Source organism: Allobosea sp. OAE752 (assembly GCF_050433265.1).
Classification (GTDB): domain Bacteria; phylum Pseudomonadota; class Alphaproteobacteria; order Rhizobiales; family Beijerinckiaceae; genus Allobosea; species Allobosea spartocytisi.
The window spans coordinates 1-56193 of the sequence record NZ_JBNPXO010000015.1; the positions used below are offsets into that span (position 1 = coordinate 1).

The window sequence follows — 56193 nt, forward strand, 5'->3', positions numbered from 1 at the left end:
GCATGTCGCCCAGTCGCAACTGCTGTTTCTTGCCGTAGCGGTCGAGGATGAAGGCCTTCATGATGCTGTTCCTCCAGATCAGGCGTCAGCCATGACGGCGGTGGGATAATCGATGTAGCCCTGCGCGCCGCCGCCATAGATCGTGGCCGGGTTCATCTGGGCGAGTGGGGTACCGGTTTTCAGCCGTTCGACCAGATCGGGATTGGCGATGAAGTGGTGACCGAAGGCGAACAGGTCGGCCTTGCCGGCGCCGAGACGCGACCTGGCCAGATCAAGGTCATAGCCATTGTTGGCGATGTAGGTGTTGCGGAAGCGCTGCCTCAGTGCGTCGAAATCGAAAGGCGTGGCCGCGCGCGGCCCACCGGTCGCACCCTCGACGATGTGGATATAGGCGATGCCGAGACCGTCGAGCTTTTCGACGACGTAGCCGTATTGCGCTTGCTCATTGCCCGACAGCACGGAGCCACCTGCGGGCGAGACCGGCGAGAGGCGGACGCCCGTGCGCTCGGCACCAATTTCCTTCGCCACGGCGGCCGTGACCTCAATCAGCAGCCGGGCTCGGTTCTCGATCGAACCCCCATAAGCGTCCGTGCGGACATTCGCGGTCTCGCGCAGGAACTGGTCGAGCAGATAGCCATTCGCGCCATGGACCTCGACCCCGTCGAAACCGGCCGCGATCGCATTGGCCGCAGCCTTGCGGAAATCCTCGACGATGCCGGGAATCTCTTCCGCTTCGAGCGCGCGCGGCTCGGATACATCGGCGAAACCATTGTTCACGAACGTCTTGGTCTCGGCACGGATCGCCGACGGCGCGACCGGGGCTTCGCCGTCATGAAGATCGACATGGCTGACGCGGCCGACATGCCAGAGCTGCACGAAGATGCGGCCGCCCTTGGCATGGACCGCGTCGGTCACCTTGCGCCAGCCGGCGATCTGTTCGGGCGTGTAGAGGCCCGGCGTATCCTGATAGCCCTGAGCCTGCCGCGAGACCTGCGTCGCCTCGGTGATGATGAGCCCGGCGCTCGCGCGCTGCGCATAATAGTCCGCCGCAAACCGGCTCGGCACGAGGCCCGCCCCCGCGCGGTTGCGGGTCAAGGGCGCCATGACGATGCGGTTCGCAAGCACGAGCCCGCCGAGGTCGTAAGGGCTAAACAGATCAGTATCGGTCATCGTCTCAGTTTTTGTTCGAATGAGTTGAATGCGTTTGCGTAATTCTGTGGCTTCTCACGCGCTCGCCAGATAGCGATCGGCGGGCCGGGACTGCGCGAAACCGGGGATCATGGCCTGACGCGCGGCTTCGAAAGCTGTCCATTGTCCCCCATCATGAAGTGGCGGGATGGTGACGGGCTCGCGCCGGTCGAAGCCGACCAACGCCGCGTCCACCAGATCGTCCACCTCCATCACGCCTGAAAGGGTGTCGACATCGACGCCCGCGTGGCCCCAGATCTCGGTGCGGGTCGCCGCCGGAAGCACAGCCTGGACATAGACGCCCTGGGAAGCGAGCTGGAGGCTCAGCGCCTGGGAGAGATTCAGCACGAAGGCCTTGGTCGCGCCATAGACCGGCATGCCGAATTCCGGCGCGAGGCCGACCACGGAACCGATATTCACGATCGCGCCTTCACCCGCTTGCGCAAGGCGGGGGGCGATGGCGTGGGCAAAGCGCACGAGCGCGGTCGTGTTGAGCGCCACCAGCCTGTCGATATCGTCAACGGCTTGCTCGATGAAGGAGTCCGCCAGACTCGCCCCGGCATTGTTGATGAGGATTCCGATCCGCGCGTCGTCGCGCAGCCGCGCCTCGACCGCTACACGCTCCGCCGGATTGACGAGATCCGCCGCCACGATGTCGATCGTAACGCCGGTGTCGCGCCGCAGACGATCGGCCAGCGCCTCCATCCGCGCCGTGTTACGGGCGACCAGCACCAGGTCATGGCTGCGGCGCGCGAAGCGCTCGGCGTAGGCGGCGCCGATGCCAGTGGAGGCGCCGGTGATGAGGACGGTTGGCTTGTCGGTCATGGCATTGCCCTTTCGTGGCATCGAAACTATATTCATGATGATTGTCATCATTGATCGCAAATATGATAGCCATCATCAAAATGTCAATGCCGAGCGGAGGCCAAGCGAAATGAAGGTGAGCCAGGAGCAGAAGGCGCAGAACCGCAGCCGCATCCTGACCGAGGCGGGACGGCTGTTTCGCGAGAAGGGCTTCGATGCCGTGAGCGTCGCGGAAGTGATGAAGGCTGCCGGGATGACTCATGGCGGCTTCTACGGACATTTTCAGTCAAAGGACGATCTGGTCGCCCAGACCATCGCTCATGCCGTCGGCAGCCAATCAGTCACCGACGATATCAGTGGCTGGATCGACACTTATCTCTCGACACCCCATCGGGATAATCCGGATCTGGGCTGCCCGATGGCTGCCCTCGCGGGGTTCATGCGGCAACAGGCCCCGGAGGCACGCGCGTCCATGGCACAAGTCCTTGCCTCGCAGATCAACACGCTCACCGGTGTCATGCCCGGTGTCGACCCGGCCAAGCGGCGCCGGGCGGCGATCGGTAGTTGGTCCGCGATGGTCGGCGCGCTCATCCTCTCCCGGTCGATCGATGACCCCGCGCTGTCGGCCGAACTCTTGTCTGAGACCCAGGCATGGATCGGCGAAAGGACCATCCCCGGCCAGGATGGATGACGTTCGACGCTGACGGTCGACTAATTGATCATTGGATTGTCGATCGACTGCCTGAGCTTGCGCACGTCGCGTGCGGGCGGCGCCCCGAACTGCCGCAGATATTCGCGGCTGAACTGGGAGGCGCTTTCATAGCCGACCGCATAGGCGACGTCGGAGGCACTTCGGTCGCCGGCGAGCAGCAACTGGCGCGCTTCCTGAAGGCGTAGCTGCTTCTGATACTGGATCGGGCTCAATCCAGTCAGCGCGACGAAGTGGCGATGCAGGCTCGCTCGGCTCATGCCAGCGGCTTCGCACAGCGCCTCGATCCGCAGCCGCCTATTGCCGTGGTCGCGAATCCATTCGACCGCGCGGCGGATGCCGCCGATTGCGCCTTCTGGGCGGGCGATGTGACGCAACAGTCGCCCCTGCGGGCCCTGCAAGAGACGATAGAGCAATTCGCGTTCCGCCATCGGCGCGAGCGCCGGGATGTCCGCCGGCGTGTCGAGCAACGCCAGCAGGCGTAGCAGCGTATCGCGCAGCGGTGGCGTCATTGGATTGATCGCGATGCCGCTGCCTGGAGTGTCCGCGTCGCGCACCGCCGGCATCGTTGACGCGACCTCAGCGAGAAGCGCCGGATCGAGGACCAGCGAAACCGACACATATGGACTGCCGTCGTCGGCGTCGTGAATCTGCCCGCTCAAAGGCAGATCGAGTGCGCTGACCAGATATTGAGACGCGTCGTAGCGCAGCAGCTCGTCGTGGATGGCCACCTCTTTCGATCCCTGCAGAATGAAGCAGATCATCGAACGGTAGAGACATGGCGACGTGCCCGAGGTTGCCTGTCCGACGCCGATTTCCAGGCGCGGGATCGGCGTAATGGTCATTCCGGTCCGCCCGTGGCGGAGCGCGAGATCGCAAAGGGGCCTCAGGCTGTCGGTCATGCCGACGAATATGACACCAATCTTCACGCTCGCAAGAGCCTGAGACAATCAGGCAAGTAATTGAGAGCATCAGGCGGGGCGTCGGGCACAGCAATCGCCTATCTCACTCCCAGCGAATGCGACGCCTCAGGCGTGCCGTCTGGAAAATCAAATCACAAGGAACGCAGCCATGTCTCAGAAGATCGCACTCATTACCGGCGCCAGCCGCGGCCTCGGTCGCAGCATGGCGCTGCACCTCGCCCGTCGCGGCGTCGGCATCGTCGGCACCTATCGCCGGGGCGCGGCGGAAGCCGATGCGCTGGTAAGCGAGATCGAGGCGCTGGGCGGCACGGCGGCGATGCTCGCGCTCGACGTCACCAAGGTGGCGAGCTTTCCGGCCTTCGCCGCATCCTTCGCCGAGACGCTCCGGAGCCGCTTCGGCAGCGACCGGTTCGACTATCTGGTCAACAACGCCGGTGCCGTCGTCCACGTGCAGGTCGCTGACGCGAGCGAGGAACAGTTCGATGCGATGATCGACATGCACCTGCGCGGACCGGTGTTCCTGACGCAGGCATTGCTACCGGTTCTCGCCGATGGCGGACGCATCCTCAACGTCTCGACGGGCTTCACGCGCACGTCGATGGCCAGCTTCGGCCTCTATGCCGCAGCCAAGGCGGGGCTCGAGACGCTGACCCGGTTCATGGCGCTGGAGCTCGGCGCGCGGCAGATCCGCGTCAACGCCATCGCGCCCGGCGCCATCGCCACCGATTTCGGCGGTGGTAGGGTCCGCGATGACGAACAGGCTCATGCCTTCGTCGCGAGCAAGATCGCGCTCGGCCGCGTCGGTCAGCCCGACGACATCGGCGGCGCAGTCGCAGCGATCCTGTCTGACGACATGGGTTGGGCCAACGGTACGACCTTCGATGTCTCTGGTGGTCAGTCGCTCTGATGCTGCATCCGGCTCCATCGGAGAAACCGTCATGACCGAGCAAGGCCTCACTCTCATCAGCCATCCGCTGTGCCCTTTCGTCCAGCGCGCCGCGATCGTCCTCCTCGAAAAGGGGGTGGCATTCGACCGGATCAACGTCGATCTGTCGGCAAAGCCCGACTGGTTTCTGGCCCTGTCGCCGACTGGCAAGGTGCCGGTGCTGAAGGTGCGCCAGCCGGACGGTGCGGATGCGATCCTCTTCGAAAGCGTGGTCATCTGCGAATATCTGAACGAGACGCACGGTGGCGCGGCGATGTACCCCGACAATGCATTGTTGCGTGCACGGCATCGCGCCTGGATCGAATTCGCCACCCAGACCTTTACGGAGGGCTGGCAGTTTCTTCACGCCAAGGACATGCCGACCGCCGACGCCAGGCGGGCCGCCTTCCAAGATCGGCTGAGCAAGATCGACGCGGAACTGGGCGACGGCCCGTATTTCGCCGGGCCGGACTTTGGTCTGGTCGATGCGGTCTACGCACCGCTGTTCCGCTATTTCGGGATCATCGATCCGGACGTGGCGGACCCGATCTTCGCAGGCCTGCCACGCGTGACGGCGTGGCGCGCGGCGCTCGCCGAGCGTCCCAGCGTCAAGAACGCCGTGATCGACACCTATCCCGACCTGTTTCGCGACCACCTGCGCCAGCAAGGCGCGATGATCGCGGCTTAACAACCAGAATTCCAAGGAGTGATAACATGACCGACCCATCCAAGAGCGCGCTGATCCTGATCGAATATGTCAACGACTGGCTCTCCCCGACCGGCGGCATTTATCCGGTGTTTCAGGACCGGGAGCAGGTCGACACCGCGATCGCCAATTCGAAGATCATCCTCGAAGAGGCCCGCCGTCGCGGCCTGCATGTGATCCACGCAGCGCTGAAGTTCGAGCCGACCTTCAAGGTGCTCGGCGAGGCCAAGTACGGCCTGCGCAAGATCACGCGCGACCATGGCGCGTTCCTGGGCGAGCAGGCCGATTTCTTCCCCGGCTTCGAGCCGGCGGATGGCGAGCATGTCGTCCGCGAGCGCGCCGGCGGCAGCAGCGTCTTCGTCGGAACCACGCTCGACGGCTACCTGCGCAACAATGGCATCTTCGACATCTATCTTGCCGGCTTCTCGTTGCGCCAGTGCGTCGAATCCTCGATGCGCAACGCGCACGACCTCGGCTACCACACCAATGTCATCTACGATGCGTCGGCCGGCTATACCCGCAAGCAGCAGGACGATTTCGTGGCCGAGATCGCCCCTTTCTACGCCAACGCCATCACTACCCAGGAGTTCGTGGCGCAAACATGATCCTCCGCTGGCCCCGTCCCCGTCCCGGGGCGGGTCCTCGCCGGACCCTTGGTGTGAGGCGATACAATGGTCAGAATGATGGTCGAGCTCACAGTCACGCCAGGCGACACGGACGCATTCGAACGCGCCTTCGCGGTCCAGGCCGCCGCGGTGCATGCCAACGAACCGGGGAACCGCCTGTACGAACTGGTCAAGTCACGCACCCTTGCGGACAGCTGCACGCTGATCGAAATCTACGAGGACGAGGCCGCGCTCGCCGCGCACCGGACATCGTCGCGCATGGCGGCCAATCGACCGCTGACCGTGTCAAACGGCGCGGAACATTGCCCCCCGATCGGCGTCCAATCTTGGGTCTGACGCAATCTCGCTGACGTTTGGGATCATTGCGCGCCGATCAGACGCGCCTGGAGGAGATCGATCTTTCCGCGGCCGTACATTTGGCGTTTGACGAGCTTGAGACGGGTGATCTGCCCCTCGGTTTGACCATTTGACCAAGCCGAGAGGATAGCTGCTCGCACGGCAGCTTCGTCTCGTCGGACGCCATTCGCCAATGAGGCGACCAGGCTTTGGGATGCGCGCTCGATCCAAGAAGCTAAAGGCTCGGCTCGCCTCGCTCTGATCATGGCATGGAAGTCGGCGACGATCTCGCGAGCCTGGACCAAGGCCGGAACGCCGTTCTCGATCGCCGCGATCGTAACAGTTTCGGCCTTCGTGAGATTGTCGCGACCGGTGGTCATCAACCTCGCAATGGTCCGGGTTGATGGGACGCGCGCGAGGCTGGTTGCGTCCGTTTTCTCTGCGCGCCGTCGGCGTGTTGCCCATTCGGAGACGACCCTGAGGCTTCCCCGGAAGCCGTTTCTTCGCATTGTGCGCCAAAGGGCTGATCCATTGCGGGCGCCGGTATCCCATTGGGCATCGAGCCAGGGTAGATGCGCTTCTAGAGAACTCTGGCGAGGTCGGAAGACGTCGCTGCGCTCGCCACGGATGATCCGTCTGACAGTCTGGCGGTGATGGCCCGTGCGCCTGACGATCTGTTTGATCGGCACGCCTTCCTGCCAGAGTGCAAGAACCGCTGCGTTCGTCTCCTCGCGCCGGAGATATCCGTCATATTGCAGCTTCTCTGCCGCCGTCAGGAGTGTGGGGTTGACTACAGTGGCGCCGAGGGCGCTGCGGATCTGGCGCATTGATTTGCGCACGGCGTCGAGGAAGGCGCGGCTGGCATTCTCCATCAGGTGCCAGCGGTCGGCAACCTGGACGGCCTGCGGCAGCGCTCGCGCCACCGCCTCTCCGTAGCCACCGCCACGGTCACGGGCGACCATGTGGACCAACTGCTGCCGGCGGAGCCAAGCTTCCGACGTTGCCGGCTCCCGGTCCTGAAGCAAGACGACCGGCCGGCGCCGCTCCAAGTCGCAGACGATCGTGCCGTAACGGTGATTGCGCCGCCAAGCGAAGTCATCGATGCCGATCACGCGTAACGGCTCGCTCGGCTGCCTGGCACGCTGCCGGACCACGCGCAGCAACGTATCGTTGCTGACCGGCAGCATCATCCTGGCGGCAAAACTCGCTCCGGGTCGGCCGCCCAATGCGAGCCCGAGATGCTGGACGATATGATCGAGACGGTCAGTCCGGCGTGCTCGCGGCGCGAGGACGCGGTCGCCAAAGCGCTCTGCGAAGATCTGGCGGCCGCACAGGACCGCATCGCACCGAAAACGCCGGACGAGGACCTGGAGTTCGACGCGTCGGCCGCTGAGCGGCAGGTCCTTTGCTCGTCGCCAATACCGGCTTTGGATCCGTTGCGAGATCGCCCCGCAATCAGGACATGGACAGGCGCTGGCGGCCGCCCGAGCTCGGATAACAACACGATCGCCTTCGATCCCGATCCCGTCGACCATCAATCCTGAGGGAACCAAGCTGGCTGGCCGAAATCGCTGCTTCTTCATGCTGATTCCTTCTGGAAACCAGCGTCAGAACAGCCCCGACCTGCAGCGAAACTGAGTCAGACCCCAATCTTGACCCCTTGAAGGGTTGAGACGGTGAGGCGGCGGCGCGGCGGAGCTGGTTTGGGTTGCGCAGCCGCGCCAGCTCCGGGTCGTCGGCGCGTTGGTCGCTCAGAGCCTGTTCTTGAAGCGTCAGCTCTCGTTGCCGGTCTCGACGATGTCGCAGTGATGGGTCAGCCGGTCGAGGAGCGCGGTGGTCATCTTGGCGTCGCCGAAGACGGAGGGCCATTCGCCGAAGGCGAGGTTGGTGGTGACGATGACGGAGCTCTGTTCGTAGAGCCAAGCAGGTAAGGCGCTGTTTGGGCTGCGCCAGAGAAACCGCTTTTGGCGTCACTTCGACGCGGCGAGTCTAGGTTTCCCGATTTGCTGGCGATCTTGGGTCAAGCTTTTATGCAGGTTGGTTCAATAGGTACCGGCTTTTTCGACGCCGCACGAACCTGAACACGGGCAATCGGGCATCTCAGACGCCAAATGGCGGCGCCAGAAGAGCTCAGCAGAGCAAAATTTGGGAGCATTTTGCGGCGAGTCAGGCTTTCGCGAAACGGCCTCGTCCGAGTCTCGGATTTGCGTTACGCGAGTCCATAATCCTCGAAAACGTGGACCGAGGCCCCATTGATATTTCGAGGAAATCTCTGCAGCGAGAGTCAGAGATTTATGTTACCGCACATGCAACGACCTGCGTCACCGGAGCGCTTTCGGCGCTCCGGCTTCGGCGTTATGGTCCGGTCATGGCCCAGACGGAGCAACAACCCGGTGTCGAAAGCGGCCCGCCCGGCCGGGCTGGCATCCTGCTGCTCGCCGGCGGGGCTCTCACTCTTGTTCTGACCGGCCTGCTGCTGTGGTGGCGCGAGGGCAGCCGACTGTTCACCGACGGTCTGATCGCCGCCATCGTCGCCTGCTTCTAGCGGTCTCCAGCTTCTCTTCGGGACATCACCGTGAATCGCCGCCTCATCCTGCCCCTCGTCGTCTTCCTCGCCGGCGCGCTCGCGCTCGCCGCAGCGGCGATCCTCACCTTCTCCCCCGGCAGCCGGACGACGGGGAGCGGGACGGCCAGCGTCGGCGGCCCCTTCACCCTGACCACGCAGGACGGCAAGCCGCTCTCCGATACGGATCTGCGCGGCTCGCCCTTCCTGGTCTTCTTCGGCTTCACCCATTGCCCTGATGTCTGCCCGACCAAGCTCTTCGAGATCTCCGAAGCGCTGCGCGCCGCCGGCGAAAGCGACAAGGCCAAGAACCTGAAGGCGCTGTTCGTGACCGTCGATCCCGAGCGCGACACGCCGGAGGTGATGAAGAGCTATCTCAGTTCCTTCGATCCGCGCATCATCGGCCTGACCGGCGATCGCGCAGCAATCGACGCGACGATCAAGGCTTATCGCGCTTATGCGAAGAAGACGCCGCTCAAGGATGGCGACTACACGATGGACCATACCGCGCTGGTCTATCTGATGGGCAAGGATGGCGGCTTCGTCGGCGCCTTCAATATCGAACAGGCACCGGCGCAGGCGGCGGCGGAGTGGCTTCGCCAGAGCTGACGGCCTCGGCCGGCGGCATCCGCCGGCGCGCCAGCCCGTGCTCCGTCTTGTTCCAGGCGAAGCGCCGGGCGAAGTATTCGTAAAAGGCCATCCAGGCCGCGACCGAGACCAGCCCGTAATAGAGCGGCAGCAACGGCAGCAGCCATAACAGGCTCGGGTCGCGCCGGCGCAGCGCGCCGATGGCCGGTGGCAGGAACAGCGAGAGCGTGCCGAAGAGCCAGATCGACAGCGCGAAGGCCGATGTCACGGTGGTCAGCGCGCTCGCCGGGTCGAAGAGCGAGCCCTCCCAATAGGCGATGAGCGTCGCGACCGCGAAAACGGGATAGCCGAGCGCCGTCACGATCGTGCCCAGCGCCAGCGAGGCGAAGGCGAAGGTCGCAGCGAAGCCGGCCTCGCGCAGCAGTTTCAACGGCGCGCGCGAATGCGTCACCGCCGTCTGCATGTAGCCCTTGATCCAGCGCGAACGCTGGCTAAGCCAGGCCTTGACCGTGACCGGGGCCTCCTCGCGCGTATCCGACGGCAGATCGCCGATACGGTAGCCGGCCCTGGCCAGCCGAACCGCGAGATCGGCATCCTCGGTGACGTTCCAGGCGTCCCAGCCGCCCAGCGCCCGAAGCACATCAGTCCGGAAATGATTGGAGGTGCCGCCCAGCATGATCGGCAACCGGGCGCGCAGCAGCCCGGGATTGAGCACCTCGAAAAGCCCTGCATATTCCAACGCGAACAAGGCCGGCAGCAGGCCCTCCTCGGCATGGTCGATCACCAGCCGCGCCTGGAGGCAGGCGAGATCGTCGGAAGCGCGATGGAAGCGCGCTGCCGCCAGCCGCAATTGCTGGGGATCAGGAATGTCCTCGGCGTCGAAGATGGTGAAGAGGCTCCCGCGCGCCTCGAGCAAAGCGAGGTTCAGCGCCCGCGGCTTCGTCCGGGGCTGGCCGGGCGGCACGATCGTGACGGTGACATGCGCCGGCAGGGACATCGGCGCGAGCGCCGCCCGCATGCCGGCATCTTCAGCTTCGACCAGCAGGCGAATGTCCAGCTTAGCCGGTGGGTAGTCCAGCTCCGACAGCGCCCGGAGCATCTGCCGCAGCACCGCCTCCTCCCGGTACATCGGCACGGCGACGGTGTAGACCGGCAAACGGCTGTCATCGAGGCGCCAGCGCTGGGTGCGCCAGAGATCGGGGGAGGTGCGCTCGATCGAGGCCGCAAGCCTGAGCAGGATGAGCCCCAGAAACAGCGGCCCGAGCAGCAGGGCAAGCGCGAAGAAGCTCTCCAGCGGCGCGAAGATGCCCCCGAGCGTTGCCGTCGCGAGGCCGATGCCGGTCGCGGCGACCTGGCCGCGGCTGGCGCCGGTGCGGGCGCTGTCACGCGCAAGGCCCGGCTCGTCGAGCCCGGCAGCAGATCGGGCCAGCCCTTCGCCATTGGCCTCCCGCAGGCGGTCCGCGAAGCGACGGGGCGTGGTGACCGCGACATCGTCGCGGTGGCGCGCCCCGGCCGAGATCATATGGCGCAGGGCGGCGCCTTCGGGCGCGAGCAGGAAGCGCAAGCGCGGGTTCACCGGCCCCGCCAAAGGAGCGATGCCGCCGCGCAGGATCGCCTCATGCCGGCCACCGGACAGGAGATCGAAGGCGTCGGTATGGAAAGGCAGGCCGAGCTCGGCAGCGAGCGCCCGGTAATAGCTCTCCTGATCGATCAACCCGAGCGCGAAAACCTCGCGCACCGCGTCGGTGCCGTAGCGCCGCGCGCGACGCGCGGCAAGGGCAAGGCCGGCCGGCGCGACGCCGTGGCGGGGGAGAAAAGCGATCTCGACGGGCAAATCGGCGAAGCCGCGCCCCTGCGGATCGACAACATCGCCCCGACCGTCGCCCCCCACGGTCCAATCCCGTCCGACGCCACGCCAGCCGGGCGCCCAGCACGCCCGGCAAACCTATGGTTGCGGTTTCAGGCGCGCGAGTCGAGTCGCGAAGTCGTACGACTTTCGGAATTTCCGGGCCGACGGGCGTGCCGTCAGCGCCCTGCCAGGATCTCCGCGACCTGCGGGATGTCCTTGTCGCCGCGGCCGGAGAGGCTGACCACCATCAGATGGTCCTTCGGCTTCTGCGGGGCGAGTTCAGCGACGCGCGCCAGCGCATGCGCGCTTTCGAGCGCGGGAATGATGCCTTCCAGCCGCGAGAGAAGCTGGAAGGCTTCCAGTGCCTCTTCGTCGGTGGCCGAGAGGTATTTCACCCGGCCGACATCGTGCAGCCAGGAATGCTCCGGGCCGATGCCGGGATAGTCGAGCCCGGCCGAGATCGAATGCGCGTCCTTGATCTGCCCATCATCGTCCATCAGCAGGAAGGTGCGGTTGCCGTGCAGCACGCCGGGGCGCCCGCCGGTGAGCGAGGCGGCATGCAGGCCGCTAGGGATGCCGTGGCCAGCGGCCTCGACGCCGTAGATCTCGACGCTGGAATCGTCGAGGAAGGGGTGGAACAGCCCCATCGCGTTCGAGCCGCCGCCGATGCAGGCGATCAGCGAATCCGGCAGGCGGCCTTCGGCTTCCTGCATCTGCTCGCGGGTCTCCTTGCCGATGATCGACTGGAAATCGCGCACCATCGCCGGATAGGGATGGGGCCCGGCAACCGTGCCGATGCAGTAGAAGGTCGTCGCGACATTGGTCACCCAGTCGCGCAGCGCCTCGTTCATGGCGTCCTTCAGCGTCTTCGTGCCGGATTCGACCGGCACGACGGTGGCGCCGAGCATCTGCATGCGGAAGACGTTGGGCGCCTGACGGGCGACGTCGACCGCGCCCATATAGACGATGCATTCGAGCCCGTAGCGGGCGCAGAGCGTCGCGGTCGCGACGCCGTGCTGGCCGGCGCCGGTCTCGGCGATGATGCGCTTCTTGCCCATGCGCCGCGCCAGCAGGATCTGGCCGAGCACGTTGTTCACCTTGTGGGAGCCGGTATGGTTCAGCTCCTCGCGCTTCAGATAGATCTTGGCGCCATCGAAATGCTCGGTCAGGCGCTCGGCGAAATAGAGCGGCGAGGGCCGGCCGACATAGTGCTTCAGCCCATAGGCCATCTCGGCGTGATAGGCCGGGTCGGCCTTGGCGGCGTTGTAGGCTTCCTCCAGCTCGAGGATCAGCGGCATCAGCGTCTCGGCGACGAAGCGGCCGCCGAACATCCCGAAGCGGCCGTTCTCGTCCGGGCCGTTGCGGTAGCTGTTCGGGCTGGAGGGGGCGTTCATGCCGTCAAACCTTCCTGCATTGCCGCCGCGGCCTTGCGGGCCGATGCGATGAATTCCGCGATCCGGGCCGGATCCTTGACGCCCGGCGCGCGCTCGACGCCGCTTGATACGTCAACGCCGGCCGGCCGGGTCACCCGGATCGCCTCCGCGACATTCGCCGGATCGAGCCCGCCCGATAGCATGAAGCGCAGCGCAGGGTCGAGGCCGGTCAGCAATGTCCAGTCGAAGGCGCGGCCATGCCCGCCGGGGAAGGCGGCGTCCTTCGGCGGCTTGGCATCGAGCAGGATGCGATCGACCACGGCCGCATAGCGCGGGACGCGATCCAGATCGGCCGCCGTCGCGACGCCGAGCGCCTTCATCACCGGCCTGCCGCTCGCCGAGGCGATGGCCGCGGCGAGCTCCGGCGATTCCGAGCCATGCAATTGCAGCCGATCCGGCTTCAGCAATTCCACCAGATCGGCCGCGCGCTTTTCGTCCCAATCGACGATCAGCGCGACGATTTCCGCCTTGCCGCGCGCCTGTGCGGCGAGTTCCGCAGCGCGTTCCGGCGTGACGAAGCGCGGGCTCTTCGGATGGAAGACGAAGCCGATCATGTCGGCGCCGCCGCTGAGCGCCGCGTCCAGCGTCTCGGGAGTCGAGAGGCCGCAGATCTTGATCGTTAAGGTTGCGTTTACCATCGTTCCGTCTTAGCGCCGGTTTGAAAGCCTTCACGCTGAGGGCTTCGATTGCCGGACGGGCATCTAGCATAGTCGCGTCATCTGCGCAGTGGGCCGATTCCATGCCACACTTGCGACATGGTGGCGAAGGAAGCGATGCTGTAACGGGGCGAAGACAAGGGGCGTAGCCGGTTTCGCGATGCGGTGGAGCGTATTGACCATTGCGGCGGCCCTGCTCGCCATCCTCGGCGTCACCGCCGCAGCCCTCTATATCTATAGCCAACCGCGCACGCTGCGCCTCGCAGTGGGGCCGCTCGGCTCGGAGGATGCGCGCATGGCCGCCGCCTTCGTGCAGGGGCTCAACCGGGATAAGGCCGATGTCCGCATCCGCCTCCTCCTGACCGAGGGGGCCGAGGACAGCGCCAAGCGGATCGATGCCGGCGAAGCCGACCTCGCCTTGCTTCGGGCCGATATCGCCATGCCCTCGACGGCCGACACCGTGCTCATCACCCGCCGGACCTTTCCCTTCATCATCACGACGAAGGAGACCGCGATCGGCCGCATCGCCGATCTGCGCGGCCGCAGGATCGGTGTCGGACGCAATCCGGCCGGCAATATCGTGCTGCTGAAGCGGGTGCTGGCGCAGTACGAGGTGAGGCCGGAAGAGGTCGAGATCGTCGGGCTGACACAGGACGAGATCGTCACCGCGGCGAAGGACAGGCGCATCGACGCCTTCTTCTCGATCAATGCGGTCGGCTCCCACACCAACAATGACGGCTTGCGCCGGCTGCGCGAGGCCTGGGGCGAGGACCCGGTGCTGATCCCGATCCGCGAGGCCGATGCGCTCGCGGCCCATTACCGCGCGATCGAGACCGGCGAGATCGTGCGCGGCGCGCTGGGCGGCGACCCACCGCGCCCGGCCGAAAGCCTGCAGACCATCGCGATCACCTCGCGCCTCGTCGCCGCCCAGAGCCTCGACGACACGCTCGTCGGCAACCTGACCAAGGACATCCTCGCGCTCAGGCTGACGCTGGCGAGCGAGCTGCCCGCGATCCAGGCGCTGGAGACGCCTTCGACCGACAAGGATGCGCCGCTGCCGGTCCATACCGGCGCCGCCGCCTATATCGATGGCGAGCAGGAGAGCTTCTTCGACCGCTATGGCGACTGGTTCTATATCGGCGCGATGGCGCTGTCGGCGCTCGGCACCGGCGCGGCCACGATCCTCGGCCGCGAGGGCGCGACCCGCCGTCGCCGCGCCATGGCCGGCCTCGACACGCTGCTGGAGCTGCTCGGCACCATCCGCTCCTGCGAGGACGAGGCGGAACTGGCCCGGCTCGGCCGCGAGGCGGACATGGTCCTGACCCGCGTGCTCGCCGATTATGCCAAGGGCGATCTCGATGCGGCCGCGCTCGCGGCCTACCGCCTCGCCATCGATCAGGTCGGCCGGGCCGTCGCCGAGCGGCAGCGGGCGCTGGCCGAAGGTTGAGCCCGTTCACCTTTCGGCACCGGCTGCGGTTGCCGAAACGGCCGCCAACGTTTATGTGCAGCGCAACGAATTCCAGATTCACGTGAAACGGGCTGCGCCGGCAGGGCTTTGAACCTGACCGGCTCGTGGCCTTGAAAGCAAGGCCCTATCCGCATGTCCATGCGCAACATCGCCATCATCGCGCACGTCGACCATGGCAAGACCACGCTCGTCGACAAGCTGCTGCAGCAGTCCGGCACCTACCGCGACAACCAGCGCGTCATCGAGCGCGTGATGGATTCCAACGACCTCGAGAAGGAGCGCGGCATCACCATCCTGGCCAAGGCGACCTCGGTCGTCTGGAAGGATACGCGCATCAACATCGTCGACACCCCCGGCCACGCCGATTTCGGCGGCGAGGTCGAGCGCATCCTGAACATGGTCGATTCGGCCATCGTGCTGGTCGACGCGGCCGAGGGCCCGATGCCGCAGACCAAGTTCGTGGTCTCCAAGGCGCTGAAGCTCGGCCTCAAGCCCATCGTGGCGATCAACAAGGTCGACAAGCCCGACGCCCGCACCACCGAAGTCATCAATGAGGTGTTCGATCTCTTCGCCGCGCTCGACGCGACCGACGAGCAGCTCGACTTCCCGATCCTCTACGGTTCGGGCAAGCAGGGCTGGATGGCGCATGATCCGGCCGGCCCGCAGGACCAGGGCCTGGCCCCGATGTACGACCTGATCCTCTCGCATGTGCCCGAGCCGCGCGTCGAGGAAGGCCCGTTCCGCATGATCGGCACGCTGCTGGAGGCCAACCCCTATCTCGGCCGCATCATCACCGGCCGCGTCGTCTCCGGCACGGCCAAGCCGAACCAGCAGATCAAGGTGCTCTCGGGCGACGGCTCCACCGTCGAGACCGGCCGCATCACCAAGATCCTCGCCTTCCGCGGCCTCGAGCGCACGCCGATCGAGGAAGCGATTCCGGGCGACATCGTCTCGATCGCGGGCCTGGTGAAGGGCTCGGTCGCCGACACCTTCTGCGACCCCTCCGTCACCGAGCCGATCGAAGCCCAGCCGATCGACCCGCCGACGGTGTCGATGACCTTCATGGTCAACGACTCGCCGCTCGCCGGCACCGAGGGCGACAAGGTCACCACCCGCGTCATCCGCGACCGCCTGCTCAAGGAGGCCGAGGGCAATGTCGCGCTGAAGATCGAGGAAGCCTCCGACAAGGACAGCTACATCGTCTCCGGCCGCGGTGAACTCCAGCTCGCGATCCTAATCGAGACGATGCGCCGCGAGGGCTTCGAGCTCGGCGTTTCGCGTCCCCGCGTGGTGCTCAAGCGCGACGAGAGCGGCCAGCTCCTGGAGCCGATCGAGGAGGTCATCATCGACGTCGACGAGGAGCATTCCGGCGTCGTCGTGCAGAAGATGTCGGAGCGCAAGGCCGACATGCTGGAGATGCGTCCCTCCGGCGGCAATCGCCTGCGCCTGATGTTCCATGCCCCGACGCGCGGCCTGATCGGCTATCAGGGCGAACTCCTGACCGACACGCGTGGCACGGCGATCATGAACCGCCTGTTCCATGACTATCTCCCCTACAAGGGCGAGATCGGCGGACGCCGCAACGGCGTGCTGATCGCGATGGAGACCGGCGAGGCCGTGGCCTATGCGCTGTGGAACCTCGAGGATCGCGGCCCGATGATGATCGAGCCCGGCTGGAAGGTCTATCAGGGCATGATCGTCGGCGAGCACACCCGCGAGAACGACCTCGAGGTGAACGTGCTCAAGGGCAAGAAGCTCACCAACATCCGCACGACGTCGAAGGATGAGGCCGTGCGCCTGACGCCGCCGATCCGCATGACGCTGGAGCGCTCGCTGGCCTGGATCGACGACGACGAGCTCGTCGAGGTCACGCCGAAGTCGATCCGCCTGCGCAAGGCCATCCTCGACCCCAACGAGCGCAAGCGCTCGCAGAAGATGAAGGCCGAAGTGGCCTGATCGGCAATGCCCGGGTCCTGACCCGGGCATTTTTTTGATCTGAAGCCGGGTCTGCGCTCAGCGCAGCCCGAGGATGACGCACCGGGCGATTGCCCTCGCGCACGCGCTCTGGTCCTCTGCCCGCCTCCAGATCATCGCGCGTCCGACCGGACGCGGTCACGGTGATCTATCACGGTGTTATCGCATCGGATTTTTCCGAAAAGTGGAGCCCGCTTTTCGGTCCGATGCGAAAGGGGAAGGACCATCGCCATGCAGTTCCGCAATCTCGGCCGCTCGGGCCTGCGCGTCTCGCTCGTCGGCCTCGGCTGCAACAATTTCGGCGGCCGCATCGATCTCGAGGCGACGCGCAAGGTCGTCGACGCCGCCATCGAGCACGGCATCACGCTGTTCGACACCGCCGACATCTATGGCGAGAAGGGCGGTTCGGAGACCGCGCTCGGCCAGGTGCTGGGCGCGCGCCGCAAGGACATCGTGCTCGCCTCCAAATTCGGCATGAAGATGTTCCATGGCGGCGAGGGCGGCTCTCGCCGCTACATCATGACCGCCGTCGAAGAGTCGCTGCAGCGGCTGAAGACCGACTGGATCGATCTCTACCAGTTCCACAAGCCCGACCCGCTGACGCCGATCGACGAGACGCTGCGCGTGCTGGAAGACCTCGTGACCCAGGGCAAGGTCCGCTATATCGGCTGCTCCAACATGGTCGCCTGGCAGGTGGCCGATGCGCAATGGACGGCGCGCGATCTCGGCCTCACCGGCTTCGCCTCGGCGCAGGACGAATACAGCCTGCTGAAGCGCGGCGCCGAGAAGGATCTGATCCCGGCCATCGCCCATTACGGCATGGGTCTGCTGCCCTATTTCCCGCTCGCCAACGGCGCGCTCACCGGCAAGTACAAGCGCGGCGCGGCGATGCCGGAAGGCGCGCGGCTGACCAAGCTGCCGGAGCGTGCCGGCCAGATCTTCAGCGAGGAGAACTGGCTGAAGATCGAGGGGCTGACCGCCTTCGCCGAGCCGCGCGGCCACAGCCTCGTCGAGCTCGCCTTCTCCTGGCTGGCAGCGCAACCGGTCGTCTCCAGCGTCATCGCCGGCGCGACCAAGCCGGAGCAGATCGCGGCCAATGTGAAGGCGGCCGACTGGGCCCTGACGGCGGGAGAGCTGGCGGAGATCGATGAGATCGTGAAGTAGGCAGGAACCGTCCCCTCTCCCCTTGCGGGGAGAGGGTGAGGGTGAGGGATCTCGCGACGCTGATCGCTAGCGATTCAAGCCGGTGCGCGCCCTCATCCGTCTCGGCTTCGCCGCGCCGCCTTCTCCCGCAGGGGAGAAGGCGGCGCCATTCCTGACAGCTTCGTGCATCCCGTCGCGCCATCGCCATGGACCGCCCGCGCGCGCCCGCTTATGGTCCGCGCCATGAGCGATAAAGCCACGACCGCCCCCGCCCTGAAGCCCGGCGACCACCTCTTCCTGGTCGACGGCTCGAACTTCATTTTCCGGGCCTATTTCCAGTCGATCAACCAGGACCGGAAATACAATGCCCGTTCTGACGGCTTGCCGTCCGGAGCGGTCCGGCTCTTCGCCACCAAGCTGTTTCAGTTCGTGCGCGAGGGCGTGCTCGGCGTCAGGCCGACCCATCTCGCCATCGTCTTCGACAAGTCGGAGAACTCGTTCCGCAAGGCGATCTACCCGGCATACAAGGGCAACCGCTCAGAGCCGCCGGCCGATCTCATTCCCCAGTTCCCGCTGATGCGCGAGGCGGTGCGCGCCTTCGGACTGATCCCGGTCGAGCAGGATGTCTACGAGGCCGACGACCTGATCGCGACCTATGCGAAGCAGGCGCGCGAGGCCGGCGCCGATGTGCTGATCGTCTCCGCCGACAAGGACCTGATGCAGCTCGTGCGGCCGGGTGTCGCCATGTACGACCCCGCCTCGGGCGACCAGAAGAAGGGCGCGGGCTTCCGCGCCGAGCGTCGCATCGGCGAGCCGGAGGTGGTCGAGTATTTCGGCGTCACGCCCGACAAGGTCACCGATGTGCAGGCGCTCGCGGGCGATGCCACCGACAACGTGCCGGGCGCGCCCGGCATCGGCATCAAGACGGCGGCCCAGCTTATCGGCGAATATGGCGATCTCGAAACCCTGCTGGCGCGCGCCGGCGAGATCAAGCAGCCGAAGCGCCGGGAGACGCTGACCAATCCCGAGGTCGTCGAGAAGGTCCGGATCTCGCACAAGCTCGTCACGCTCGTGGACGACGTGAAGGTCGAGACGCCGCTGGAGACCCTGACGCTCGATCAGCCGGACCCGGCCAAGCTCATCGCCTTCCTCAAGGCGATGGAATTCACCACCATCACCAAGCGCGTCGCCGAGGCCTATGAGGCGGATGTCGGCGCCGTCGATGCCGATCCGGCGCTCGCTCCCGGCGGTTCGCGCGCGGCCGAGCTCAAGGCGCTCTATGCCGGCGCCGATGTCATCGAGGACGCGGTTTCCGACGTGACGCCGGCCGCCCCGTCAGCCTCGGCCACTCTGCCCGAAGCGACCGGCGGCGAAGCCGGCTGGATGAAGCCCGCCGATCTCGCTGCATCTCGCAAGAACGAGGCGATCGCGGGCAAGATCGACCGCTCCACATATGAATGCGTGCGCACACTCGCCGATCTCGAACGCTGGATCGGCTGGGCTTATGAGGCCGGCCATGTCGCTCTCGACACCGAGACGAACTCGCTCGATGCGATGCAGGCCGATCTCGTCGGCATCTCGCTCGCGGTCGCGCCCGGCCGCGCCTGCTATATCCCGCTGCAGCATCGTGCCGGCGATGGCGGGCTCTTCGATGAAGGTCTGCTGCCCGAGCAGATTCCGCTGGCGCAGGCCGTGGCGGCGCTGAAGCCCCTGCTGGCCGACAAAAGCGTGCTCAAGATCGGCCAGAACCTCAAATACGACCTGCTGGTTCTGGAACGCCACGGCCTCACCGTGTCCGCGATCGAGGACACGATGCTGATCTCCTATGCGCTCGATGCCGGCAGCAACAGCCACGGCATGGACCGGCTCTCCGAGCTCCATCTCGGCCATGAGACGATTCCGTATGCGCAGGTCGCCGGCAGCGGCAAGTCGCAGATCACCTTCGACAAGGTGCCGCTCGACAAGGCGACCGACTACGCCGCCGAGGATGCCGACGTCACGCTCAGGCTCTGGCTCGCGCTGAAGCCACGGCTTGCCGCCGAGAAGAAGACCGCCGTCTATGAGGTTCTGGAACGGCCGATGGTCGCCGTGCTCGCCGCGATGGAGACGCGCGGCATCGCCATCGACCGGCAGATCCTCTCCCGCCTCTCCGGCGATTTCGCGCAGGGGCTGGCGCGGCTGGAGGACGAGATCTACGAGCTCGCCGGCGAGAAGTTCACCATCGGCAGCCCGAAGCAGCTCGGCGACATCCTGTTCGGCAAGATGGGGCTGGCAGGCGCCAAGAAGACCGCGACCGGCCAATGGGCGACGGGCGCCGGCGTGCTCGAAGACCTCGCGGAGCAGGGCCATCCGCTGCCTTCCAAGATTCTGGAGTGGCGCCAGCTCGCCAAGCTGAAATCGACCTATACCGACTCGCTGCCCGCCTATGTGAACCCGCAGACCAACCGGGTCCACACCTCCTATGCGCTGGCGGCCACCACCACGGGCCGGCTCTCTTCGTCCGAGCCCAACCTGCAGAACATCCCGATCCGCACCGAGGCCGGGCGCAAGATCAGGACGGCCTTCATTCCGGAAAAGGGCTTCAAGCTGGTCTCGGCCGATTACAGCCAGATCGAACTGCGCCTGCTCGCCCATATCGCCGAGATCCCGCAACTTCGGCAGGCTTTCGCGGATGGCATCGACATCCATGCGATGACGGCCTCAGAGATGTTCGGCGTTCCCGTCCAGGGCATGCCGAGCGAGGTGCGCCGCCGCGCCAAGGCGATCAATTTCGGCATCATCTACGGCATCTCGGCCTTCGGGCTGGCCAACCAGCTCGGCATCGGCCGCGAGGAGGCCAGCGCCTATATCCGCAAGTATTTCGAGCGCTTCCCCGGCATCCGCGACTACATGGACCAGACCAAGACCCATGTGCGCGCCCATGGCCAGGTCACCACGATCTTCGGCCGCGTCTGCCATTTCCCGGCGGTGGCCTCGAAGAACCCGTCCGAGCGCGCCTTCGTCGAGCGCCAGGCGATCAACGCCCCGATCCAGGGCTCGGCCGCAGACATCATCCGCCGGGCGATGATCCGCATGGACGCGGCGCTCGCCGCCCAGCGGCTCAATGCCCGCATGCTGTTGCAGGTCCATGACGAGCTCGTCTTCGAGGTTCCCGACGAGGAGGTCGAGAAGACGCTGCCGGTGATCGAGAGGGTGATGATCGAGGCGCCGCATCCGGCCGTGCAGCTCAGGGTGCCGCTCGCCGTCGAGGCCCGCGCCGCCGGCAACTGGGACGAGGCGCACTGAAGCCTCGCCCCGTCGCCGGCTGCGGAACAGAAGCAGGTCCGCCCGCGTTAGCGCCATGAGAGAGACCCGCATCAGGCGGGTCTCTTGCGGCCAACGTCCAGTCCGGACACCATTGGTCTTCACGGCATCGAGCGACAGGAAACCAGCGTCATGGCAAGAACGACATCTCCGAAACGTTCGGCGGCCGCGGCCGTCAAGGACGCCAAGGCCGGGATCGAAGCCGGCACCGAGGATGTCGCGCAGAAAGCGCGCCGCGCCGGTGCCCGTGCCAAGCGTCAGGCGAGCGCGCTCGAGGAGACCCTGACCCGCAGCGCCGAGGATATCGCCGCAACCGTCAGCGACCGGCTGCGCTCCGTCGGCGTCGATACCGACCGGATGGTCGACGTCGCCAAGGAACAGGCGACAGAATTGCAGAAGCTGGTCGAGGACGAGATTCGCGAGCGGCCCCTGCGGGCGCTCGGGCTGGCGGCCGCCGTCGGCCTCTTCGTCGGCTACCTTTCGGCGCGATAGCCGATGTTCGGGGGGCTCGGTTCCTTCATCGCTTCGGAAGTCTCCGGAACGGTGAAACGCAACGCCACGGTCTTCGGCCTGTTCGCCTTCGCGGCCCTGCTGCTGCTCTGCGCCGGAGGCTATGCGCTCAATGCGCTGCACATCGTTCTGACGGAGCGCTATGGCGCGGTCGCGGCAAGCCTGTGGATCGCGGGCGGCCTCGCGATCTCGGCACTGATCGCCTTCGGCATCGCGCTCTTCGTCAGGAACCGCCCGCGCCCGCAGCGCCCGATCGCCGCCACCGCGGCCTTCGCCGCCGCTCCGCTGGCCGCCAAGATGCTGACCTCGCGGACCGGATGGCGCATCGCGGCCCTGGCCGGAATCGCGGTGCTGGGCACCGTCCTCGGCCGGCAGCTTTTTTCGGGCGGTGACGGCGAGGACACGGATGAGGCCTGAAGCGCCTCACCCGGCGCGGGTGGACGGAGGCTGTCTTTTTACATAGGGATACGGGTATGCGTCCTGTAACAGGACAGGCATGTCTGATCTCGTGAGGCCCCGGAACCGCTTGCCGCTCCCCGCCTTTCCCCTGCTCGGCGCGCGGCTGCGCTCAGCAACGATCACGATCGGCGCGATCGGCGTCGTCGCCATCGCGATCGTTCTGGCGGCCTGGATCAATCTGCAGGCGCGCCACGCCGCGGACCAGGTTTCGCACGCGATCGAGATCCGGGAACGGGCGGAACGCTTCCTCGGCCGGCTCCGCGATGCCGAGACCGGCCAGCGCGGCTATCTGCTGACCGGTCAGGCCGCCTATCTCGAACCCTTCACCGAAGGCAGTGCGACGGCCGGTCCGGAGCTCGACGTGCTCGAGGCGCTGGTCGATGCCGACCCTGCCCAGAAGCAGCGCGTGGCCAGCCTGCGCGAGACCATGCGGCTCAAGCTCACCGAGCTGAACAGGACGATCGAACTCACGCGCAACGGGCGCCGCGAGGAGGCCGTCGCCATGATGCGCGACGGGCCCGGCATCGCCACGATGGACAAGCTGCGCGACGCGGTCCAGGAAATCCAGCAGACGGAGAACATCCGCCTGCGCTCGCTCTACCGCAGCGAGGAACGGCGACGCCTTTGGGGAAGCACCGGCATCGTCGTCGCCCTTGCCGGGCTGGCCTTCGCCGCCTGGCAACTCCTGCGCAGGCGCCAGCGTCGCAGCACGGAGCTGGCGGTCAGCAATGCCGAGCTCGAGCAGATGGTCAACGATCGGACCCGTGAGCTCGAAGGCGAGCGCCTGCGCATCGAGGCGCTGCTGCGTGACGTCAATCACCGCGTCGGCAACAACCTCGCCATGGTCTCCGCATTGCTGAACGTGCAAAGCCGGCAGACGCGCGAGCCTGCGGTCAAGGCGGCGCTGGGGCAGGCGCAGTCCCGCATCCAGGCGATCGCCGCCGGGCAAAGGCGGCTGCGCTTGGACATTGAGACCGATGCCATCGAGGCGCGTCCCTATATGGAGGACCTGCTCGCCGAGATCGCCAAATCGGCGGAAGGGCGGCCGATCACGATCGAGCTCGACATGGATTCGATTCGGCTGCCCGGCCGCGACGCGGTGTCCTACGTCGTCATCGTCAACGAGCTCGTCACCAATGCGATCAAGCATGCCTTTCCGGACAATATGGCCGGACGGATCGCGATCCGCCTCGAACGCGCCGAGCAGGACGGCGAGCCGGCCCTGTCGCTATCCATCGAGGATGACGGCATCGGCATGCCGGCGGAGAACCACAGCAAGGGGCTCGGCCAGACCGTGATCGCGAGCCTGCTGCGCAGCATGCGGGCGACGATGACGACGCTGCCGCTTCACCCCGGCGCCGACCGCCCGGGAACTCGTGTCACCGTGATTTTCCCGAAGCGCGACGGCGCCTGACCTCTGGGGGCAGGCGGATCAGGCGATGCTTTCGGGAACGATGCCCCCGATCGCCGCCATGACGAAAGCCACGACCTCCCGCGTCGAGAAGGGCTTGCGCAGGAAGCGGGCCTGCCGCAGCGGCTTGGGCACCTCCTGCGGCGCCGAGCCGGACACGAAGGCGAAGGGAATGCCGGTCTTGCGCAGCGTGTCCGCGACTTCGAAGGTCTTGCCGTCGACGACGTCGATGTCGAGCAGGGCGCAGGAGAGCTGCCCGGCTGCAGCCCGCCGGGCCTGAGCGACGGATTCGACGACGATGAGCTCGGCCGCCTCGCCGAGCTGCTCCGCCACCGCCATTTCGATGTCCATGGCGATGAACGGGTCGTCTTCGACAATCAGAACGCGAACAGCAGCCATTGGAACGGCTTTCTCACTCACTTCAACCTGTTACCCCCCAACGTAACAGGGGTCACGATGTTCCTGCCTCCAACGCGCCGCCGCCAGGATTACATCCGGTTTGACTCAATTCTGCCGGATCACGGTTAGCAAAGGGTAAGCGCCCCCTCCCACGCGATCAGCGCCGGCGCCCGGTACCGGAGCTCGCGAGCGTCAACTCGAATTGCGTGACGCCACCGGCGGCATTGAAGCCGCGCGTCGTCTGAATCGCACGCGGCTGCAAGCTGACCTTGTCATCCTCGCCGCCGATCAAGGGCGATGAGGCGGCACCGCTTGCGGGCGCGGCGGCGGCCGTCTGCGCCGTGTAGCGGCCGTTCAGCGCGCCGAGCGGAGCGCGCGCATAAGGGCCGTAGACATGCCAGGACATCGTCGTGGGGCGGATCGAGCCGAGATCGAGGCCGAACTGGCGGACGATGCCGGTATAGTACTGCATCGGCCCTCGCCTCGGCCTGAAACGGCATTCGAGCGGCTTTTGCGTCTTCACGGCGGCCCCGAAGCTCGCCCCGACCGTACAGGACAGCCGCCCGGTCGGAGGCCCCGACTGCGCCCGCGCCGGGACCGGGCCGAACAGGCAGGCGAGCGCGGCCGCGGCGCCGAAGCATGACGTGTAGTGCCGAATGCTCATCTTGAAAGCTCCCGCCAGAGGACTCACCGCCCGGATCGCACTGCAATCTGGGTGATCATGCATTCCCTATCAATATGCGAAGACGGATGCACCGTTCGGGTCGATTTCGACACGATCGGGTCCGGCTCCGGGTGACCCAACGAAACGCCTCAAGATGCCCACAGTTCCGGCATAATGGAACCACCGAGAGCCTGTTGCGTTGCGGCTTCATCCTGGCATGGGAATGTCGATGTCCGTGAGTCGCCTGCGTGGGAAAACCCCGACACCCCCGGAGCCGACCGCCGGACCGGATCTGCTCGTGCCGCCGTTCTGGGAGCTCGAGGATCTGCTCGCCGACGGGCTCGCATGCGAGGCGGCCCTTCAGGTGATGGCCGCCCGCCGCGCCGCGCTGAGGCTGGTCGACGGCTCGGAGCCTGAGGCCGACCCGGCCAGTGAGCTCGCCGCCCGCCGCTTCAAGCTGATCTTCTGAGCGCAAAACGACCGCGAACCTATTGGCAGAAGCGCGAGGCATGCGTGCGGCGCTCCTGAATGTCGATGTGCAGATGATTGGCGTGGGCGGCATCCGAGCCGGGCCCCAGCGCCGTCATGAACGCGCCGCAGGCCGATTGGCGCACGGCCGTCAGGAACCGGTTCTGAGCCAGGCCGGCCGGCTTCTCCACCGAAACCTGCGTCGCGGCTTTCCCCTCGCCGAGGTGGAACGCGAAGATGTCGAGCGCCTTGCCCGTGGCATGCTCGCTGACGGGCCCGGCCGAGGCGCGGTTGCGTCGCCGGCATTCATGCCCGCTGCCGACGCGCAATTCGGTGAGATCGCTGTCGAAATGTCCCCGTGCCAGCGGCCGGACGCTGTCGTCGAGCCAGCCTGCGACGGTCTTCGCCATGACGCAGCTCAGCGTCACCGGCGGCGCGAAGGTGACGGTGCCCGCGCCCGCCGTCCCGGTTGCGCGGAGGGCAAGTGCCTTCACGATGACGGGCTCGTCGACGCGGCAGGCGGGATCGCCCTGCGCGAGCTTCGGATCGGCGGCCTCGACGCTGTTGCCCGGGATTGCCTTGAGAGCCGCCAGGCAGGACGTTTCCCCGCCCGGGGGTAGCGCTTCCGGCCGCTCGCTGGCGAGAGGCTGCGCGGCAGCGCCCCCCGGAGCTGCGGCAGGCCGCATCGTCTGCTGTTCAGTGGAAGGGCCAAGCTCGGCCGGCCGGACCGGCGGAAGCGTGCGCGAAAACGCCCCGCCGTCCTTCCGCGACGCCTGCGCGGCGGCAGGGACGTCGGAAAGAAGCGGCAAGCCGCAACAGAGAGCCAATGCCACAGCGAGGCTGCGAGCGGGCCAGATCAGCCGTCGAGGGCCGAAGCGCTGGCCACCGCAATGCTGGTCAATGCCGCGAGCGCCAGCGAGAGAATCTCGTTGCTGATCGCTCCAGGCTGCACCGTTCCGGAAAACAACGCAGCCGCAACCGTCGCCGCGCCCCCTGCTGCAACCACGAAGGTCGTTGCCATGGCCCACACCCTCCCCAACTGCAAACCAACCCGACATCAAGTCGCGAACGCAGCGTGACGAGGCTTGTTCCGCAGCGTGCGCCAAAAGCAAGGCCCGCAGCGAAGGCGAGCCCAATTATCCTTCACAGATCCTTCACGCCGCCTTCCGGCCGGCCCGGCGATCGAAGAACAGCGCCTGGCTGATCGCAGCCTTCACCGCCTCGGGCTGGAACGGCTTGGTGATGAGGAAGGCCGGCTCCGGCCTGTCGCCCGTCAAAAGCCGCTCCGGATAGGCGGTGATAAAGATCACCGGCACGTCAATCGAGGTCAAGATCTCGTTAACGGCGTCGAGACCGGAGCTGCCATCGGCCAGCTGAATATCGGCGAGCACGAGCCCGGGGCGCTTCTTGGCGACCAGAGCGATCGCCTCGCGCTGGGTGCGCGCAATGCCGGTGACGCTGTGGCCGAGCTCCTCGACCATCGTCTCGATGTCGAGCGCGATGATCGGCTCGTCCTCGATGATCAGGACATCGGTCGCGACCTGCTCGGCGATTTCCTGGCCCGCGATCTGAACCAGCGCGGCGGCGTCCGGGGACGAGATTTCCATGATCGCGGCAACCTCCTCGATCGAGAAGCCCTCCACGGTCCGTAGCAGGAAGGCCTGGCGCGGACGCGGCGTCAGTGCCTCGAGATTGCGCTCGGCCGGCGAATTACCGAGCTCGACAACCGTCTCGCGCGTGTCGATTCCGACCGAGGACCAGAGCTTGAGGAAGGTCCGGTAGAGCCCGATGCGCGGGTCCAGGTCACGGGGAAAGCTGGAGGGGTCGGCGATGAGCGCTTCCAGCATGGCGACGACATGCGCGTCGCCGCTGGTCTGCGTGCCGCTCAACGCGCGAGCGAAGCGGCGCAGGTAAGGAAGATAAGGCGCAATTTCCTTGGCTATCGTCATCAAACCGTCCTTTTTATTGTGCGCGGATAATGACTTAGGTACCGCAGGAGACAAGCAATTTATTTTTTTGGAAAGTGGGAACCTTTCAAGAGGGAGGCTGTTATTAGGGCGCATTGGTGTCGCCGTCGCCGCCCGAGGCTGGTTCCGCCATGATCGGAAGTTACATGCGGGACCTGCTGGAAAAGCAGGCCTGGTCTCGGCGCGAGGGCTGATATGACGAATCTGGATGCTGCAATGCCTGATCCCGGAGGCGACAACGACGATCTCGACATGGTTCTCGATCCCAGGGTCCAGGAATCCATCGGCCGCTCGCTGAAAGCGCATTACGACGACATCGTGAACGCGCCGATACCCGACAAGTTTCTCGTGCTGCTGGCGCAGCTGGAGGCGACGGAGCAGCGCGCAGGCGGAGCGTCGTCCCATGAGTGCCAATGACTGCAAGGCGAGCGACTTCAAGGCCAATGAGTTCAAGGACGGCCTGATCAAGGAGATTCCGAATCTCCGCGCCTTCGCCGCCTCTCTCTCCGGCTCAATGCAGCTCGCCGACGATCTCGTTCAGGACACGCTGCTCAAGGCCTGGGGCAATTCGGAGAAGTTCGAGCCGGGAACGAGCCTGCGCGCCTGGCTCTTCACCATCCTGCGCAACACCTATTATTCGCTCTACCGCAAGCGCGGCCGCGAGGTGCAGGACAGCGAAGGAACCTATGCCGAGCGTCTGGCGACGCATGGCAACCAGGAAAGCCATCTCGATCTCGCCGACTTCCGCAAGGCGCTGGCCAAGTTGCCCGAGGAGCAGCGCGAGGTGCTGATCATGGTCGGCGCGACCGGGCTCTCCTATGAGGAGGCGGCGGAGATCTGCGGCGTCGCGATCGGAACCATCAAGAGCCGCGTCAATCGTGCCCGCACCAAGCTCGCCGAACTCCTCTCCATTGGCAGCGTCGACGATCTCGGACCGGATCGGACCAGCGCTGCCGCCATGCAAAGGGCGGGCTCCGAACCAGTCGGCTCCTGAATGCGCCTGACGCGATTCAGCACTGTCCGGGGGCGCTTGCTGGCGCTGCTGATCGCGATCGCGCTTCCGATCGGCTGCGTGACCGCCCTGGCCGCGGCCACGGCCTATCGCACCATCACCGGCGCGATCGAGACCGCGCAGATCCGGGCGGCCGACGAGTTCGCCATTCGCACGCGGATCTGGTATCGCGGCGCCCTGCGCTCGCTCCTGTCCTTCGGCACGGCCACGGCCGAAGCCGGGCTTTCGCCCGAGCTTTGCAGGGAGGCCGGCCTCAAGATGCTCGCCCAGGTCCGCGGCTTCTCCGCCGTGCTGGTGCGCGGCGCCGACGGGCAGCTTTGCACCGCAGCGCTCGATGCCGGTATCGATGCGCAAACGCTGGATCGAACGGCGACGCGCCTGCGCGACCTTCCCGCCGTGGCGCCCTGGAGCGGCATCGATCTCGGCAAGTCGCATTACGACCAGGCCACGATCGGCAACCGGCGCTATCTCACCGTGCATACCGAAAATCCGACGGCATCCGGAGCGGGTCTGCGCGAGGCTCTGCTGCTGATCGAGCCCGAGGTGCTGGAGAACGTCTTCGACCTCGGCGAGGGCGGCACGGACATGGATGTCGCGCTCGTCTCGCAAGGCAGCGGCGTGGTCGCCAGCCGCGGCGACGGCGAGGCTCTGGGCTGGCTGCCGCGCGATGCCCGTCTCCCGCAGGAGCTGGAGCGCTGGCGCGCGCCGAGCCGCCAGGGCGACGAACGCGTCTATGTCGCGCGCATGGTCGCCGAACCCGATTTCTACGTCGTCGCCTCCTTCGACGATTCGCGCGAGCAGGCCGCGCGCATCCAGTTCGCGGTGCTCCTGCTCGCGCCGTTGCTGACATTGACCTTGCTGTGCATCGTCTATCTGCGCGCCATCGACCGGCACTGCGTGCGCTGGCTGCGCAGCATCGAGGCGGCGGCCCGCTCCCGTGCGACCGCGCGACGGGCGGCGCGTGCGGCCGTCGCCGACGACATGCCGAGCGACATCCGCAGCGTCGCCGAAGCCTTCAACATGATGGTGGACGAGCAGGAGGTGCGGCAGCGGCGCCTGCAGACCGCCCTCGACGACAACCGCTTCCTGGTGCGCGAACTGCATCACCGGGTGAAGAACAGCCTCCAGGTGGTGCAGAGCTATATCGGGCTGACCAAGCGCGACTATCGCGACGAGGCCAGGCTCGCCTTGGCCGACGCGGAATGCCGCGTCCACGTCCTGTCCGCAGCCTATCGCTTCACCCTCGCGGATGGCGAGATGCAACCGGTCCGGGTCGACCTGTTCCTCGAGGACGTCGTCACGATGATCTCGAACCTGATCCGCCGGCGCGATCAGTGGATCTCGGGCCGGATCGAGACAGCCGCGACCTTGTCGGTCGATCGCATCATCCCTCTCGGCTTTCTCGTCGCCGACGTCGCCTCACGCGTGCTGCGCAGCACGCCCGGGGTGCGGATCACGCTGACGGTCCACGATCTCGACGACACGACGATCGAGGTCGCGATCGAGGCCGACCGGGAGATCGTGCATCAGGAGCCACCGCGCCTGTTCGCCGGCCTGCTCGCGCAGATCGAGGCGGTTCAGTCCGGACCGCCGGAGGGGCGCAATCTCGGGCGTTGGCGCGTCAGCCATAAAGGCTGAGACCGCTGCGCGGGCGGGTCTCCAGCGCGTCGGTCAGCAGGGCTTTTCCGGCGGAGCCTCAACCGGTTCGATCAGGACACCGACGCTCAACCCCAGGAAGGCGCCCGGCGGCCCCGTGAAGCTGCCGGCGATCGGCGATGCGTCCTCGGGGACACGCGCCACCGCGATGCGCAGAAGCTGCCGATCGGCGACGAGATCATTGGTCGGATCGAACTCGACCCAGCCATCGCCGGGGATGAAGACATCCGCCCAGGCATGCGTCAGGCCGACGGGCGAGATGAGCCCGGCCGCGTCCGGCGTCTGATCCTGGATATAACCGGTGACGAAGCGCGCCGCGAAACCCATGCGGCGCGCCAGCTCGATGAACAGCCAGGCGTAGTCGCGGCAGGAGCCGCTGCCGAGCAGCAGCGTGTCGGCCGGATGCTGGGTACCCTCGTCGTAGCGGACGGCGTAGCTCAGCCCGGCATGGATCGCATGGGCGAGATCGCGCAGGAGATGGCCCGAGCCCGGGCCGAACCCGGCACGGAAATCGGCGAGCCAGCGCTCGATCACGCCGTCGGGATCGGCCGCGGCGAGGTGGAGATAGGGCTGCAGGACCATGCGTTCGCCGTCGCTGTAGACGACACCGGTCAAGGCCGCGCCCGGTGCGAGCCTGCTGCGCGGCAGCGCCGAACCGAAGCGCTCGAGCATCAATTCGCTGACGATCTCGAGCGTGTCGTGGGGTTCCGCGAATGTCGCGACGGCGACCGGGTTGCCATAGGCATCGTGCATCCAGCGCAGCATCGCAGGAGGCGAGATCGCCAGGGCAGTATCGACCAGCCGCAGATCAAAGCTGTCGCGCGGCCTGAGCATCAGCCGATGCGGGCCGAAGCTGACCGGCTCGGCATAGCGGTAGGTCGTGGCATGGCGGACACGCAGATGCATCGGTTCCCCTGTCGGCGCCCTTCACCCGCAAAAAACAAGCCGCCCCAGGGCGGCTTTGAAGTGCGGCGCGAGGATGCGCTGCGGGCTCAACGCGGAAAAGCGTGATTGGTTCCGCTGCTCCTGGAGCATTTTCGAGCGAAGTGGACAGCGGTTTGCGTGAAGAAAATGCGATAAAACAAGGAGATCGGAGAAGCGCGGAAATGCTCTAGCGCAGGATCAGGGCGCGGACGCCATCCGCCATCGCCTGCTTCGACGGCGCCGGGATGCTGCGGCGGGCGGCGTTCTCGCTGCGGTCCGCCCGATCGACGGCGGCGAAGCGGGCTTCACCCGGCTGCGCATGACCCCGCAAGGCGGCGACGGTGGTCGAACTCTGGTCGGTCGGCATCTGCAAGCCGGCGCCGAAGCTCAGGCCGGTCACCACGGCCGCCATGCAGCCGAAAAAGAACAAGGCGCGCTTGGCGGGGGCCAGGCTGTCGTTCAGCATCTTCGTCTCCCAACGCCTGCGCCAGCCCGGATGGGCCGGCTGTTACGAGATAGAAACGCAGCCGGACGGTTTCCGGTTCCCCGGGACGGGACGACGAAGGCAAAAGCTGGTCGAAACCGGCCCTCGTGGAACGCCGAACGGCTTCCCGGCGTTATTCGGCCGCCGGCGCAATCTTCCGCCGCGAGGGGGGAACAGATTCAATGATGAACCTCAATTCGAGGCCGGGCCGCATCGGCACGCCCTGCCTTGCCTGTCCTTTGCGCATGAAGCCCGCCTTCGAGGACAAGACCGATGACGAGATCCGTTTCATCCAGGCGATGAAGACCGATCACCGCAGCCTGAAGGCGGGGAGCGACATCATTAGCCCGGACCAGGAAAGCGCCGAGCTCTACACGCTCTTCTCGGGCTGGGCCTTCCGCTACAAATCCCTGCCGGACGGGCGCCGCCAGATCCTCAACTTTCTCCTGCCCGGCGACATCGTCGGCCTGCAGGCCTCCCTGCTCGCCGCGGCCCAGCACGGCATCGAGGCGCTCACCGATGTCGAACTCTGCGTTTTCCCGCGCAAACGGATCTGGGACCTGTTCGTGCGGATGCCCAATCTCGCCTATGAGCTCGCCTGGCTGGGCTCCCGCGAGGAGTCCATGATCGACGACAACCTGACCTCGGTGGGCCAGCGCAATGCCAGCGAGCGTATCGCAGCCCTCGTCATCACGCTCTATCGCCGCGCCGATGCGCTCGGGCTGGTCAGCGACGGCAGCTTCGACTTTCCCCTGTCGCAGCAACAGCTTGCCGATGCGCTCGGCCTTTCCCTCGTCCATACCAGCAAGACCTGGTCGAAACTGCGCAAGGCGGGGCTGTTCACCATTTCCGGCGGACGGCTGACCCTGCTGAATCCGCGCCTTACCGCCCGCATGGCCGCTGTCTACGAGCAAAGCAAAGCGCCGCGGCCGCTGATCTGACGCCATTTCATGGCCAACGGCCGAGATGGGGCTTGGCGAGAGGCCGGACTTGACCCCATATGCCGGGTGGGTAACGTTCCGCAGCGCTTGAAGGCGAAGTTCGGGGCGCGCAAGGGGTATCATGTCTTCGACGATCAGACATCGTCCGCCGCGCGCGGGCTCGATCGCGGCCCGGCTCGGCCAGTCGCGCGTCGCCAGCCGGCTCGAAGGCGAGGTGCGCGTCACCGCGGCCGATCTGGTCGATTGCGTGGCCGAGGCCAGGCTCAAGGTCGCGGCCGTCCGCTACAAGGTCGAAGGCGAGGTCCGCAACAAGGCGGAAAAGCTCAAGAGCCGCGTCAGCGTGGCCGCGGAGAAGCTGGGCGACGAGGCGCGCTTCATCAAATCCTGGATCGACGATCCGCTGCGGACCGGCTCGGTAACCCCGTCGAGCCCGGCCCTGGCGCGGCGCATGGCGTCCTATGTCGATCCGGAGCAGCCCGGCCCCGTCATCGAGATCGGCCCTGGTACCGGTCCCGTGACCGAAGCCCTGATCGAGCGCGGCGTCGACGAGGAGCGTCTCATCCTCGTGGAATACAGCCCCGAATTCTGCGAATTGCTGCGCAAGCGCTTCCCGCGGGCCACCGTCGTCCAGGGCGATGCCTACGCCCTCTCGACGACGCTGGCGGGGCACCTGACCGAGAAGGCCGCCGCCCTGGTTTCGAGCCTGCCCCTGTTCAACCGCCCGCCCCCGAGCCGGACGGCGCTGGCGAAGGAGGCGTTCCCGTTGATGGTCGAAGGCGCGCCCTTCATCCAGTTCACCTATTCGGTGATCTCGCCGATCCCGCGCAAGGGCTCCGGCCTGAAGGCCTTCGTCTCCGATTGGGTCCTGCGCAACATTCCGCCGGCGCGGGTCTGGGTCTACCGCGAAGCGAGCTGAGCCCCGTCCGATCCGGTTGCGGGCCATGCAAATAATGCGGGCCAGCCGAACCGAATCGTAACCGCTCGACGTTAGACAGCCTGTTGGAGCAGGCACCGCATCGGACCTGTTCGCAGCGAGGACTTCGACCGGCCCCATGAGCGGTGCAGCCCTGCGTTACACTCTGCCGCGCTGGCGCGTGACGCGCTGGCTCGCCGATGCCGGCCCGGACGTTCCCGCCGAGATCAGGGCCGCGCTGATCGCCAGCCTGTTCGGCACGCTGCCGATCTTCGCCGGCGGCGTCATCAACTCGCTCGCTGTTTCCTTCCTGATCGCCTGGCGCATCCCGACTCTGCCGTTCCAGCTCTGGTGCGTCTTCGAGGTGCTGTGCTGCCTCGCCCGGCTCTTCGTGCTCATCAACGCCCGCCGCAGGGCGGAACGCGGTGAGCCAACCTGGACAGATACCTATCTCCTGCTCGGCGTGGCCTGGGCGGCCGGCATCGGCGCCGGCACCTTTCTGAGCCTGACGAGCGGCGACTGGGTCGTCGCCACCCTCGCCTGCCTGTCGGCAGCCGCCATGGTCGGCGGCATCTGCTTCCGGAATTTCGGAGCGCCGCGCATGGCGGGCGTGATGATCGGGCTGACGCTGGGACCATGCTGCTTCGCGACGCTGTTCGCCGGCGAGCCGATCATGCTCATCACCTTCATGCAGATCCCGCTCTATCTCTTCAGCATGACGGTCGCGGCCTACAAGCTGAACGGGATGCTGATCTCGACGATGCGGGCCGAGCGCGAGAACGCCTTCCACGCCCGTCACGACATGCTGACCGGCCTGTCGAACCGGGCCGGGCTGACACGTGCCTTCGAGACCCGCTTCGGCAGTGCCTCCGCCCCGCACGGCCTGGCGTTGATCTATCTCGATCTCGACGGCTTCAAATCCGTGAACGATACCCACGGCCACCCGGCCGGCGACGCGCTGCTGCAGCTCGTCGCCGAGCGATTGCGCGGCCTCGTGCGCAGCTCCGACCTTGCCGCGCGGATCGGCGGCGACGAATTCGTCGTCCTGTCCGAGCAGACCGAGCGGGTGCAGCTGCAGCGCATCGGCGAGCGCCTCGTTGCGGAGATCTCCGAGCCCTACGAGCTCGACAGCGGCCACCGGCTGCATATCGGCGCCTCGGTCGGCATTGCGCTGGCCCCTGAGCACGGAACCGACATGAACGCCCTGATGGTGGCGGCCGACGCAGCGCTCTACCAGGCGAAGTCGCGCGGAAAATCGCTTTGCGTCATCGCCAGCCAGCGCGCCGTCATCGACGGGCAGGGCGCCGGCAACCGCCCTCTCCTGCACTAAGGGAGAACCGGTTTTTCGCAGGAATCCTGCTGCGACTCCTCGGCGAGAGACGGATTCAGATTTCAGATGGCATCATCCGGCTCCAAGGGCGAAGAGGCGGCATCGCCCCCGCCTCGCTTGACCTGAGCGCGTGCATCGGGCTTGCCTCATTGCGACAGAAGGGCAGGAGGGGAAGCTTGGCCGATCTCGCGCGCCTGGTGCAGGACATCGCGACGGAGATGCGCGACGCAAGCGACCGAGGCGAGGTCGCGAGCTATATCCCGCCGCTCGCCCGCGTCGATCCCCGCCAGTTCGGACTCTGCGTCGTGACCGCCGAGGGTGCCGTCCACAGCGCCGGCGAAAGCGAGGAGCCCTTCTCGATCCAGAGCATCTCCAAGGTGTTCGCGCTGACACAGGCGCTGGGCAAGGTCGGCGACACGCTCTGGCGCCGTGTCGGGCGCGAACCCTCGGGCACGCCGTTCAACTCGATCGTGCAGCTCGAGCGCGAGCAGGGCATCCCGCGCAACCCCTTCATCAATGCCGGCGCGCTGGTGGTCTCCGACATCAATCTCGCCGGGCACGCACCGCGCGAGGCGATCGGCGAATTGCTGCGCTTCACGCGCTATCTTGCCGATGACGACGGCATCATCATCGACGAGGCGGTGGCGCGGGCCGAACAGGCGACCGGCTTCCGCAACATCGCGCTCGCCAACTACATGAAGGCGTTCGGCAACATCCACCATGCGCCGGAGCTGACGCTCGGCGTCTATTTCCACCAATGCGCCATCGCCATGAGCTGCCGGCAGCTCGCCATGGCCGGGCGCTTCCTGATGCATGGCGGGCTGCATCTGCCGGGCGGGCCGCGGGTCGTCTCGGCCCAACGGGCACGGCGCATCAACGCGCTGATGCTGACCTGCGGCCATTACGACGCCTCGGGCGATTTCGCCTTTCGCGTCGGATTGCCCGGAAAATCCGGCGTCGGCGGCGGCATCCTCGCCATCGCTCCGGGCAAGGCCGCGATCGCGGCCTGGTCGCCGGGCCTCAACGCCAACGGCAATTCCATGCTGGGAACGCTCGCGCTGGAGCGGCTCGCCGAGGCTACCGGCTGGTCGGTCTTCAACCCGGGCTAAGGGCGAAGGCCACGCCGGCAAGCGCAGGTCTCACGGCAGGCCGCCACAACATGCTGAAGCTTCAAGGAAATTTGGAGCGGGCGATCGGGATCGAACCGACGACATTCAGCTTGGGAAGCTGACGTTCTACCACTGAACTACGCCCGCATGCCGCCCGGACTGCAAAGCAGCGCCGTGGCAGGCGCAGTTTCATAGCGGCTCCGCGAGCAGGTGTCATCCGGGAATTTCCGGGAGAAGCTCAGCCCTTGAAATGCTTCGAGAGCTTGAGGGCCTGGCCCTGATAGTTCGAGCTCAACCCGGCGCCGTAAAGCGCGGCCGGTCGGGCCGCCATCGTCTCGTAGACCAGCCGGCCGACGATCTGGCCGTCCTCGATGATGAAAGGCACGTCGCGGGAACGCACCTCGAGCACGGCTCGCGCGCCTTGGCCGCCAGCGGCGCTGTGGCCGAAGCCGGGGTCGAAGAAGCCCGCATAGTGGACGCGAAACTCGCCCACCAGCGCGTCGAAGGGGGTCATCTCGGCCGCGTAATCAGGTGGGACATGCACCGCCTCCTTCGAGGCGAGGATATAGAACTGGCCGGGATCGAGGATCAGGCTGCGCGAACCGTCATCGGGGATCGGCTCCCAGAAATCGGCGGCGCGATAGGCCCCTACCCGGTCGACATCGATCAACGCGGTGTAGTGCTTGCCGCGATAGCCGAGCAGGCCATCGAAGCCGGAGAGGTCGACACTGACGGCGACGCCGCCCTGGAAGGACGGCTCGGCGGCGCTGACCAGCGTCTCGCGGGCATGGACCTCCTGCAGCGCCCGGTCGTCGAGGCGGGCCTCGCCAGTCCGGAAGCGGATCTGCGAGAGCCGCGAGCCCGAGCGCACCAGCACCGGGAAGGTGCGCGGCGAGATCTCGATGAAGAGCGGGCCCTCATAGCCGTCCTCGACGAGGTCGAACTCGCGGGCCCGGTCGGTGATGACGCGGGTGAAGACGTCGAGCCGGCCGGTCGAGCTCTTGGGGTTGGCCGCGGCGCGCAGGCCCTTCGGCAGCCGCAGGCCTTCCATCAGCTCGGCGATGTAGACACAGTCGGTCTCCAGCACGGCGCCGCGCGTCAGGTCGATCTCGTGCAGGGAGAGCTCGTCGATGCGGCCGCGCACCGTGCGGTCCGGGCCGGGCAGGAAGCTGGCGCGCACGCGATAGGCGCGCTCGCCCAGGCGCAGGTCGAGGCTTGCCGGCTGCACCTGCCCTTCGGCCGGCGGATGGGCGAGCCGGATCACGCCCTGCTCGATGAAGGCGCGGATGGAGCTGTCGGGCTGGATTCCGGGCTTGAAGGGCAGCATGCGAGGTCCGCGAGGATAATCGGTTAGGGCTAGCGAAGGCGCGGGCGCAGGCCAAGCCGAATGCGCGGCTTTCGCCGTGTTGTCCACGCCTGCATGCATGCCGGCGGCATTGACGCTGCCGCCAGCCGGTTCATAACAGCACGGCGACAGCTAGGCCCGCGGCCCTGGAGGCGCGGCGTTCTCGAAGTCCGGCGTCTTTGAAGTTCGGTGTCATTTTGGTTCGGAGTCCTGGCAATGTATCAGGCGCAGACGCATGGCGTGTGTGTGACCGCGGTGCCGAAATTCATGGAAGCGGAATCATCGCCGCCGCAAGGCCGCTATTTCTGGGCCTATTCGATCGAGATCGCCAATCTCTCGACGCAGACCGTGCAGTTGCTGACGCGCCACTGGCTCATCACCGACGGGCATGGCGAAGTCCATGAGGTGCGCGGCGACGGCGTCGTCGGCCGGCAGCCGGTGCTGCGGCCGGGCGAAAGCTTCAGCTATACCTCGGGCTGCCCCTTGGCGACGCCGGATGGCTCGATGCACGGTTTCTACGCCATGCTCGGCGAGAACGGCGAGATCTTCGATGTCGAGGTGCCGCTGTTTCCGCTCGATTCCCCCCATGTGAAGAAGGTTCTGCATTGACCGCCCATCCGCCCGCCGGGCAGCGCTACACGCCGCTCGAGATGCTCGCCCGCCTCGTCGCCTTCGATACGGTGAGCCATAAATCCAATCTGCCGCTGATCGATTTCGTCGAGGACTATCTCGCCGGCTGGGGCGTCGCCTCCACACGCTTCCCCAACGCCGCCGGCGACAAGGCGGCGCTCTTCGCCACGCTCGGGCCGCAGGACCGGGGCGGCATCGTACTCTCGGGCCATACCGATGTCGTGCCGGTCGAGGGGCAGGCCTGGAGCCGCGATCCCTTCACGCTGCATGTGGAAGGCGGGCGCGCCTATGGGCGCGGCGCCGTCGACATGAAGGGTTTCGTCGCGCTCGCGCTGGCGCTGGCGCCGGATTTTCTGGCGGCCGGGCTCAGGACGCCGATCCACCTGTTCTTCTCCTATGACGAGGAGGTGACCTGCCTCGGCGTCATCGACGGCATCGCCGCGATGGGCAGGACGCTGCCCCGGCCGCTCGCGGTCATCGTCGGCGAGCCGACATCGCTCGACATCGCCGACGCGCATAAGGGCATCCGCACCTTCCTGACGTCGATCGCAGGCTTCGCGGCGCATTCCTCCAAGCCGCAGCTCGGCGCCAGCGCCGTCCATGCCGGCGCCTTGCTGGCAGCCGAGCTCGACCGGATGCAGGAGGAGGCCAAAGAGCAGCCCGACGGGAGCGGCCGCTTCGACCCGCCCTATGATACCGTCCATGTCGGCAAGTTCCATGGCGGCATCGCCCGCAACATCCTGGCCGACAAGGCGGAGCTGTCCTGGGAAATCCGCACTCTGCCGGGCTCCGACCCGGAGGCCGGACCGGCGCGCTTCGGCCGCCTGTCGGAAACGGTGCTGGCGCGGATGCGGAAGACGGCGCCGTCCTCGACCATCGAGACGGTGATGACCTCGGATGTGCCGGGCCTCGCACCCGATCCCGGCTCGGAAGCGGAACGGCTCGCCATGCGCCTCTCCGGCCGCAACCACACCATCGCCGTCGCCTATGCGACCGAAGCGGGGCATTTCCAGCGCGCTGGCCTGCCGACCGTGGTCTGCGGTCCCGGCTCGATCGACCAGGCGCATCAGCCGGACGAGTACATCACGCTGGAGCAGCTCCAGGCCGGCGAGGCCTTCATGCGCAAGCTGATGGCAGAGTGCAAAGCGGGGTAATCGCGGGCGTCATGCTCGGGCTTGCCCCGAGCATCTCGTGACGCGAGGGCTTTGCCGTCTCATTCGGCAAGAGATTCCCGGGTCGCCGCCTCGCGGCGCCCGGGAATGACGACGGCCTTCAAAGTCCCGACGTCACCCCCTGCTCGACCTCCGACGGCTCGAAGGAATAACGCCGCGAGCAGAACTCGCAGGTGACGCCGAGCTTGCCGTCATCGGCGATCATCGCCTTGCGATCCTCAGGCGAGAAACCGCGAAGCATCGAGAGCACGCGCTCGCGCGAGCAGCGGCAGGCCTCGTGCACGACAACCGGCTCGAAGACGCGGGCGCCCCGCTCATGGAACAGGCGATAGAGCAAGCGCTCGCTCGCCAGCGTTGGGTCCAGCAGTTCGTGGTCCTCGACCGTCTCGACCAGCGAGCGCGCCTCCATCCAGGCATCGTCACTGACGCCGTCGGGGTCGTTGCCGGCCAGGATCTCGTGGCCCTCGGGCACGTCGCCGGGATGGATGTCGGCCGCGCGCAGGCGTTCGGGCGAATGCGGCATGAACTGGACGAGGATGCCGCCGGCGCGCCAATGCGGCCGCCCTCCGGTCGTGACGGTGCCGACGGCGAGCCGAACCCGCGTCGGGATCTGCTCCGACTGGCGGAAATACTGGTGCGCCGCCTCTTCCAGGCTCTGCCGCGTCAGGGGCACGATGCCCTGATAGCGCGTCGTCGCCGAGCCCTGGTCGATGGTCATCGCAAGATGACCTTCGCCGAGCAGATCGCCGGTCGAGAGCTTGTCCAGCGCGACCGCCTCGACGAGCTTCGCCTCGTCGATATGGGCGACGGCACGGAAATTGTCAGGGGCGGTGAAGTCGACCACCATCATCGGGATGGCGCCATCGCTCTTGGTCTGGAGCTGGAAGCGCCCCTCGAACTTCAGCGCCGTGCCCAGCAGCACGGTGAGCGCCGCCGCCTCGCCTAGCACGCGGGAGACGGGCTCGGGATAATCGTGGCGCGCGAGGACGGTGTCGATCGACGCGCCCAGCCGCACGACGCGGCCGCGCACGTCGAGATCGGGGACGGCGAAGGGCAGGACGCTGTCGTCGAACCCGACCGTGACGTCGGCGGCCATCAGGCCGCGACCCCGCCGAAGCACCAGGCGAGGATGCCTTTCTGCGCATGCAGCCGGTTCTCGGCCTCGTCGAAGACGGCCGATTGCGGGCCGTCCATGATCTGGTCGGTGACCTCCTCGCCGCGCGAGGCCGGCAGGCAATGCATGAAGATCGCCTCCTTCTCGGCGCGCTCCATCAGCCTGTCATCGACCTGGTAGGGCCGCAGAAGGTTGTGGCGGGTGCCTTCCTCGTCGCCCATCGAGACCCAGCAATCGGTGATGACGCAATCGGCGCCCTCGACCGCCGCCTCGGGATGGGTGGTCAGCGAGAGCTTCGCACCCTGCTTCTTCGCCCAGGCGACCAGGGCCGGTGGGGGCGCGAGCTCCTCGGGCGTGGCGATGGCGAGCTCGAAATCGAGCCGGCCGGCGGCATGGATCCAAGAGGTCAGCACGTTGTTGGTGTCGCCGGTCCAGGCGATGCGCTTGCCCTTGATCGAGCCCTTGCGCTCCTCGAAGGTCATGACATCGGCCATGACCTGGCAGGGATGCTGGCGCTTGGTCAGGCCGTTGATGACCGGGACCGAGGCGTATTTCGCCATCTCGACCACGGCATCATGGTCGAGCATGCGGATCATGATCGCATCGACATAGCGCGACAGCACGCGGGCGGTGTCGGCGATGGTCTCGCGCTCTCCGAGTTCGATCTCCCGGCCGGTCACCATCATCGGCGAGCCGCCGAGTTCCCGGATGCCGACATCGAAGGAGACGCGGGTCCGCAGCGAGGGCTGCTCGAAGATCATGGCGATGACCTTGCCTTCGAGCAAGCGGTCCCCCGCGGCGGCAGGGGTGCGGCGTCGCGCCTTGATCTCCTCGCCGGCGCGCAGGATCGAGCGCAGCTCGCTGCCGGAGAAATCGGAAAGGTCGAGGAAATGGCGCGTCACGGGCGCTTCCTTCGCTTCGCTGGATGGGATCGGTTGAACTTACTCTGCCGCAGGGCGCTTCAGCGTCGCCTCGACGGCGCTCGCCGCCTTGTCGAGCCGCGAGACCGCCTCGGCGACATCCGCCTCGGTGATGATCAGCGGCGGCAGCAGGCGCACGACATTGTCACCGGCGCCGACGACAAGGAGACCCTGGGCACGGGCCTCGTTGACGAAGTCGGTGTTGAGCGTGTGGAGCTTGAGGCCGAGCATCAGCCCCTCGCCGCGGATCTCGGCGATGATGTCGGGATGCCTGTCCTTCAGCTCCGCCAGCGACTGCTTCAGCCGAAGCGCGATCTGGCCGACATTCTCGATGAAGCCCGGCGCCAGCACCACGTCGAGTACGGCATTGCCGACCGCCATGGCGAGCGGGTTGCCGCCGAAGGTGGTGCCGTGCGTGCCGAGCGTCATGCCCGAAGCCGCTTCCTCGGTCGCGAGGCAGGCGCCCATCGGGAAGCCGCCGCCGATGCCCTTGGCGATCGACATGATGTCCGGCGTCACGCCGTAATGCTCATGGGCGAAGAACTTGCCGGTGCGGCCGACGCCAGTCTGGATCTCGTCGAAGATCAGCAGCAGGCCCTGCTCGTCGCAGATCTGGCGCAGCAGCTTGAGGAAGCGCGAGGGCACCGAGCGCAAGCCGCCTTCGCCCTGGATCGGCTCGATCATCAGCGCGGCAGTCTCGGGCGTGATCGCGGCGCGCAGCGCCTTCTCGTCGTCGAAAGGCACCTGGTCGAAGCCATCGACCTTGGGGCCGAAGCCGTCGATGTATTTCTGCTGGCCGCCGGCGGCGATGGTCGCCAGCGTCCGGCCATGGAAGGCGCCCTCGAAGGTGACGATGTGGTAGCGCTCGGGATGGCCCTTCGCGGCATGGTATTTCCGCGCCATCTTGATGGCGCACTCATTGGCCTCGGCCCCCGAATTGGTGAAGAACACCCGCTCGGCGAAAGTCGCCTCGCAGAGCCGGCGAGCGAGGCGCTCGCCTTCCGGCGCCGCATAGAGGTTTGAGGTGTGCCAGATCTTGCCGGCCTGCTCGGTCAGCGTCTTGACCAGATGCGGATGGGCGTGGCCGAGCGCATTGACGGCGATGCCGGCGCCGAAATCGAGATAGCGCGTGCCGTCGGCGGTGATCGCCCAGGGCCCCTCACCGCGCTCGAAGGCGACGGGAGCGCGGGCATAGGTCGGCACGAGCACGGACTGGCTGGCGGAAACGGGGGCGGGAGCCATGAGGCAAAATCCTCGCGAGGGGGACGGATGAGAACGGATTGGCGCTGGGGTCGAGAACGCGATCCGGGTGAGATGCCGCAGCATGCGGCCAAGTTGCGACCCGGCGACGACGTTATCGTCGCAGCCAGTTCCTGACCTCTCGTCGCGCCGTCATCCGCATCGTTCGGGGCCTTGATCCGCAAAACATAAGCGCCGCCCGAGCGGGCGGCGTCACCTTGTGGATAAATATGCTTAAGGCAGCCGGCACTGTCAATTCCATGCCGCCGATTCCCTTGCCGGCTCTGCCGTGACGGCAGTGTTGCCGAAAAGATTCGCTTGACCCGCCAATCGCGAATCGCCTGGGGAAAAGCCCAATTCGGATTCGGCGACTCTTGTCCGCGAGTCACCGCCCCTTGTATGGTCTCATTCGTCAGATACGACATTTCGTGCGGCGTCCCCAGTCCCGTCTGTTGCGGAAGCAACGGTTTTTGTCTCAGCGACAGAAGCCGCCGGTTCCGGATTCCGCCACGAAGCACCCTTAAGGGCGGCACCGCGAGGGGCCGGCCGGACAAGACAGGTGATGCGGATGAACGAAGCCGGAGCATGGACCGACGAGCGGGTCGAACTGCTCAAGAAGCTCTGGAGCGACGGTCTGAGCGCAAGCCAGATCGCCGCCGAGCTCGGAAACGTCACGCGCAACGCGGTGATCGGCAAGGTGCACCGGCTCGGCCTGTCGGGCCGTGCCAAGAGCGCCGCTGCGCCGGCCACGCCGCGCAATGCCACCCCGCGCAAGGCCCCGGCACGGGCGCCGAGCCATCCGATGAACAGCGCCGCCGGCGCCACCCGCGGCACCCATGCGCTCGCCCCGCATTTCGCGACGCAGCCCGAGGCCGATATCGAGGCCGAGCAGGCGCCGCGGCCGTCCGAGGATGTGGTGATCCCGTTCTCGGAGCGGGTCACCATCATGGAGCTGCGCGAATATATGTGCCGCTGGCCGATGGGCGACCCGACGACGCCGGAATTCCGCTTCTGCGGCGCGCGCTCGCAGACCGGCATGCCCTATTGCAGCCACCACGCCCGCATTGCCTACCAGCCCGCTGCCGACCGCCGGCGCGACCGGAGCAAGGTGCGAGCCTGATCAGGCTGATGGCGCTGAAATCAGAAAACCGGCCGAAAGGCCGGTTTTTTGTTGGCTGGTCGAAAGCTTGCGTCATGCTCGGGCTTGATCCCAGCATCTCATGACGAGGAAGTTCCAGAGCCTCCTCCTGAACGAGATTCCCGGGCCTGCGCTTCGCTCCGCCCGAGCATGACGGCAAGCGGCCTCCTCACAACCTGCGCCGCTTCTCCAGCGAGCGGCTCCAGCGCGAGAGGGCGAAGCAGATCAGCCAGTAGATCGCGCCCGAGAAGGCATAGGCCTCCATGTTCATGCCGACCCAGTTGGGATCGGCGAGCGAGGCCTGGGCGATGCCGAGCAGGTCGAGGATCGAGACGACCAGCACCAGCGTCGTGTTCTTGATCAGGGCGATGAACTCGTTGGTCATCGCCGGCAGCGAGATGCGCAGCGCCTGCGGCAGGACGATCAGCCCCGTCGCCTTCCAATAGGTCAGTCCGAGCGCCGTCGCGGCTTCGCGTTGGCCCTTGGGCAGCGCCTGCAGGCCACCACGCACGGCCTCGGCCATATAGGCCGCGATGACGAAGCCGAGCCCGATCACGGCGCGCGCCAGCCGGTCGATATCGATGCCGCCCGGCATGATCAGCGGCAGCAGCAGCGAAGCCAGGAAGATCACCGCGATGATCGGCACGCCGCGCCAGAACTCGATGAAGATGACGCTGATCAACCGGATGACGCGCAGCCCCGATTGCCGCCCGAGCGCGAAGAGGATGCCGAGCGGGATCGCGATCAGGCTCGCATAGACCGAGATGAACAGGGTGAGCATCAGCCCGCCCCAGTCGCGCGTCTCGACATGGCGCAGGCCGAAGCCGCCGGAGAGCAGCCAGATGCCGAGCGGCGGCAGCAGGACGAGCATGGCGACACCGAGCTTCAACTTCAGCCGCTGCGGCGCGAAGACGACCCCCGCGACGCCGAGCACGAAGGCGATGCCGGCGATATCGACGCGCCAGCGCTGGTCGGCGGGATAGAGCCCATACATGAACTGGCCGAAGCGGGCGCGAATGAAGACCCAGCAGGCCCCGCCCGCGGTACAGTCGGCGCGGGTCGTGCCGCGCCAGCTCGCATCGATCAGCGCCCAGCGGATCAGCGGCACCGCGACCCAGGCGATGGCAAGCGCCAGCACCACCGTGACGAAGGCGGTGAAGGGCGTGCCGAACAGGCGCTCGCGCCAGAGCGAGAGCGACGAGGCGCTCCGGGGGGAAGCCAGGCCGCTCATCGCGTCACCAGAGCGATGCGGGCGTTGTACCAGTTCATGATCGCCGAAACCGCAAGCCCGATGACGAGATAGACCGCAAGCGTCATCGCGATGATCTCGATCGCCTGGCCGGTGTTGTTCAGCGCCGAGCCCATGAACAGGCTGACCAGATCGGGGTAGGCGATGGCCGCGCCGAAGGAGGAGTTCTTCAGCACGTTGAGATACTGGTTGGTCAAGGGCGGGATCATCACCCGCAGCGCCTGCGGGATGGTGACGAGCCGCAGGATCTGGCCGGAGCGCAGGCCGAGCGCCGAACCCGCCTCGGTCTGGCCATGCGAGACCGACTGGATGCCGCCGCGCACGATCTCGGCGATGAAACCCGCCGTGTAGGTGACGAGCGCCGCCAGCAGCGCGACGAATTCAGGGATGACTGCGAAGCCACCGCGATAATTGAAGCCGCGCAGCACCGGCACGTCCCAGCGCGTCGCCAGCACGGCCCAGGTCAAGGCCAGCACCGGCACCGCGAGCAGCAGGACGAGCCCGACGCGCAGCGTCGGCGCGTGGAGCCCGGTCCGCTCCTGTCGCTTGCGAGCCCAGACATGGAAAGCGGCGTAAGCCAGGACGCAGGCGAGGATGATCAGGCCGGCGATGCGCAGGTTGTCCATGCCGTCCGGCAGGGGAATCGTCAGGCCGCGATTGTTGAGGAAGGCGACCCCGAACAGTCCGATGCTCTGGCGCGGCGCCGGCAGGGCGGCGATGACGCCGAAATACCAGAACAGCACGAAGAACAGCAGCGGGATGTTGCGGACGAACTCGATATAGGCGCCGGCGATGGTCGAGAGCAGCCAGTGCGAGGAGAGCCGGGCGATGCCGACGACGAAGCCGAGCGCGGTGGCGAGAATGATGGCGATCACCGTCACCAGCATGGTGTTGGCAACGCCGACCCAGAACAGGCCGAGGATGTTGTCGGCCTGGGTGTAGCCGGTGAGGACGAAGGGCACCTCGATGCCGGAGGTGCGCCAGAGGAAGCCGAAGCCCGAGGCGATGCCGGCCTTGACCATGTTCTCCGAGGCGTTGCGCACGAAGAAGATCGTCAGGCCCACGAGCAGGACCACAACGGCGATCTGATAGAGCCAGTCGCGGACGCGCTTGTCGTTGATGAAGGAGAGGAAGCTGCTCACGCCGGCCTCGATCAGGAGTCGCGGGCGTCATTCCCGGGCGGTGCGAAGCGCAGACCCGGGAATCTCGTGACGCTCAGGCTGGTTTCCGAGATGGTCGGGTCAAGGCCCGGCCATGACGTTCTTCAGACCGCTCTCACTGGAAGGGCGGGGTGAACAGCAGGCCGCCCTTGGTCCAGAGCTGGTTCTGGCCGCGCTCGAGCTTCAGCGGCGATCCCATGCCGACGGTGCGCTCATAGCTCTCGCCGTAATTCCCGACCTGCTTGATGGCGTTATACATCCAGTCGTTCGGGAGCCCCATCATCTCGCCGAAGCCACCCTCGGCGCCGAGCAGGCGGCGGACTTCGGAATTCTTCGAGCTCGCCTTCATCTCGTCGACGTTCTTGGAGGTGACGCCGAGCGCCTCGGCCGCGATGGTGCCGTTCAGCACCCAGCGCACGATGAGCTGCCAGCGCTCGTCGCCCCAGCGCGTCACCGGCCCCTGCGGGTCGTTCGAAATCGGCTTGGTCAGGATGATGTGATCGTCGGGGACCTTGAGCTTGATGCGCTGGCCGGCGAGCGCGCCGACGCCGGCGGTGTAGGCGTCGCAGCGCCCGGCGTCATAGGCCGCGATGGCGTCGTCGTTCTTCTGGAAATTGGTGATGGTGACCTTGAGATTGCGCTCGCGGAACCAGTCGGCGGCGTTCTTCTCCTCGGTCGAGCCGGCGGCGACGCAGACCGAGGCGCCGTCGAGGCCCTCGGCCTCCTTCACATTCGCCGATTTGCGGACGATGAAGGTCTGGCCTTCGTAGAAATTGATGCCCTGGAAGTTGAGGCCGAGCGTGGCGTTGCGCGAGAAGGTGATGGTCGAGTTGCGCGCGAGCACGTCGACCTGGCCCGATTGCAGGATCGGCCAGCGCTGCTGCACCGAGGTCGGCGTGAACTTGACCTTGGTCGCGTCGCCCAGGATGGCGGCCGCGAGCGAGCGGCAATAATCCACGTCGAGGCCGGTCCACTCGCCCTTGTCATTGGCGAAGGAGAAGCCCGGCAGGCCGAGATGCACGCCGCATTCGAGATTGCCGCGCGCCTTCACGGCATCGAGTGTGGGGCTCGGCGCCAGCTGCTGAGCGCTCGCCAGCGAAACCCCGGCGGCGAGAAAGGCAGCCGCACCCAAAATCCTGATCGTCATATCGTCTCCCCGAAGCCGTGAGCGGCTTTCTGCATTGAGGCCGGGACTATGCAACAGATGGGCCGTAAGCGGTACCCGACGAAGTGAGCATTCCTGCCGGGAGGCGTCAGTCAGTTGCCGAACACCGTGTTGAGCTGGGCGCCGACCATGATGAAGGTGGTGCGCTTCGACATCTCCTTCAGATAGACCGCCCCGATATAGGTCATCGCCGAGCGCACCCCGCCCATGATCTCCTGCATCGCGCCCTCGACCGGGCCGCGATAGGGCACCTCGACGGTCTTGCCCTCGGAGGCCCGGTATTTGGCGACGCCGCCGGAATATTTGTGCATCGCCGTGTCGGAGGACATGCCATAGAAGACCATCGCGACCGGCACCTTCTCGCCGTCGCGCTCCTCATAGCGGATCTCGCCCTCGCATTCGTCATGGCCGGCGAGCATGCCGCCCATCATCACGAAATCGGCGCCGCCGCCATAGGCCTTGGCGACATCGCCCGGCACGGTCAGGCCGCCATCGCCGCAGACCAGACCTTTGAGCCCATGGGCCGCGTCAGCGCATTCGATGATGGCCGAGAGCTGCGGATAGCCGACGCCGGTCATCTTGCGGGTGGTGCAGACCGAGCCCGGCCCGATGCCGACCTTGACGATATCGGCGCCGGCCAGGATCAGCGCCTCGGTCATGTCGCCGGTGACGACGTTGCCGGCCATGATCGCCGCGTCAGGGAAGGCAGCGCGCGTCGCCTTGACCGTATCGACGAATTTCTCCGTATAGCCATTGGCGACGTCGAGGCAGATCTTGGAGATCGGCGACTGGGCGTGGACGGCCTTGAGCTTGTCGTGATCGGCCTCGGTGGTGCCGAGCGAATAGAAGGCATTGGCCGATTCAGGTTCGCGGAAGAAGGCGATCAGGGCCTCGGCATCGTAGTGTTTGTGCAGGGCGACCATGGCGCCGTGCTTCCGCAGCGCCCGCGCCATTGCCATGGTGCCGACCACATCCATATTGGCCGCGATCAGCGGGAAGCCCTTCCATTCCGCGCCTGTGTGCGGGAAGCGGAAACTGCGTTCGACATCGACATGGGCGCGGCTGCCCAGCGTCGAGCGCTTGGGACGGATCAGCACGTCGCGGAAGTCGAGCTTGGGATCGTTTTCGATGCGCATGGGCCGGCCTCGGGCTGGGCGATGGTCCGCGCACGCTGGCAGGCGTGCGCCGATTCATAGCCCCGGACGGTCGCTGGAGGCAAATCGGCGGATGGACCTCAACGCGCCGCGGCGGCGAGGCCTTGCGCGAGGCCGGCGGCGAGCGCCGCCCGCTGGCGCGTCAGGAAAGCCTCGCCATCGATGCGTTGCGCGTCGCCGGCCCTGATCACGGACAGCCGCTCCGCGAGCGCGCGGGCGAAGTCCGGCGCGCCGTCGGCGAGCGTGAAGTTAGCCGGCAATTCGGTGAAGCCGCGGCAGGAGAGCGAGGTCGCGACGGCCGGCAGGCCGAGCTGCATCGCCTCGATGGTCTTGAGCTGCACGCCCGTGCCGGCCCGGCTCGACAGCGCCACGATGCGGCAGGAGCGCAGGAACGCGTCGGCGGCCGGGACGCGGCCGACCAGCGTGACATTGAGCGGCATGCGCAGCTCGGAGGGGACGCGGCCGGCGACAGCGATCCGCAGATCGTCCGGCAGCAGCGGGCAGACCTCCTGCAGGAACCATTCGAGGCCGACCCGGTTCGGCACCCAGGTCCAGGTGCCGATCAGCCCGATGTCGAAGCTCGCAGGCGCGTCCTGCCCCGCCACGATCGCGGGCGGCGCCGTGCCGGAAACCAAAGGCAGCACGGCGGACTTGTCCCGGGCTTCGGCGCCCATCGCCCGCCGATCCTCCTCGGCAAGGGTCCAGACGAAGCGCGACTGCCGCCAGAGCCGGCGTTCGATGGCCTCGAGCAATCGAGCCTCGCGGGCGAAGAGCCGGCGGAGCAGGACATGGCCGGCGTTTTCGGCATTCTGCCGCGCCGAGGCGTGCTCGATATTGTGCTCGACCAGCACGCAGGGCGCGATCTCCAGTAGTTCCGGGAAAGCGCCGGGCAGCATCACCGAGTTGAGGACGAGCGCATCGAACGGCCCACGCGCCCGCACGGCCTCGACCAGCCGGCCGGCGCCCGCGAGCCTCAGCTTGGCGCAGGCGACCGGCAGGCCGAAGCGAAAAGCGGCCGCGATCCAGCGCAGTTGCCGCCCCGTCGAGGCGACCGCATTCTCGATGTCGATCTCGGCCACGACAACGGCCTGCTCGGGATCGGCCGGCGTTTCGCCATGGCGCGTGAAGCCGATCGCCGTCACCTCATGGCCGGCGGCGCGCAGCGCCGAGAGGATCGCGGCATTGGCGATCTCAAAACCCGTATCCGGCCGGGCAACCGGAATGAGCGAAGTCAGAAAGGCGAGGCGCAAGGAAAGCGGGTCCGCGGCAAGATGTCTTTCAGTCGGCCGATTGCCGCGGCAGGTCAAGCCGCCCCATCTGCTATGCTCAACGAGGCTTTGCCGGAAAAGGCCGGTGGATCGCGCTTTGCGAACACCGAACTTTAAGCCGGCCGGATCTATGAGGTTCGCCATGGTTGCGGCTGAACCGACGAAACAGACCGATGCCGGCGCGCGGGGCGGTGCCTCGCCGCTGCGCTTCGCGACGCCCGAGAGCTTCGGCGTGGTGGCGCAATCGCCGCCCGAGATGCTGGCCGGCGTCGCGAGCGTCGTCTGCGTGCCGACCTTCAGGCGCCCCGACATGCTGGAGGCGACATTGCGCTCGCTGGCGGCGCAAACCGGCGGGCATGATTTCGCGGTGATCGTCGTCGAGAACGAGGGCCAGGAACAGGCCGGCGCGCAGCGCGCGAAGACCCTGCTCGAAGCCGGGCTGTTCAAGGGCCTCGTCATCGTCGAGCCGCGCCAGGGCAACTGCAAGGCCTATAACGCCGCCTGGCGCTGCGCGCTGACACGCTTTCCGGCCCTGCAGCAGGTGCTGGGGATCGACGACGACGAGGAGGCCGAGCCCGGCTGGCTCGACGCCTTCCTCAAGGCGGCGGCGACCACCCCGGCCGAGCTCTTCGGCGGCTCGGTGACACCGGTCTTCGCCGACCGCTCGCGGGCCTGGCTCGCGGCGCATCCGGTCTTCCGCTCGCATTATGCGGTCTCCGGCCCGGTGCCGATGCTCTATTCGAGCGCGAACTACCTGATCCGGCGGGAGGTGCTGGAGCGGCTGGGCTTCCCCTTCCTCGACGAGAGCTTCGACTTCACCGGCGGCGGCGACACGGATTTCTTCACCCGCGCCAGGGCCGCCGGATTCCGCTTCTGGTGGGTGCAGGAGGCGGCGCAGCGCGAGACGATGCCGCAGCGCCGCACCGAATTCGGCTGGATCGCCGCGCGCGGCCTGCGCAACGGCGCGATCTCGGCCACGATCGCGCGGCGGCAGAATCCGGGCGCCGCGGGCCGGCTCAAGGTGCTGGCGAAATCGCTCGCGCTGCTCGCCGCTTCCGTACCACGCGGCATCGCGCTCGGCCTGAAGAGCCGCTCGGGAACCATCGGGCTCTACCACACCCAGGTCGCGCTCGGCCGGCTAATGTCGGAATTCGGCGTCGCCAACGAGCAATACCGCAAACCGGAGAAGAACTGAGGCCGGTCGAGCGGGGGCGAGCCTCATCTCCTGAGGAGTGCCGAAGGCGCGTTTCCTGAGAGTCCCGCGTTTTCAAGGAAATGCGGATCATCCCGGCCGCAGCGAAGCGGAGAGCCGGGATCCATGCCTGAACCTTGTCGGGTACGTTCCGGCATGGATCCCGGGTCAAGCCCGGGATGACCGCGTGGTTCCGTACAAAATCAGCACGCTCTTAGGATGAGTCTAGGATGAGGGCCTGGGGAGTCCGGACCGGCTCCGGACCGCCAGCAGGTGCCGCCTCAGCTCTCGTTCACGACGAGGCCGCGCAGCTTGTTGGCGTTGACGCCGAGCTGCGTCTTCAGGCGCTCGATATCGGCATCCGACAGCTTGGCCTGGCGTGAGACCACGAGGATGTCGTCCACCACCTCGGCAAAGCGCCGCGCCAGCGCGCTGCCGGCCGTGGCATCGACGATGACCGGTCCGAAACGATGCGCCGCGCCGAACAGGCCGTTTTCCAGCGAGCCCGTCGCGGGCAGGCCCGGCCGGTTCGAGCGCGGCAGGAAGGCGAGATCGCTGCCTTCATCCTTCAGGATCGCGCGGGCAAGCGTGCGGCTGCCGCCGATCACCTCTTCCAGACCGGCCGACGCATCGGGCGCGAAGATCCGCGTCAGGGCGAGAGCGCCGTCGGCGGCATCGACGAGCAGCGCCGGCTGGCCGGCCAGAGCGGCATCGAGCGCGAGATTGAGGGCGAGCGTCGTCGCGCCCACCTGCGGCTGCAGGCCGAGCACCAGGATACGCCGGCGCGGATTGTCGCCGGCGCCATGAACCAGTTCGGCCCTGACAGCGGCGACGGCCATGGCAAAGCTCGCCTGCGGCTTGTCGATGACATCGACGAGATGCGCCTTGGCCTGGAAGACCGAGCGCGCGGCCTCGAGTTCGCGGCGCCAGCGCCGGTTACGCACCGCCGGAATCTTGCCGAGCGGCGTCAGGACCAGCGGCGGCGACGGCTTTTCCGGCTTCCGGTCCGGCTGACCGCCCGGAATCGCGATGAGGCGGCGCCAGCCCGCCTTGTCGCCGGCCGGGGGAGGCGTCTGGACAGCGGCGGGGCTCACCGGCGGCGGAACGGGTTCGGGCTGCTCGGGCACGGGTGGCGCGACCGGCTGCGGCTGCGGAGGCGGAGGAGGCGTCAGAATCACGGCTTCGGACGGCGGTGCCGGTCGGGCCGGCGGAGGCGGTGCCGGTTCCTCGGCTTCAGACTCGACCGGGCGCGGCTTGCGCCGCCAGAGGGATCTGCGGGCCGACGGGGCCTTCTCCTCCGGCACCGGGCGGGGCACCGCGAACAATGCGAGAGCCAGCGCCAGCAACGCTCCCGCGCCGCCGCCGCCGAAAGCGCCGAGCAGCGCAATGCTGCGGCGGCTGACGCCGCTCTTCTCCAGCGGCGGCATGGCCGGGCTGATGACGCGGGCATTGGTCGTGTCGATGCCGCCGAGCTCCCCGGTTTCGCGGGCTCGCTTCAGGAAGGCGTCGTAGATCGCGCGGGAGGATTCGACCTCGCGTTCGAGCTCGCGCAATTCGACCGAGGCGCGGCCGGCGGCGTATTGCGCCGTGGTGAGCTGGTCGACGCGGCGCGAGAGCTGGCGCTCGGCCTCGGCGGCGCGGTCGTATTCCGCCTTGGCAGCGCGGGCGATGCGGCTGAGCTCGTCGGCGATCTGGCGGCGGGAATCGGTCACCTGGGCGCGGGCGGCCGTCAGGGCCGGATGGCGCGCGCCGAGCGAGGCGACGAGATCGGCCTCCTTGCTGAGTGCCGCGCCAAGCTGGGCGCGCAGCGCCGTCATCGTGTTGGAGGCGACGGCCTCCGGGATCGCGCCGGCCTCGACGTTGGAGGCGCGGGTCGCGGCGATCTGGTCGTATTTCGCCTTGGCCTCGGTGGTGCGCTGGCGGGCGGCGACGAGCTGGGTGGCGTTGAGCGAGAGCTGTTCCTCGCTGAGCGACTTGTTGCTGCCGAGCCCGACGATGTTGTGGGCTTCCTTGTAGGCCTCGGCCTTGTCCTCGGCGATGCGCAGGCGGCCGCGCAATTCCTCGAGCCGCGCGGTCAGGGCAGACGTGGCGCGCCGGGCTGCATCGACGCGGACCTGCGCCTGGTCCTCCAGATAGGCTTCGGCGAGGGCATTGGCGATCTGCGCGGCCTTGTCCGGGTCGCCGGCCGTGGCGGAGATGTCGATGACGAAGGTGCGCTCGCCGCGACGCACGGCGACGCTCTTGTCGAGCGCGGCCAGCGCATAGAGCATGGCGTTGCGATCGGTCGTCGCCTTGTCGGGGCCGAACAGGCCGGAGAGGAGGCCACCACGGGCCGGTCCGCCATAATCGGGATCCTTGTCGAGCCCGAGCTTCTCGATCACCCGCGACTTGATGCTGTCCGACGCGATGACGCGTGCCTGGCTTTCGAGATAGCTGAGAATCGAGGTCGGGTCGCTGCCGACGGTGTTCGGGGAGACGTCGTTCTGGAGCACGCGCAGATCGCGCGGGTCGATGAAGAGCTGCGCCGTCGAGGTGTATTTCGGCGCGATCAGCAGGCTCGCCAGGACGGCGAGGCCGAAGCCGACGAGCGCGCAGAGCAGGATCAGCCCCTTGCGGCGCCAGAGCGTCGCCACGATCCAGAGCGGATCGGCGAGGCGGCCGATCTCGACCGGGCGCGCCGTTTCCGGCGGAGCGCCGCGATCGGCCCCTTCCAGTCGATCCTTGTCGGCCGTTTCGGTGGTGAACATGACGCTACGCTTCACTTTCCGAACTCACCCCGTGCCGCGCCGATAGCGCTCGAGCACTGCCATCATCGGCTTCGGCCGGTAATCCGCATCGAGCGGCAGGGGCCTCGCCTTGGCGTCGTCCTTGCGCGGGAAGGTCTCGCCCACCCAGGAATAGCGATCGGTCAAACCCCAGGTGACGATCGCCTTCGGCCGCTTCGCGGAAACGACGGCATTCAGGAAGGTCGAGACCAGCGCGGCGGAATGCTTGTCGCGGAGCGCGGCATCGGCCGGCATCTTCCAGTCGATCACGTCGAGTTCGGTGATCTCGACATCGAGGCCGAGCTCGTCGAGATCGCGCATGAAGCGCTGCAACCCGTCGGTATCGACCTGCTTCTCGGCATAGAGATGCGCCTGCATGCCGACGCCATGGATCGGGATGCCCTTGTCCCTGAGGCGCCGGCAGATGTCGAGCGCGACCTTGCGGCGGGCGGCGGCGACGGGGTCCGGCTCCTCGAAATGGAAATCGTTGAGCACGAGGCGCGCCTTCGGATCGGTGCGGGCGGCCGTGCGGAAGGCGATCTCGACATGCTCCGGCCCGAGCAGGCGCTGCCAGATCGTGTCGCGCCAAGGGCCACCGGAGGTGGGGTCGTATTTGATGACCTCGTTCACCACGTCCCAGGTGGCGATGCGGCCCTTGTAGCGATCGACGACCACCTCGATGTGGTTGACGAGCTCGCGCTCGGCCTCGGCGCGGGTCTTCATCTCCTTTACCCAGGGGGGCAGGGCCTCGCCCCAGAGCAGCGTGTGGCCGCGCAGCGCCTTGCGGTTGGCCTCGGCGAAGGCGACGAGCTCGTCGGCACCGGAAAAATCGAAGCGCGCGCGGTCATGGCGCAGCGCCTCCCATTTCAGGTCGTTCATGGGCACGACGACGTCGCAATAGCGCTTCAGCGCCTCGCGATAGCGCGGATCGCTCCGGAAAGCGCCGATCTCCGCGGCCGAACCCATGGCAATCGGGCGCGCGGCCGCCTGCCCCGGGGCGGAGCCGAGCATGGCGACGGCCGCGGAAACGGCTCCCGCACGCAGCGCAGCGCGGCGCGTGAGCGCGAGGTCGTCCCGGTCCGGTTCGGCTTCCTGCATGAAGTTGGTGCGCTTCCGTTTCGTTTAGGGTCGCTCAACGCCTCTCGGCTAAGTGAATTCCATCATCCGCGCGATGGCAGGCATGGGCCGGGCCAGCGTCCCCGAGTACCGTCCATGTTACCGAGCCGTGCCACCACCCTCTCCTATCTCACCATCCTGAGCGGCTCGGCCGGCCGGCTCGTCATCTCCCTTGTCTACTTCCTTATCGTTGCGAATACGTTGACCTTGGGCGAGTTCGGCCTTTTCGCCACGGCCTCCTCGACCGGGCTCATCCTCTCGCGCCTGCTCGCCTTCGGTTTCGTCTCGCCGCTCTATCGGGTGGCGACCGTCAAGCCGCGCCTGCTCGGCGCCTATCTGGCGGGCTTCGCGGGCTTGAGCCTCGCCTCGCTGCCGCTGATCGCCGCCATCTCGGCCGGCGCCTACTGGCTGCTCTTCGCCGAGCGGCTGGCAGCGCTGCCCTTCGCCCTGATCATCGTGGCGGAGGTGCTGTGCTGGCGGCCGGTCGAGGTCGTCGCCATCGTCAATAACGGGCTCAGGCGCTTCCGGCAGGCGGCGCTGCTCGTGATCATCGGCTCGTCGCTGCGGACGCTGGCCGCGCTGCTCTTCATCGCCTTCGGCCATCGCAGCCTCGAGATCTGGGCCGGCGCCTATCTCGCCGCAACCTTCCTGAGCCTCGTCGTCGCGCTCGCCGCCTTCCTGCCGCCGGCGCGCTGGCGCTTCGTGCGGGCGCTCTATCCGCGGCGCATGGCGGATGCCGTCTTCGCCGGTGCGGCCGATATCGTCTTTTACGTCCAGTCGGAGCTGGACAAGCTGCTGGTGCTCGGCCTGGCGGGCGAGCGGACCGCAGGCCTCTATGCCATCGCGCTCAGGGTGATCGACCTCACCGCCATGCCGGTGCGCAGCTTCAACCAGATGCTGGTGCAGAAGATCATGCAGGATCGCGGGCTCGGCGGGGGGCGGCGCCTCGCCGCCTTCGAGATCGGCATCGCGCTGGTCTCGACCGCCGGCCTCGTCGCCGTCATCATCGCGCTGAAGCCTTTTCCGGGGCTGCTCGGCCGCAATGTCTCGGAAGCCGCCTATCTCTTCGCGCCGATGCTGCTGGTGCCGGCCTTCCGCAACCTCGTCGAATACCATGCCGAACTGCTCTATGCGCGCGAGCGCACCGGTTCGCGGATCGTGCTGCTGTGCCTGCTGACGGCGCTGAAGGCAGGGCTGATCTCGCTGGTGATGACCCGCTTCGCCGCAGGCGAGGCCTGGGCGAGCTGGATGAACCTCGTCTTCGGGCTGGTCTATCTGGTCTCCGCGAGCTTCACCTACCGGCTGCTGGCGCGCGGCGGCTACAAACAGCGCTGAGGGTCAGGCCGAGGCCTGTCTCTCGAACAGCGCCCGGACTTTGTCGAGCGGCTGGCCGATGAAGGACTGCACGCCGACCGCGACCTGCCAGGGCTCCAGCACCTCCTCGAAGGTCTTCAGCAGGTCGAGACCGGCGACATCCTCGGGGAACCAGTAGACCTTGCAGAGCTCGCGTGGATCGGGCCAGTGCCGCGCGGCCTCGAGCCCGAGGACGCGTTCGACGTAGTAGCCGTAGATCATGTATTCGGAGAATTGCCGGTCCCGCGCGATGGCGGAGACCCAGTCGCGGCCGCTCACCGTCTCGATATGCGCGAGCAGCCCGAGCACGTGGTCGCGGCGCCAGCTCACCATGTTGTTGATGTAGTCCGGCCCCGGATAGGACGGCGCGCCGAGCCCGAGCAGGGACGAGGCGTTCTCGCACCACGGCCGATGGCGCGCCATGTCGGCCGCGATCGCCTCCGGCTTGCGATAGAGCCTGACGGCGCCGTCCCGCTCCAGATCCGCGAGATCGAAGGGCCGCAGGAACAGCATGTCGGAATCGGCGAAGAGGATGACGTCCTCCCCGGCGACCGTGGCGACCGCGAATTTGCGCAGTTGCTGGGCGTGCCAGCCGCGCAGCGGCGGGAGGCCCCGCGCCAACGCGCGCATGCCGGTCCAGACCCGACGCCGGCCGAGGCTCAACGGATCCGGCCTGGGCTTCAGCCAGGACGGCAGGAGCTGCGATTCAGGGAGGATGCGCCGTTTCGGCCCTTCGAGGTCGCGAAACAGCGGAACGTCGCGATCCTCGACC

General features: G+C 67.0%; 53 protein-coding genes, 1 tRNA gene and 1 pseudogene (1 of these 55 only partly in view). 27 read left to right on the forward strand and 28 right to left on the reverse strand.

Translation table 11 applies throughout. The features are described from left to right. Positions 1–78 precede the first annotated feature (78 nt). Both GGC47_RS25850 and GGC47_RS25855 read right to left on the reverse strand, forming a co-directional pair. Positions 79–1170 (reverse strand): alkene reductase, encoded by a 1092-nt coding sequence (locus GGC47_RS25850; RefSeq protein WP_142023391.1) that lies wholly within the window; start codon positions 1168–1170, stop codon positions 79–81. A 54-nt stretch (positions 1171–1224) separates the two neighbouring features. Continuing rightward, positions 1225–2013 carry an SDR family NAD(P)-dependent oxidoreductase gene (locus tag GGC47_RS25855; protein ID WP_142023430.1) on the reverse strand — a complete coding sequence of 263 codons (789 nt, stop codon included), beginning with the start codon at positions 2011–2013 and terminating at the stop codon, positions 1225–1227. A gap of 109 nt (positions 2014–2122) precedes the next feature. On the opposite strand from GGC47_RS25855, the gene GGC47_RS25860 reads away from it, so the two are divergent. Beyond that, positions 2123–2683: a TetR/AcrR family transcriptional regulator gene (locus tag GGC47_RS25860; RefSeq protein ID WP_142023431.1), complete on the forward strand. Its 561-nt coding sequence runs from the start codon at positions 2123–2125 to the stop codon at positions 2681–2683. A 20-nt stretch (positions 2684–2703) separates the two neighbouring features. Here GGC47_RS25860 and GGC47_RS25865 read toward each other — a convergent pair whose 3' ends face one another. Continuing rightward, positions 2704–3603, reverse strand: coding sequence for an AraC family transcriptional regulator (locus GGC47_RS25865; RefSeq protein ID WP_142023432.1), 900 nt, complete (start codon positions 3601–3603; stop codon positions 2704–2706). A gap of 169 nt (positions 3604–3772) precedes the next feature. Here GGC47_RS25865 and GGC47_RS25870 point away from each other — a divergent pair, with 169 nt between their 5' ends. The 4 genes from GGC47_RS25870 (at position 3773) to GGC47_RS25885 (ending at position 6217) form a co-directional block, all read left to right on the forward strand. Next, the gene (locus GGC47_RS25870; protein WP_142023392.1) at positions 3773–4531 is read left to right on the forward strand and encodes an SDR family NAD(P)-dependent oxidoreductase; all 759 of its coding nucleotides are present in this window, start codon (positions 3773–3775) and stop codon (positions 4529–4531) included. A 31-nt stretch (positions 4532–4562) separates the two neighbouring features. Next, the gene (locus GGC47_RS25875) at positions 4563–5237 is read left to right on the forward strand and encodes a glutathione S-transferase family protein (protein WP_142023393.1); all 675 of its coding nucleotides are present in this window, start codon (positions 4563–4565) and stop codon (positions 5235–5237) included. A gap of 26 nt (positions 5238–5263) precedes the next feature. After that, a complete protein-coding gene (locus GGC47_RS25880) occupies positions 5264–5860 on the forward strand; it encodes a cysteine hydrolase family protein (protein WP_142023394.1) in 597 nt (198 codons plus the stop codon). Between the two features lie 75 nt (positions 5861–5935). After that, a complete protein-coding gene (locus GGC47_RS25885) occupies positions 5936–6217 on the forward strand; it encodes an antibiotic biosynthesis monooxygenase family protein (RefSeq protein ID WP_429069590.1) in 282 nt (93 codons plus the stop codon). A gap of 23 nt (positions 6218–6240) precedes the next feature. Here GGC47_RS25885 and GGC47_RS25890 read toward each other — a convergent pair whose 3' ends face one another. Beyond that, positions 6241–7800 carry an ISL3 family transposase gene (locus GGC47_RS25890; RefSeq protein WP_429069592.1) on the reverse strand — a complete coding sequence of 520 codons (1560 nt, stop codon included), beginning with the start codon at positions 7798–7800 and terminating at the stop codon, positions 6241–6243. A 189-nt stretch (positions 7801–7989) separates the two neighbouring features. Then, positions 7990–8136 (reverse strand): annotated as a pseudogene (locus GGC47_RS25895) (ATP-binding protein); the annotation flags it as partial. 449 nt (positions 8137–8585) lie between these two features. On the opposite strand from GGC47_RS25895, the gene GGC47_RS25900 reads away from it, so the two are divergent. Continuing rightward, a complete protein-coding gene (locus GGC47_RS25900) occupies positions 8586–8762 on the forward strand; it encodes a hypothetical protein (RefSeq protein WP_185748076.1) in 177 nt (58 codons plus the stop codon). 30 nt (positions 8763–8792) lie between these two features. Then, positions 8793–9389: an SCO family protein gene (locus GGC47_RS25905; RefSeq protein ID WP_370955771.1), complete on the forward strand. Its 597-nt coding sequence runs from the start codon at positions 8793–8795 to the stop codon at positions 9387–9389. Here GGC47_RS25905 and GGC47_RS25910 read toward each other — a convergent pair. The 3 genes from GGC47_RS25910 to GGC47_RS25920 form a co-directional block, all read right to left on the reverse strand. Next, on the reverse strand, positions 9334–11259 hold the full coding sequence (locus tag GGC47_RS25910) for a glycosyltransferase (RefSeq protein WP_429069594.1): 1926 nt from the start codon (positions 11257–11259) through the stop codon (positions 9334–9336). The two genes, GGC47_RS25905 and GGC47_RS25910, sit on opposite strands and share 56 nt — an antisense overlap. 134 nt (positions 11260–11393) lie before the next feature. Beyond that, positions 11394–12611 (reverse strand): tryptophan synthase subunit beta, encoded by a 1218-nt coding sequence (gene trpB / locus GGC47_RS25915; protein ID WP_038365011.1) that lies wholly within the window; start codon positions 12609–12611, stop codon positions 11394–11396. After that, positions 12608–13288 (reverse strand): phosphoribosylanthranilate isomerase, encoded by a 681-nt coding sequence (locus tag GGC47_RS25920; protein WP_142023398.1) that lies wholly within the window; start codon positions 13286–13288, stop codon positions 12608–12610. Before GGC47_RS25920 ends, trpB begins: the two co-directional genes overlap by 4 nt. Positions 13289–13481: 193 nt before the next feature. On the opposite strand from GGC47_RS25920, the gene GGC47_RS25925 reads away from it, so the two are divergent. From GGC47_RS25925 to GGC47_RS25955, 7 genes are all read left to right on the forward strand, one after another. After that, positions 13482–14753 carry a TAXI family TRAP transporter solute-binding subunit gene (locus GGC47_RS25925; protein WP_051988245.1) on the forward strand — a complete coding sequence of 424 codons (1272 nt, stop codon included), beginning with the start codon at positions 13482–13484 and terminating at the stop codon, positions 14751–14753. 153 nt (positions 14754–14906) lie between these two features. Then, complete coding sequence (typA, locus tag GGC47_RS25930) at positions 14907–16730, forward strand: translational GTPase TypA (RefSeq protein WP_038365017.1); 1824 nt, start codon at positions 14907–14909, stop codon at positions 16728–16730. A gap of 249 nt (positions 16731–16979) precedes the next feature. Further along, a complete protein-coding gene (locus GGC47_RS25935) occupies positions 16980–17912 on the forward strand; it encodes an aldo/keto reductase (RefSeq protein WP_142023399.1) in 933 nt (310 codons plus the stop codon). 222 nt (positions 17913–18134) lie between these two features. Next, positions 18135–21176, forward strand: a complete 3042-nt coding sequence (gene polA, locus GGC47_RS25940; RefSeq protein ID WP_142023400.1) for a DNA polymerase I — start codon at positions 18135–18137, stop codon at positions 21174–21176. Between the two features lie 150 nt (positions 21177–21326). Continuing rightward, positions 21327–21686 carry a DUF883 C-terminal domain-containing protein gene (locus GGC47_RS25945; protein WP_038365020.1) on the forward strand — a complete coding sequence of 120 codons (360 nt, stop codon included), beginning with the start codon at positions 21327–21329 and terminating at the stop codon, positions 21684–21686. Positions 21687–21689: 3 nt separating this feature from the next. Beyond that, positions 21690–22121 carry a hypothetical protein gene (locus GGC47_RS25950; RefSeq protein WP_038365022.1) on the forward strand — a complete coding sequence of 144 codons (432 nt, stop codon included), beginning with the start codon at positions 21690–21692 and terminating at the stop codon, positions 22119–22121. Positions 22122–22200: 79 nt separating this feature from the next. After that, on the forward strand, positions 22201–23577 hold the full coding sequence (locus GGC47_RS25955; RefSeq protein ID WP_142023401.1) for a sensor histidine kinase: 1377 nt from the start codon (positions 22201–22203) through the stop codon (positions 23575–23577). 18 nt (positions 23578–23595) lie between these two features. On the opposite strand, the gene GGC47_RS25960 is transcribed toward GGC47_RS25955, so the two are convergent. After that, entirely contained in the window at positions 23596–23973 is a 378-nt protein-coding gene (locus GGC47_RS25960) for a response regulator (protein WP_112762414.1), read from the reverse strand. A gap of 157 nt (positions 23974–24130) precedes the next feature. After that, complete coding sequence (locus GGC47_RS25965; protein ID WP_051988248.1) at positions 24131–24637, reverse strand: DUF992 domain-containing protein; 507 nt, start codon at positions 24635–24637, stop codon at positions 24131–24133. Between the two features lie 229 nt (positions 24638–24866). On the opposite strand from GGC47_RS25965, the gene GGC47_RS25970 reads away from it, so the two are divergent. Next, positions 24867–25106 (forward strand): hypothetical protein, encoded by a 240-nt coding sequence (locus tag GGC47_RS25970; protein WP_142023402.1) that lies wholly within the window; start codon positions 24867–24869, stop codon positions 25104–25106. Positions 25107–25125: 19 nt separating this feature from the next. Here GGC47_RS25970 and GGC47_RS25975 read toward each other — a convergent pair whose 3' ends face one another. From GGC47_RS25975 to GGC47_RS25985, 3 genes are all read right to left on the reverse strand, one after another. Beyond that, the gene (locus tag GGC47_RS25975) at positions 25126–25791 is read right to left on the reverse strand and encodes an extensin-like domain-containing protein (protein WP_429069600.1); all 666 of its coding nucleotides are present in this window, start codon (positions 25789–25791) and stop codon (positions 25126–25128) included. A gap of 170 nt (positions 25792–25961) precedes the next feature. Then, positions 25962–26126: a hypothetical protein gene (locus tag GGC47_RS25980; protein ID WP_162719994.1), complete on the reverse strand. Its 165-nt coding sequence runs from the start codon at positions 26124–26126 to the stop codon at positions 25962–25964. A 133-nt stretch (positions 26127–26259) separates the two neighbouring features. Continuing rightward, positions 26260–27054 (reverse strand): response regulator, encoded by a 795-nt coding sequence (locus tag GGC47_RS25985; protein WP_038365029.1) that lies wholly within the window; start codon positions 27052–27054, stop codon positions 26260–26262. Between the two features lie 213 nt (positions 27055–27267). Between GGC47_RS25985 and GGC47_RS25990 the strand changes: the two genes are divergently transcribed. Genes GGC47_RS25990 through GGC47_RS26000 form a run of 3 tightly spaced genes read left to right on the forward strand, consistent with a single transcriptional unit; the run spans position 27268 to position 29722 of the window. Continuing rightward, the gene (locus tag GGC47_RS25990; protein WP_038365032.1) at positions 27268–27489 is read left to right on the forward strand and encodes a NepR family anti-sigma factor; all 222 of its coding nucleotides are present in this window, start codon (positions 27268–27270) and stop codon (positions 27487–27489) included. Next, positions 27476–28066 (forward strand): sigma-70 family RNA polymerase sigma factor, encoded by a 591-nt coding sequence (locus tag GGC47_RS25995; protein ID WP_038365035.1) that lies wholly within the window; start codon positions 27476–27478, stop codon positions 28064–28066. The genes GGC47_RS25990 and GGC47_RS25995 overlap by 14 nt, the downstream gene beginning before the upstream one ends. After that, positions 28067–29722, forward strand: a complete 1656-nt coding sequence (locus tag GGC47_RS26000) for a histidine kinase dimerization/phosphoacceptor domain -containing protein (protein ID WP_142023404.1) — start codon at positions 28067–28069, stop codon at positions 29720–29722. It begins immediately after the preceding gene. Positions 29723–29755: 33 nt separating this feature from the next. Here GGC47_RS26000 and GGC47_RS26005 read toward each other — a convergent pair whose 3' ends face one another. Both GGC47_RS26005 and GGC47_RS26010 read right to left on the reverse strand, forming a co-directional pair. Further along, positions 29756–30646, reverse strand: coding sequence for a transglutaminase family protein (locus GGC47_RS26005; RefSeq protein ID WP_142023405.1), 891 nt, complete (start codon positions 30644–30646; stop codon positions 29756–29758). Positions 30647–30851: 205 nt separating this feature from the next. Beyond that, a complete protein-coding gene (locus GGC47_RS26010; RefSeq protein WP_112762410.1) occupies positions 30852–31130 on the reverse strand; it encodes a hypothetical protein in 279 nt (92 codons plus the stop codon). Between the two features lie 203 nt (positions 31131–31333). Here GGC47_RS26010 and GGC47_RS26015 point away from each other — a divergent pair, with 203 nt between their 5' ends. The 4 genes from GGC47_RS26015 to GGC47_RS26030 all read left to right on the forward strand — a co-directional run bounded on the left by GGC47_RS26015 (position 31334) and on the right by GGC47_RS26030 (position 35441). Further along, a complete protein-coding gene (locus tag GGC47_RS26015) occupies positions 31334–32089 on the forward strand; it encodes a Crp/Fnr family transcriptional regulator (RefSeq protein WP_208112850.1) in 756 nt (251 codons plus the stop codon). A 121-nt stretch (positions 32090–32210) separates the two neighbouring features. Then, positions 32211–33005: a class I SAM-dependent methyltransferase gene (locus GGC47_RS26020; protein ID WP_113252820.1), complete on the forward strand. Its 795-nt coding sequence runs from the start codon at positions 32211–32213 to the stop codon at positions 33003–33005. Positions 33006–33141: 136 nt separating this feature from the next. Next, a complete protein-coding gene (locus GGC47_RS26025) occupies positions 33142–34332 on the forward strand; it encodes a diguanylate cyclase domain-containing protein (RefSeq protein ID WP_142023406.1) in 1191 nt (396 codons plus the stop codon). 176 nt (positions 34333–34508) lie between these two features. Beyond that, positions 34509–35441 (forward strand): glutaminase, encoded by a 933-nt coding sequence (locus tag GGC47_RS26030; RefSeq protein ID WP_038365043.1) that lies wholly within the window; start codon positions 34509–34511, stop codon positions 35439–35441. Between the two features lie 72 nt (positions 35442–35513). On the opposite strand, the gene GGC47_RS26035 is transcribed toward GGC47_RS26030, so the two are convergent. After that, positions 35514–35588 (reverse strand) — tRNA-Gly (locus GGC47_RS26035). 91 nt (positions 35589–35679) lie between these two features. Beyond that, positions 35680–36768 carry a 2'-deoxycytidine 5'-triphosphate deaminase gene (locus GGC47_RS26040; RefSeq protein WP_038365045.1) on the reverse strand — a complete coding sequence of 363 codons (1089 nt, stop codon included), beginning with the start codon at positions 36766–36768 and terminating at the stop codon, positions 35680–35682. Positions 36769–37002: 234 nt separating this feature from the next. Between GGC47_RS26040 and apaG the strand changes: the two genes are divergently transcribed. Both apaG and argE read left to right on the forward strand, forming a co-directional pair. Then, entirely contained in the window at positions 37003–37395 is a 393-nt protein-coding gene (apaG, locus tag GGC47_RS26045) for a Co2+/Mg2+ efflux protein ApaG (RefSeq protein WP_142023407.1), read from the forward strand. A gap of 41 nt (positions 37396–37436) precedes the next feature. Further along, positions 37437–38570, forward strand: coding sequence for an acetylornithine deacetylase (argE, locus tag GGC47_RS26050; protein WP_142023433.1), 1134 nt, complete (start codon positions 37437–37439; stop codon positions 38568–38570). A 118-nt stretch (positions 38571–38688) separates the two neighbouring features. Here argE and GGC47_RS26055 read toward each other — a convergent pair whose 3' ends face one another. From GGC47_RS26055 to GGC47_RS26065, 3 genes are read right to left on the reverse strand one after another with little or no spacing between them, the layout of a single operon-like run. Then, positions 38689–39684 carry an Hsp33 family molecular chaperone gene (locus tag GGC47_RS26055; protein WP_429069609.1) on the reverse strand — a complete coding sequence of 332 codons (996 nt, stop codon included), beginning with the start codon at positions 39682–39684 and terminating at the stop codon, positions 38689–38691. After that, on the reverse strand, positions 39684–40604 hold the full coding sequence (gene argF / locus GGC47_RS26060; protein WP_038365051.1) for an ornithine carbamoyltransferase: 921 nt from the start codon (positions 40602–40604) through the stop codon (positions 39684–39686). The genes GGC47_RS26055 and argF overlap by 1 nt, the downstream gene beginning before the upstream one ends. 39 nt (positions 40605–40643) lie before the next feature. Continuing rightward, positions 40644–41864 carry an aspartate aminotransferase family protein gene (locus GGC47_RS26065; protein ID WP_113252821.1) on the reverse strand — a complete coding sequence of 407 codons (1221 nt, stop codon included), beginning with the start codon at positions 41862–41864 and terminating at the stop codon, positions 40644–40646. Between the two features lie 565 nt (positions 41865–42429). Here GGC47_RS26065 and GGC47_RS26070 point away from each other — a divergent pair. Then, positions 42430–42981 carry a GcrA family cell cycle regulator gene (locus GGC47_RS26070; RefSeq protein ID WP_142023409.1) on the forward strand — a complete coding sequence of 184 codons (552 nt, stop codon included), beginning with the start codon at positions 42430–42432 and terminating at the stop codon, positions 42979–42981. A gap of 187 nt (positions 42982–43168) precedes the next feature. Here GGC47_RS26070 and GGC47_RS26075 read toward each other — a convergent pair whose 3' ends face one another. The 5 genes from GGC47_RS26075 to GGC47_RS26095 form a co-directional block, all read right to left on the reverse strand. After that, positions 43169–44230, reverse strand: a complete 1062-nt coding sequence (locus GGC47_RS26075; protein ID WP_038365057.1) for an amino acid ABC transporter permease — start codon at positions 44228–44230, stop codon at positions 43169–43171. Further along, positions 44227–45390 carry an amino acid ABC transporter permease gene (locus GGC47_RS26080; RefSeq protein ID WP_260368382.1) on the reverse strand — a complete coding sequence of 388 codons (1164 nt, stop codon included), beginning with the start codon at positions 45388–45390 and terminating at the stop codon, positions 44227–44229. Before GGC47_RS26080 ends, GGC47_RS26075 begins: the two co-directional genes overlap by 4 nt. Before the next feature lie 133 nt (positions 45391–45523). Then, positions 45524–46555: an amino acid ABC transporter substrate-binding protein gene (locus GGC47_RS26085; protein ID WP_038365060.1), complete on the reverse strand. Its 1032-nt coding sequence runs from the start codon at positions 46553–46555 to the stop codon at positions 45524–45526. A gap of 110 nt (positions 46556–46665) precedes the next feature. Next, the gene (locus GGC47_RS26090) at positions 46666–47709 is read right to left on the reverse strand and encodes a GMP reductase (RefSeq protein WP_142023411.1); all 1044 of its coding nucleotides are present in this window, start codon (positions 47707–47709) and stop codon (positions 46666–46668) included. Positions 47710–47807: 98 nt separating this feature from the next. After that, positions 47808–48977 carry a glycosyltransferase gene (locus GGC47_RS26095; protein WP_429069611.1) on the reverse strand — a complete coding sequence of 390 codons (1170 nt, stop codon included), beginning with the start codon at positions 48975–48977 and terminating at the stop codon, positions 47808–47810. A gap of 160 nt (positions 48978–49137) precedes the next feature. Here GGC47_RS26095 and GGC47_RS26100 point away from each other — a divergent pair, with 160 nt between their 5' ends. After that, entirely contained in the window at positions 49138–50190 is a 1053-nt protein-coding gene (locus GGC47_RS26100) for a glycosyltransferase family 2 protein (RefSeq protein WP_429069614.1), read from the forward strand. 278 nt (positions 50191–50468) lie between these two features. On the opposite strand, the gene GGC47_RS26105 is transcribed toward GGC47_RS26100, so the two are convergent. Together GGC47_RS26105 and GGC47_RS26110 are read right to left on the reverse strand one after the other, a co-directional pair. Further along, the gene (locus GGC47_RS26105) at positions 50469–52934 is read right to left on the reverse strand and encodes an exopolysaccharide transport family protein (protein WP_429069616.1); all 2466 of its coding nucleotides are present in this window, start codon (positions 52932–52934) and stop codon (positions 50469–50471) included. A 24-nt stretch (positions 52935–52958) separates the two neighbouring features. Further along, a complete protein-coding gene (locus tag GGC47_RS26110; RefSeq protein ID WP_142023415.1) occupies positions 52959–54050 on the reverse strand; it encodes an endo-1,4-beta-xylanase in 1092 nt (363 codons plus the stop codon). 114 nt (positions 54051–54164) lie between these two features. Here GGC47_RS26110 and GGC47_RS26115 point away from each other — a divergent pair, with 114 nt between their 5' ends. Next, a complete protein-coding gene (locus GGC47_RS26115; RefSeq protein WP_142023416.1) occupies positions 54165–55403 on the forward strand; it encodes a lipopolysaccharide biosynthesis protein in 1239 nt (412 codons plus the stop codon). 3 nt (positions 55404–55406) lie between these two features. Here the strand turns inward: GGC47_RS26115 and GGC47_RS26120 are convergent, their stop codons facing one another. After that, a protein-coding gene (locus GGC47_RS26120; RefSeq protein ID WP_142023417.1) for a DUF6492 family protein crosses the window boundary here: on the reverse strand, positions 55407–56193 show its 3' portion. The gene runs 116 nt beyond the window's last position; the window shows 787 of its 903 coding nt (coding positions 117–903); its start codon lies off the right edge, out of view; the stop codon is at positions 55407–55409.

Coding starts and splice junctions, on each gene's coding strand:
- GGC47_RS25850 (WP_142023391.1), bottom strand. CDS start 1,170: ATGACCGATACTGATCTGTTTAGCCCTTACGACCTCGGCGGGCTCGTG.
- GGC47_RS25855 (WP_142023430.1), bottom strand. CDS start 2,013: ATGACCGACAAGCCAACCGTCCTCATCACCGGCGCCTCCACTGGCATC.
- GGC47_RS25860 (WP_142023431.1), top strand. CDS start 2,123: ATGAAGGTGAGCCAGGAGCAGAAGGCGCAGAACCGCAGCCGCATCCTG.
- GGC47_RS25865 (WP_142023432.1), bottom strand. CDS start 3,603: ATGACCGACAGCCTGAGGCCCCTTTGCGATCTCGCGCTCCGCCACGGG.
- GGC47_RS25870 (WP_142023392.1), top strand. CDS start 3,773: ATGTCTCAGAAGATCGCACTCATTACCGGCGCCAGCCGCGGCCTCGGT.
- GGC47_RS25875 (WP_142023393.1), top strand. CDS start 4,563: ATGACCGAGCAAGGCCTCACTCTCATCAGCCATCCGCTGTGCCCTTTC.
- GGC47_RS25880 (WP_142023394.1), top strand. CDS start 5,264: ATGACCGACCCATCCAAGAGCGCGCTGATCCTGATCGAATATGTCAAC.
- GGC47_RS25885 (WP_429069590.1), top strand. CDS start 5,936: ATGATGGTCGAGCTCACAGTCACGCCAGGCGACACGGACGCATTCGAA.
- GGC47_RS25890 (WP_429069592.1), bottom strand. CDS start 7,800: ATGAAGAAGCAGCGATTTCGGCCAGCCAGCTTGGTTCCCTCAGGATTG.
- GGC47_RS25900 (WP_185748076.1), top strand. CDS start 8,586: ATGGCCCAGACGGAGCAACAACCCGGTGTCGAAAGCGGCCCGCCCGGC.
- trpB (WP_038365011.1), bottom strand. CDS start 12,611: ATGAACGCCCCCTCCAGCCCGAACAGCTACCGCAACGGCCCGGACGAG.
- GGC47_RS25920 (WP_142023398.1), bottom strand. CDS start 13,288: ATGGTAAACGCAACCTTAACGATCAAGATCTGCGGCCTCTCGACTCCC.
- typA (WP_038365017.1), top strand. CDS start 14,907: ATGTCCATGCGCAACATCGCCATCATCGCGCACGTCGACCATGGCAAG.
- GGC47_RS25935 (WP_142023399.1), top strand. CDS start 16,980: ATGCAGTTCCGCAATCTCGGCCGCTCGGGCCTGCGCGTCTCGCTCGTC.
- polA (WP_142023400.1), top strand. CDS start 18,135: ATGAGCGATAAAGCCACGACCGCCCCCGCCCTGAAGCCCGGCGACCAC.
- GGC47_RS25945 (WP_038365020.1), top strand. CDS start 21,327: ATGGCAAGAACGACATCTCCGAAACGTTCGGCGGCCGCGGCCGTCAAG.
- GGC47_RS25950 (WP_038365022.1), top strand. CDS start 21,690: ATGTTCGGGGGGCTCGGTTCCTTCATCGCTTCGGAAGTCTCCGGAACG.
- GGC47_RS25955 (WP_142023401.1), top strand. CDS start 22,201: ATGTCTGATCTCGTGAGGCCCCGGAACCGCTTGCCGCTCCCCGCCTTT.
- GGC47_RS25960 (WP_112762414.1), bottom strand. CDS start 23,973: ATGGCTGCTGTTCGCGTTCTGATTGTCGAAGACGACCCGTTCATCGCC.
- GGC47_RS25965 (WP_051988248.1), bottom strand. CDS start 24,637: ATGAGCATTCGGCACTACACGTCATGCTTCGGCGCCGCGGCCGCGCTC.
- GGC47_RS25970 (WP_142023402.1), top strand. CDS start 24,867: ATGTCCGTGAGTCGCCTGCGTGGGAAAACCCCGACACCCCCGGAGCCG.
- GGC47_RS25975 (WP_429069600.1), bottom strand. CDS start 25,791: ATGCGGCCTGCCGCAGCTCCGGGGGGCGCTGCCGCGCAGCCTCTCGCC.
- GGC47_RS25980 (WP_162719994.1), bottom strand. CDS start 26,126: ATGGCAACGACCTTCGTGGTTGCAGCAGGGGGCGCGGCGACGGTTGCG.
- GGC47_RS25985 (WP_038365029.1), bottom strand. CDS start 27,054: ATGACGATAGCCAAGGAAATTGCGCCTTATCTTCCTTACCTGCGCCGC.
- GGC47_RS25990 (WP_038365032.1), top strand. CDS start 27,268: ATGACGAATCTGGATGCTGCAATGCCTGATCCCGGAGGCGACAACGAC.
- GGC47_RS25995 (WP_038365035.1), top strand. CDS start 27,476: ATGAGTGCCAATGACTGCAAGGCGAGCGACTTCAAGGCCAATGAGTTC.
- GGC47_RS26000 (WP_142023404.1), top strand. CDS start 28,067: ATGCGCCTGACGCGATTCAGCACTGTCCGGGGGCGCTTGCTGGCGCTG.
- GGC47_RS26005 (WP_142023405.1), bottom strand. CDS start 30,646: ATGCATCTGCGTGTCCGCCATGCCACGACCTACCGCTATGCCGAGCCG.
- GGC47_RS26010 (WP_112762410.1), bottom strand. CDS start 31,130: ATGCTGAACGACAGCCTGGCCCCCGCCAAGCGCGCCTTGTTCTTTTTC.
- GGC47_RS26015 (WP_208112850.1), top strand. CDS start 31,334: ATGAACCTCAATTCGAGGCCGGGCCGCATCGGCACGCCCTGCCTTGCC.
- GGC47_RS26020 (WP_113252820.1), top strand. CDS start 32,211: ATGTCTTCGACGATCAGACATCGTCCGCCGCGCGCGGGCTCGATCGCG.
- GGC47_RS26025 (WP_142023406.1), top strand. CDS start 33,142: ATGAGCGGTGCAGCCCTGCGTTACACTCTGCCGCGCTGGCGCGTGACG.
- GGC47_RS26040 (WP_038365045.1), bottom strand. CDS start 36,768: ATGCTGCCCTTCAAGCCCGGAATCCAGCCCGACAGCTCCATCCGCGCC.
- apaG (WP_142023407.1), top strand. CDS start 37,003: ATGTATCAGGCGCAGACGCATGGCGTGTGTGTGACCGCGGTGCCGAAA.
- argE (WP_142023433.1), top strand. CDS start 37,437: ATGCTCGCCCGCCTCGTCGCCTTCGATACGGTGAGCCATAAATCCAAT.
- GGC47_RS26055 (WP_429069609.1), bottom strand. CDS start 39,684: ATGGCCGCCGACGTCACGGTCGGGTTCGACGACAGCGTCCTGCCCTTC.
- GGC47_RS26065 (WP_113252821.1), bottom strand. CDS start 41,864: ATGGCTCCCGCCCCCGTTTCCGCCAGCCAGTCCGTGCTCGTGCCGACC.
- GGC47_RS26070 (WP_142023409.1), top strand. CDS start 42,430: ATGAACGAAGCCGGAGCATGGACCGACGAGCGGGTCGAACTGCTCAAG.
- GGC47_RS26075 (WP_038365057.1), bottom strand. CDS start 44,230: ATGAGCGGCCTGGCTTCCCCCCGGAGCGCCTCGTCGCTCTCGCTCTGG.
- GGC47_RS26085 (WP_038365060.1), bottom strand. CDS start 46,555: ATGACGATCAGGATTTTGGGTGCGGCTGCCTTTCTCGCCGCCGGGGTT.
- GGC47_RS26090 (WP_142023411.1), bottom strand. CDS start 47,709: ATGCGCATCGAAAACGATCCCAAGCTCGACTTCCGCGACGTGCTGATC.
- GGC47_RS26100 (WP_429069614.1), top strand. CDS start 49,138: ATGGTTGCGGCTGAACCGACGAAACAGACCGATGCCGGCGCGCGGGGC.
- GGC47_RS26105 (WP_429069616.1), bottom strand. CDS start 52,934: ATGTTCACCACCGAAACGGCCGACAAGGATCGACTGGAAGGGGCCGAT.
- GGC47_RS26110 (WP_142023415.1), bottom strand. CDS start 54,050: ATGCAGGAAGCCGAACCGGACCGGGACGACCTCGCGCTCACGCGCCGC.
- GGC47_RS26115 (WP_142023416.1), top strand. CDS start 54,165: ATGTTACCGAGCCGTGCCACCACCCTCTCCTATCTCACCATCCTGAGC.